The organism is Moraxella sp. FZFQ2102 (assembly GCF_024137865.1).
GTDB lineage: Bacteria > Pseudomonadota > Gammaproteobacteria > Pseudomonadales > Moraxellaceae > Moraxella.
The window spans coordinates 1,557,130-1,614,800 of record NZ_CP099960.1; the positions used below are offsets into that span (position 1 = coordinate 1,557,130).

Sequence of the window (57,671 nt, forward strand, 5' to 3'; positions counted from 1 at the left end):
ACATGGTGGATGCCTTGGCAGTCAGAGGCGATGAAAGACGTGATAGCCTGCGATAAGCGTCGGTGAGGTGGCAATATCCTGTGACCCGGCGATTTCTGAATGGGGAAACCCACCTAAGATAACTTAGGTATCATAATTTATTTTATGAGGCAAACCGGGAGAAGTGAAACATCTCAGTACCCCGAGGAAAAGACATCAATTGAGATTCCCCAAGTAGCGGCGAGCGAACGGGGAGGAGCCGATCGAATTTACAGTAGCAAAATGGCGTGGGAAAGCCAACCATAGTAGGTGATAGTCCTGTATGCGAAACTGTTTATGAGACATATTAAGTAGGGCGGAACACGAGAAATTCTGTCTGAAGATGGGGGGACCATCCTCCAAGGCTAAATACTCCTGACTGACCGATAGTGAACCAGTACCGTGAGGGAAAGGCGAAAAGAACCCCTGTTAGGGGAGTGAAATAGAACCTGAAACCGTGTGCATACAAGCAGTCGGAGCGGACTTGTTCCGTGACGGCGTACCTTTTGTATAATGGGTCAGCGACTTATATTCTGTAGCAAGGTTAACCGTATAGGGGAGCCGTAGGGAAACCGAGTCTTAATAGGGCGACTTCAGTTGCAGGGTATAGACCCGAAACCGAGTGATCTATCCATGAGCAGGTTGAAAGTGTCGTAACAGACACCGGAGGACCGAACCCACTCCCGTTGAAAAGGTAGGGGATGACTTGTGGATAGGGGTGAAAGGCTAATCAAACTCGGTGATAGCTGGTTCTCCCCGAAAGCTATTTAGGTAGCGCCTCGGACGAACACCATGGGGGGTAGAGCACTGTTTCGGCTAGGGGGTCATCCCGACTTACCAAACCGATGCAAACTCCGAATACCCATGAGTGATATCCGGGAGACAGACGGCGGGTGCTAACGTCCGTCGTCAAGAGGGAAACAACCCAGACCGCCAGCTAAGGCCCCAAATTCCTAGTTAAGTGGGAAACGATGTGGGAAGGCACAGACAGCTAGGAGGTTGGCTTAGAAGCAGCCACCCTTTAAAGAAAGCGTAATAGCTCACTAGTCGAGTCGGCCTGCGCGGAAGATGTAACGGGGCTCAAACTAGGAGCCGAAGCTGCGGATTTAATTGTTTCAATTAAGTGGTAGGGGAGCGTTGTGTAAGCCTGTGAAGGTGTATCGTAAGGTATGCTGGAGGTATCACAAGAGCGAATGCTGACGTGAGTAACGACAAAACGGGTGAAAAGCCCGTTCGCCGGAAGACCAAGGGTTCCAGTCCAACGTTAATCGGGGCTGGGTGAGTCGACCCCTAAGGCGAGGCCGAAAGGCGTAGTCGATGGGAAATCGGTTAATATTCCGATACTTGTTTATGATGCGATGGAGGGACGGAGAAGGTTATGCCAGCCTGGCGATGGTTGTCCAGGTGGAAGGATGTAGGTAGGCTTAGTAGGCAAATCCGCTAGGCTATTACTGAGATCTGATAGCAAGCCAGTTTACTGGCGAAGTGGCAAATACCATGCTTCCAGGAAAAGCTTCTAAGCGATAGTCATAAACAAATCGTACCCGAAACCGACACAGGTGGTCAGGTAGAGAATACCAAGGCGCTTGAGAGAACTCTGCTGAAGGAACTAGGCAAAATGGTACCGTAACTTCGGGAGAAGGTACGCTGCCGGTGGTGAAACCCTCGCGGTGTAAGCTACTGGCAGTCGCAGATACCAGGCTGCTGCAACTGTTTATTAAAAACACAGCACTCTGCAAACACGAAAGTGGACGTATAGGGTGTGATGCCTGCCCGGTGCTGGAAGGTTAATTGATGTGGTTAGCGCAAGCGAAGCTATTGATCGAAGCCCCAGTAAACGGCGGCCGTAACTATAACGGTCCTAAGGTAGCGAAATTCCTTGTCGGGTAAGTTCCGACCTGCACGAATGGCATAATGATGGCAGCGCTGTCTCCAGCAGAGACTCAGTGAAATCGAAATCGCAGTGAAGATGCTGTGTACCCGCGGCTAGACGGAAAGACCCCGTGAACCTTTACTACAGCTTTACATTGAACTTTGACCTAACTTGTGTAGGATAGGTGGGAGGCTTTGAAGTAGGGACGCCAGTTCCTATGGAGCCATCCTTGAAATACCACCCTGGTTATGTTGGGGTTCTAACTTAGATATAACAGTATCAAGGACAATGTATGGTGGGTAGTTTGACTGGGGCGGTCTCCTCCTAAAGAGTAACGGAGGAGTACGAAGGTGCGCTCAGAACGGTCGGAAATCGTTCAAAGAGTATAAAGGCAAAAGCGCGCTTAACTGCGAGACCCACAAGTCGAGCAGGTACGAAAGTAGGTCTTAGTGATCCGGTGGTTCTGTATGGAAGGGCCATCGCTCAACGGATAAAAGGTACTCTGGGGATAACAGGCTGATACCGCCCAAGAGTTCATATCGACGGCGGTGTTTGGCACCTCGATGTCGGCTCATCTCATCCTGGGGCTGAAGCAGGTCCCAAGGGTATGGCTGTTCGCCATTTAAAGAGGTACGCGAGCTGGGTTTAGAACGTCGTGAGACAGTTCGGTCCCTATCTACCGTGGGCGTTGGAAATTTGAGAGGATCTGCTCCTAGTACGAGAGGACCAGAGTGGACGAACCTCTGGTGTTCCGGTTGTCACGCCAGTGGCATTGCCGGGTAGCTACGTTCGGATGGGATAACCGCTGAAAGCATCTAAGCGGGAAGCCCACCTCAAGATGAGATTTCCCTAAAGAGCCGTTGTAGACTACGACGTTGATAGGTTGGGTGTGGAAGCATGGTGACATGTGTAGCTAACCAATACTAATTGCTCGTTTGGCTTGACCATACAACACCCAAGTGGTTTAATACTACTGATTGTGTTGATGGTAAGTGTAAAGATTTTACCTATAAGCTTGAATCAATCTTGATAACGCTAATGCAAAAAAGCAAAAGCAACGATAAAATAACAGACTCATAAGCAGCGTTGTTAATCCTTTTACGCTGACGACAATAGCAAGATGGAACCACCTGATCCCTTCCCGAACTCAGAAGTGAAACGTCTTAGCGCCGATGGTAGTGTGGTTCGCCCATGTGAGAGTAGGTCATCGTCAGCACCTTATTTTAAGCCCCCGCCATGATTGGTGGGGGTTTTAATATTTGATCTGCACTAGTGTGTTTTCGAATAACGACTGGGCAGCTTAAGATGGGTAAACGATTGGTTGCATAACGAATGGCACAGCCTATCAATTCACAACCATAAAAACCGCCAAATCATAGATCTGGCGGTTGAAGGTATAATTGGTGTGATTAATTGGCGGCAGTGCTCGGCTCGCAGCCTTTGACTGCCAAATCCTTATCGACATCCGTGCTGCATACCCAGCCATCTGCTTGTGTATAAGTCCAAGTTACTTTCTTGCCTTGGATGCTGGCAGCAGCATTGCCATCAAGTGTCGCTGAAATGGTTGAGTTATCGCCATTGCCTGTAGCGATGGTGATGATGTCATTATCCTTTTCTTTGACCAAATCACTGTCAAAATTACCAACATCACACTCATCATCGCTCGCGCCTTGCATTAGGCACATATCCACCACAGTACGCAGTTGGCTGGTTTCCATTACCACGCGGCTTACCTGTGCGGCAGCGGTACGATTTTGGTATTGGGGAATGGCGAACATTGCCAACACGCCAATGATGGCAATGACGATCAAAAGTTCAATTAGGGTAAAGCCTTGCTGAGAACGCATTATAAATCCTTAGTTGCCAAAAATATCACACTTGGCATAAAATTAGGTCAAAAAAATACATAAAAAGTGAGCAATTGCCCACTTTTTACTCATTACTTGTGATTAATGATTCTGAAACCATGCATTGGCACTGCGTTTGGCAGATTCGATCTCACTCGATGATAGGTTTAATGCCAATTGGCTGACCTTGGCTTTGGCACGGTTGCGCACACCTTCATCAAGCATACCATCACGCGTAGATAGATCGTACCATTTATAGGCATCAACCAAGCGGTGCTGCTGCTCATCGATCATCGCCAGCGCATAGCTTGCGCGGTTGTCACCCAGATTGGCGGCACGCTCAAGCCAAGCACGACCAGTCGCTAGATCTGCTTTCACACCTTCGCCGCGCAGGTACATGATGCCAAGATTCAGTTGCGCTGGGGCGATATTTTGTTCAGCGGCGCGTGTGTACCAATAAACGGCTTTGCTGGCATCTTTGGCGACACCTTCACCTTTTTGTAAGCGCTTGGCAAGGAAGAACTGGGCGTGATGATTGCCGCCTGCTGCCTGATTGGTCAGGCTTTTGACATCCATGGTTTCGAAATACGATGCAGGATATTGTGCTGATGATTGTGCATGAGCCAAAGTGGCACTACCAAGCACGCTGGTCAGTAGGGCGATTTTAAGCAGTTTCATAAGAACTCCGCGGATATTTTTAGGCTAATTTTTTTAAATTGTATTTTAAAAATCGATAGGAATTTTGCCAAAAAACATTGGCAAAAACATGAAAATAAATTAAAAAGGGATTATGGTTTAGCTTAGCATTTTGTACCAAAAAACTCAACCGCCAATCCCATTTTGGCAACCAATTTTATACATTAAAGTGTGCCGAAAAGGCGCGCCATCAATTTTTGCTGATACGATAAATAGCAACATCGGCAAGTAGGTTTGGCGCGCGTTTTACCAAGCGATTCATCAGTGCGGCGGGCAGTTTCGGGCTTGGTTTGTCTGAGATCGCCACGGCGTCGATTATACGAATGTCATTGTCATTGCACAAGCGCTCAAAATCCTTAAAAGTGCACAGATGGATATTAGGCGTGTTGTACCATTCGTGCGGCAGGGTCTCGCTCATCGGCATGATGCCTTTGATGCCAAGATACACACGGTTTTGCCAATAGGCAAAATTAGGAAAAGTAACAATGCCTTCTTTGGCGACTCTGAGCATATCGACAAGTAGCTTATCAGGTGATTTCACCGCTTGTAAGGCGCGCGCCATAACCACCGTATCAAAGCTGTTGTCAGCAAATCGCGCCAAGCCATCATTTAGATCTTGTTCAATGATATTTAAGCCTTTAGCAACGGCTTCATTGATTTTATGCTCATCAATCTCAAGTCCATAGCCGGTCACGCCCAAAGAGCTTTGTAGATGGGCTAATAAAGTGCCATCACCGCAGCCCAAATCAAGGACGCGTGAATTTGGCTTGATCCATTTTTCTGCCAGTTGATGATCGATGCTGTTCATACGCGCCCCTTATGTGTGTTTAGCGGTGCTTGCAAAAAGCCCTTGATGGCATTGACATAGCGCGGGATGTCAAATAAGAAAGAATCGTGTCCGTGCGGTGCATCGACATTCAAAAAGCTTACCGGTTTTTGATTGGCGATCAAAGCATCGACAAGCTCAATCGATCGCTCAGGGGAGAATCGCCAGTCGGTCGTGAATGACACCACCAAAAATTGGCATTGGGTGCGCTCAAGGGCGATTTTTAGCGCATCTTCTTCGCTCAAATTTTCATCAGCATAGCCGCGCGTCGGGTCGAAATAGTCGAGCGCCTTGGTCATGAGCAGGTAAGTATTGGCATCGAAATTTTTGCTGAATCGCTCGCCTTGGTAGCGCAGATAGCTTTCGACTTGGAATTCCACATCGTAGCCGTACATGAATTTGCCCGATTTTAGGTCGCGTCCGAACTTAGCCTTCATCGCTTCTTCGGTGATGTAGGTGATGTGTCCGACCATGCGCGCCAAGATCAAGCCGCGGCGCGGATAGGTGTCGTGTAATAAGTACCAGCCATCGTGAAAATCAGGATCAGACAGGATTGATTGGCGCGCCACTTCATTAAAGGCGATGTTTTGTGCGGATAATTTTGGCGTGCTTGCGATGATGACTGCACGCGCTAGGCGGTCGGGATAATCCACCGACCATTGCAACGCTTGCATACCACCCATTGAGCCGCCGACGATGGCGTGCCATTTGTCGATGCCTAGGCGGTCTGAGAGCATTACTTGGGTCTTTACCCAGTCTTTGATGGTGATGAGTGGAAAGTCAGCGCCGTAGATGGAGCCTGTCTCTGGATTGATACTGGTTGGGCCTGTTGAGCCATGACATGAGCCAATATTATTTAAGCAAACTACATAAAATTGATTGGTATCAATCGCTTTATTTGGACCGATCAGCGCATCCCACCAACCTGGCTTAGCATCATCGACGCTGTGATAGCCTGCAGCGTGATGACTGCCTGATAGCGCATGGCAGATTAAGATGGCATTGGATTTGTCTTGATTTAACTCACCATAAGTCTCAATGACCAAATCAAACTTTGGCAAAATGCGTTCGCATTCAAGCGTCAATGGCTCATCGAAATGCAAGACTTTCGGCACGATGATACCGACCGAGTTTGGGTCGAGATGCGGTGCAATGTGGTCGGATGATGACACAAAATTTCCCCAAGATTTGAAAGTAGACTTTTTATATAAATTTAATAATAGCCTACTTAAAACTTACAATTTATAAAAATGCAATTTAATGATGTATGACAATCATAAACATCCATCAAAACTTGCTATATTGTAGAGCCAAACGGAGATTATGGCAATGTTTTTGGTGGTAAAATCCTTGATTTTCTGCGCAAAAATTTATCAAGGATGATTTGTGCAAATCTTGGCAATCGGTCAAATTAAACAGATTTTTTGGGCGAAAAATGCTAAACTAGACAGATTTACACATCATTTAGATAAACAGAGTGAAGACAATCAGCATGAGCAAAAAAACCGCCATTTTACTGGTCAATCTGGGTACGCCTGATGCGCCGACACCGTCCGCGGTGCGCGCCTATTTGCGTGAATTTTTGAGCGACACACGGGTGATTGAGATCCCAAAGTTGATTTGGCAAGTGATTTTAAACTTATTTGTGCTGACCACACGCCCAAAAAAAGTCGCTCATGCCTATGACAGTGTGTGGACGGCAGACGGCTCGCCGCTTTTGGCAATTTTAAAACAGCAAGCAAAAGATTTGCAAGATTATCTGGATAAAATAGGCGTGCGAACCGCTGTGTATCCAGCCACAACTTATGGCAATCCATCGATCAAAGAAACCATGAGCGCGCTGTGTGCCGATGGTGTGGATAAGTTTGTGATTTTGCCTTTGTATCCGCAGTATTCGGCGACATCGACGGCGGCGGCGTTCGATAAAGCGGCGAAGCTTGCGATGAGCTTGCGCAATGTGCCTGAGATTTGCTTTATTAAGGATTATCACGATCATCCGCTTTTAATCGATGCGCTGGCGGCAAGCATTCGCCGCTATTGGGACGAGCATGGGCGCACGGATAAGCTGCTGTTTAGTTTTCATGGCATTCCTAAGCCTTATGCCGATAAGGGCGATCCGTATCCTGAGCAGTGTCGCACGACGGCGGTGCTGGTCGCTGATAAGCTTGGATTAACAGCCGATCAGTGGGCGATTAGCTTTCAGTCGCGTTTTGGGGCACAAGAGTGGCTCAAGCCTTATACCGATGAGCTTTTGGGCGAGTGGGGTGCACAAGGCTTATCCGTGCAGGTGGCAAGCCCAGCATTTTCGGCAGATTGCCTTGAGACGCTAGAAGAGCTTGCGGTTGAAAATCGTGATAATTTCTTGGCGGCAGGCGGTAAATCTTATGCTTATATTCCTGCTTTAAACACCGATCCATTACACATTGAGATGATGGCAGATATTGTGAAGAAATATTTGTAGGTTGGCGAGGTGATTTGATAACGGTTTTTTGGTCTTAAGTTATCATTGATAATATTAAAGGGGCTGTACTAGATAAACCCCTAAACCCCACACCATTTTCTTAACAATCTTAATTGATTGGATGGTGTGCCATAGTTAAATCTAAACTCGCATTCTTTGATAAATAAATGAAAATGCTTTTTGTCAATACCGTTATATTTTCTTAGAATGCGTTTGGATTGCGACCAAAAGTTTTCAATGCCGTTAATGTGATTATGATTGTTTGCAAATTCTTTGGAATGATTAATTCTAAAGTGTTTAAAATCACTCACATCTAAAGCATTATAACTTCGATAGCTATCTGTATAAACCACGCTATCAGGTTTGATTTTACTGGCAATAATAGGCATTAATGTCTTAGCTTTGGTATCTTTAACACAGGCAGTATAAACCTTACCATTGCGTTTTAAAAGACCAAATACGGCAACTTTGCCAGCAGCACCCCGTCCACGCTTGCCTTTACGAATGCCACCGAAATAGCTTTCATCCAATTCTACTTCACCGTCAAATAATTCACAAGCTTCAAGGTTTAAGCGATATTCAATCACCAAGCGAATTTTATGATAAAACAAAGCAGCTGAATTATGATGTATCTCTAACAAATCAGCAGCTGATCTTGCGGTGACTTCAAGCACAAAAAATTCAAGCAGTTTAACTTGAACTTTTTTACTTAATTTACAACGGGTTATCTTCATAAAACTAGTATAGCATTATTGCTAATCTAGTACAGCCCCATATTAAATCATTATATCAATCAGCACCAAACATAAAAAAAGCACCTGCCAAAAACAGGTGCTTTTTGCTATTAAGCTTTAGGGTTATTTCAACAGTTCCAAAGCTTGGTTTAGCGTTGCGCTTGGGCGCATTGCTGCTGATGCTTTTGCGAAATCTGGTGCATAGTAGCCGCCGATGTCGGTTGCTGCACCTTGTACTTGGTTCAGCTCTTCGACGATTTTCGCTTCGTTCGCAGTTAGAGCTTCAGCCACTGGTGCAAACTTAGCAGCGATGTCTGCATCTTTGGTTTGTGCTGCTAGTGCTTGCGCCCACCACATCGCTAGGTAGAAGTGGCTGCCGCGGTTGTCAAGCTCGCCGACTTTGCGTTTTGGTGATTTGTCTTCTAGCAGCAGTTTCTCTGTTGCGGTGTCTAGGGTCTCAGCTAGAATTTGCGCTTTGGTATTGCCAGTGGTTTGTGCTAAATGCTCAAACGATACCGCCAGTGCCAAGAACTCGCCTAGGCTGTCCCAACGCAGATGGTTCTCTTCGTTGAACTGCTGAACATGCTTCGGTGCAGAACCGCCAGCACCAGTTTCGAACATACCACCACCATTCATCAGTGGGACGATTGATAGCATCTTGGCAGAAGTACCAAGCTCTAGGATTGGGAATAGGTCAGTTAGGTAGTCACGCAGTACATTACCAGTCACAGAGATGGTGTTTTCACCATTTTTTAGGCGAGCCAATGAGAACTTGGTCGCTTCTACTGGTGATAGAATACGGATATCCAGACCATTGGTGTCTAGCTCATCCAGATATACTTTGACTTTAGCGATTAGGCTTGCGTCATGTGGACGGCGCTCATCCAGCCAGAATACCGCTGGGGTATTGCTTAGGCGCGCACGGTTCACAGCCAGTTTCACCCAGTCTTTGATCGGTGCATCTTTGGTTTGGCACATACGCCAGATGTCACCTGCTTCTACATCATGGCTCATCAGCAGCTGACCTGCTTGATTGAACACTTCTACTTTGCCATCGGCTTTGATTTCAAAGGTCTTGTCATGTGAGCCGTATTCTTCAGCTTTTTGAGCCATCAAGCCGACATTCGGTACAGATCCCATGGTGGTTGGGTCAAATGCGCCATTTTCACGGCAGAAATCGATGACCGCTTGATAAACGCCCGCATAGCTGCTGTCAGGAATCACTGCTTTGGTGTCTTGGGCTTTGCCTTCTTTATCCCACATACGGCCTGAGTTACGAATCATGGCAGGCATTGATGCATCGACGATGACATCGCTTGGTACATGTAGGTTTGTGATGCCTTTATCGCTATCGACCATCGCTAGGCTTGGGTTGGCAGCATATGCATCATTGATGGCTTTTTCGATGCCTGCGCGAGTGGCGGCATCTAGCTTGTCTAGGTTGGCAAGTAGATTGCCAAAGCCGTTATTCACATCGACGCCAGCTGCTGCCAGTGCATCGCCATATTGTGCGAATACTGGTGCAAAGAATGCTTTAACTGCATGGCCGAAGATGATTGGGTCGGAGACTTTCATCATCGTCGCTTTCATGTGCAGTGAGAACAGTACGCCTTGTTCTTTGGCATCTTTGATTTGTGCTTCTAGGAATGACACCAAGGCTTTTTTGCTCATCACGGTCGCGTCGATGATTTCGCCTGCTTTTAGTACTACTGGCTCGCGCAGATCAGTTTTGTTGCCTGCTTTGTCGGTGAAGACGATTGAGACGCTGTCAGCTGCTTCGGTGGTGTAAGATTGCTCATTGTGGAAGAAGTCGCCGTGTGTCATGGTGGCGACATGCGATTTGCTGTCTTTGCCCCATGCGCCCATGCTGTGCGGGTATTTTTTGGCGAAGTTTTTCACCGCATTTGGTGCGCGGCGGTCTGAGTTACCTTCACGAAGTACTGGGTTTACCGCTGAGCCTTTGATCTTGTCGTAGCGTTTTTGGATGGCTTTTTCTTCGTCGGTTTGCGGGTTGGTTGGATAATCAGGTAGAGCGTAGCCGCGTGCTTGAAGTTCTTTGATCGCCGCGACCAATTGCGGTACAGAAGCAGAGATGTTCGGTAGTTTGATGATGTTCGCTTCAGGCTTAGTAACCAGTACAGCAAGCTCAGCCAGAGCGTCAGGAATGCGTTGTTCTTCGGTTAGGTATTCTGGGAAAGTGGCTAGAATGCGTCCTGCAAGAGAGATGTCACTGGTTACAAATTCAATGTTGGCAGTGTTGCCAAAGGCTTGGATGATTGGAAGTAGAGAATAAGTTGCTAATGCTGGGGCTTCGTCAGTGTGGGTATAGACGATGGTAGATTTACTCATACGAGCTCCTTTATCGTTGATTTTAGTTGTTCAAAGTCTTAAACGCGGCGTATTATGCCACATTTTCCCTGTTTTGCCTACTTTTCGCAGTGATTTTCATCAAAGGTGCTATGATCGACAAACACTTCATCATGCATAATGTCAAAAAATTGACTGATCAGTACATAGTACTCATTGTAAAATGTACTGTACTATGTTTCATTGCCAAAAACAAGCGTTTACTGGACGGTTTGATACTTGGTTTTTATGATGATTTTTTCATTTCCATTTTTTAAATAAATAATGTTAGAAGATAATGATTTAATTGATTAAATTTTGAACAAATATGAGATTTTGATGATGATTTTGAATAATTTAGATAAAGAATTTACCTTATAAAACCTGTATAATAAAACCAACGCGCTGACAAGCACGCACACAAGCACAAGTGTGCGAAGTTGGCTTGGCTTATGCTATAATAGGGCAAATTTTAGTCGATTTAAAAGTGCAACAGATGAAAATTTTGGGTTTAGAGACTTCCTGTGATGAGACGGGGCTTGCTATTTATGATGACGCGCTGAACGATGGTAAGGGCGGTGTGCTGGCGCAGGTGCTGTACAGTCAGATTGAGTTGCACGCCACTTATGGCGGTGTCGTGCCTGAGCTTGCCAGTCGCGATCATATTCGTAAGCTTGTTCCTTTGTTTAATGAATTATTAACTAAAGCTAATATCAAAAAAAGCGACATTGATGCAGTGGCTTATACCAAAGGGCCGGGGCTGATTGGGGCATTGATGACGGGCGCGCTGTTTGGGCGGACGCTTGCTTTCGGGCTTGGCGTGCCTGCGATCGGTGTGCATCATATGGAAGGACATCTGCTTGCGCCTGTGATGACGGGCGATGGCGTGGCATTTCCGTTCGTGTGCCTACTGGTGTCGGGCGGTCATACGATGCTGGTGCGCGCTGATGGTGTGGGTGACTATACTGTGCTTGGCGAGTCGATCGACGATGCGGCGGGTGAATGCTTTGATAAAGCTGCCAAGATGCTGAACTTACCTTATCCTGGTGGCCCGAATGTCGCCAAGCTTGCCGAAACGGGCAACCGCCACGCTTATGAGCTGCCGCGTCCAATGCTGCATAAGGGGCTGGATTTTTCGTTCAGTGGTATGAAGACCGCGGTGCATAATCTGATCAAAGATACGCCCAATGCCGACAGCGATCCTGTGGTGCGTGCTGATATCGCAGCAAGCTTTGAGTATGCGGTGGTTGATACCTTGGTCAAAAAATGCGTCAAAGCACTCAAAGAAACTGGACTGACACGACTGGTCATCGCAGGTGGTGTGTCTGCCAATCGCTCACTTCGCCAAAGCCTAGAGCATGAACTGAACAAAATCAATGCCGTCGTACACTATGCACCACCTGAGCTGTGTACCGACAATGGTGCAATGATTGCCTATGCTGGCTACTGTCGCCTAAAGGCAGGGCAGTCCGATGGCTTGTCAGTGGCGTGCGTCCCACGATGGGATATGCAAAGCCTAAAAATCGCTTAACTGTCATCATTGTTCAATAAATTTACATAATCAGCTCATGACCACACCTGCCACTGTCTTACCGTTTACCACAGCTGATTATCCAGCATGGCATAAAGGTCGGCAGCGTTATGGCGTGTGGTATATCCCGATTGATGATGCGGTAGTGGCTGACTATTGTTGTCAGCTTCGAGTTGAGATTCATGAATTATTGGCAGAAGATTATCGCCGTCAGTGGCATATTACCCTGTTTGTCAATGGCTTTTATGTGGATGACTGCCAGTATGATGATGACTTTGATGATGATATTTTATCCAAGCAAATCAATGCGTTGGAACAATTATCATTATCCAACTTCCATCTGACGACACAGGCTTTGGGCAGCTTTATCAATTGTGCGCATTTGGGCATTGCACCGCATCTTGAGTTGGTGCGCATTCGCCAAAGTCTTGGCAGTCATCATCGAGAAATCGCACCACAAGCTTATACACCGCACATCACCTTGGGGCTATATCGCAAAGCATTTGATTATGATCGTGTGATAAATCGCTTGATGGGCGTGACAACAAGATCTCTATGCCTGCCTGTCAATCGGCTGATTTTTGCGACTTTTGATGCCAATGATTTACAAGGTAAACTGTACAATCAGTATGAAATCACATTAAAATAAAAAGGATGTCGCATGATTTATTTTACCCTAGGTGGGGCAAGGTCAGGCAAATCTCGTCATGCCGAACAGCTTGCCAAAGATTATGAACAACAAGGCAAACGCATCATCTATGTGGCGACGGCAGGGCGTTTTGATGATGAAATGGTCAAGCGTATCGAACATCACAAGCAGAGCAGACCGACACATTGGCACACGATAGAAGAGCAATACGATTTAGCCAAAATTTTTGCTCAATATAACGATGAGCAAACGGTGATTTTGGTGGATTGTTTAACGCTGTGGCTGTCAAATTTATTATGCCAAGAAGATGGGCAATTTCAAACCTATAAAAATGAATTTTTAAATGAGCTTCAAACCAGCAAAGCCACCGTGATTTTGGTAAGTAATGAAACAGGACTTGGCGTTGTGCCTATGGGTGAGCTGACACGACGATTTGTGGATGAAAGCGGCTTTTTGCATCAAACCATCGCTCAAATGGCAGATAAAGTGGTGTTTTGTGTGGCGGGGTTGCCGATGGTGTTAAAAGATAATTAACCGCCAATCCAAACTCGGTCTTTTTGAATGATATAGTAAAATTGTACATCATCAGTTGGGTTCTTGATTTCATGGGTTCTGATTGCGGTATTTTGAATATGTTCAAACCATTTTTTGAGCTTTTGATATTCTTTGGGATTATTTTCATCAGCATAAAGTGTTAAATAAGTATTTTCTATCGCATCAATTTCTAGTGCTTCTTGCCAATTTAAACTATGATAATCCGGATAAACATCATTTATAAACTGGTTTAAATTTTGTGGATTAGAATTTTGTACCGTTTCAAATGTATTATCATAAAAATGTAAATAATCACCAATCGCACATACAACTTGTGAATGGCTAATTTTATTTTGAAATAACCAAATTTTCAGATAATAAGGCTGGTTTAAACTATCCAATTGTATTTTCCAATGTTGATAAATGTCAAATAAACCTTGAATAAATTGTTCTTTAAATTTGCCATAAGGTTCAGGATAAACACTATTGGTGATATTTAATTGACCAAATGGAGCAACTTTAAATTTGACATAATCTCGTTGAGTTTCTTTTAAGGTTTTTAAATCCAGATGGCGATTTATTTCTACCCAACGTTGAATTGCTCGTAATCGTCTATTTTGACCACGAATTTTCTTATAACGGATTTTTTCTATCATATTTATTACCAAGAAATGATGTTTTAATTGTTCGAAAATTGATTATAATACAAGCAAAAGAAAAAAGGAGCATTTTATGTGGTATTTAAACCCTATTAAACCAATCAACCAAACCGCACGCAACGGGGCACAAGACCGCCAAAACCAATTAACCAAGCCAACAGGCGCATTAGGGCAAATGGAAGCGGTGGTGATTGAATTGGCAGGTATGCAAGGTAAAGTGTGTCCAACAGCAAAACAGCTTTATATTTGCACATTTGCAGGCGACCATGGTATCGCTAATGCTGGGGTCTCTGCCTATCCACAGGCGGTTACTCGGCAAATGCTTTATAATTTCGCCACGGGCGGCGCGTGTATCAGCGTGATGGCGCGTCATTATAATGCCATTTCCCAAGTCATCGACTGCGGTTCTTTGGGTGGGGCTTATCATGTCGATGGCGTGGAGCAGTTTCATATTGCACCACAGACGCAAAATTTCCTACTACAGCCTGCCATGACTGCCGAGCAATGTGAAGATGTGCTAAACATCGGTAAATACAGTGTCGAGACCGCGGCGGCAAAAGGCGCGGATATTTATATCGCAGGCGAGATGGGTATCGGCAACACCACGGCAAGCTCAGCATTGGCGGCACTGCTATTGCGCGACAGTGCCGAGAGTGTGACAGGTTTAGGCACGGGCATTGATGATAAAACCTTTGCTTATAAAACCCAAGTCATCGCACAAGCTATTGATAAATATCAACATCTTGATGATCCGCTAGAGATCTTGCGTTCGGTGGCAGGCTTTGAGATGGTGGCGATGGTCGGGGCGTATTTGCGCGCAGCACAGCTTGGCTTGCCTGTGATTGTCGGTGGCTTTATCAGTGCGGTGTGTGCCTTGTGCGCGGTGCGGATCAATCCAAGTGCGCGCGATTTTATGCTGTTTTCGCACAAGTCTGCCGAATATGGTAACCAAAGAGTCCTAGATGCCTTAAACGCCACGCCGCTGCTTGATTTAGGCTTACGATTGGGCGAAGGTACGGGAGCGACCACCGCTTTTGGCATCATTCAGCTTGCTTGTGCGGTGCATGAGCAGATGGCGACTTTTGGCGAAGCTGGGGTCAGTGACCAAAACAGCTGATTAAACTTGCCAACTATAACTGATAAACAGGGGAAATATGATAAAAATCATCAGCTTATTATCAATCGCAGTATTGGGGCTCAGTGCGTGTGTCGGAACAGATTTACACCGCTCACCTGCGCCAAAGGTTGGCACGCCTGCACCAATTGCCATCACCAAAGCACAACTGGTGGGCGCATGGCAGATGGTGGCTTGGGCAAGCAATGGCACGCAGCACGCACCCATCACAGGCGATGATGGCAATGCGCTGACCATTGAATTTAGCCACAATGACCGCGTCGCTGTACTGAATGGCTGCAATCTGATGTCGGGCGCGTACCGCATCGAGCAAGGGCAGCTTAAATTTGGCGCGCTAATGTCCACGCGCAAAATGTGCAAGCCTGATTTGATGGCTGTTGATGGCTTGGTGAATAAATTATTGCAAGATTACAATCAGTTCGCTTGGGCAACCGCTGCCAATCCGTCAGCAGGCACGCTGACATGGGTGGTGCGCGTGGGCGATGCGCAATATTGGTTCATAAAGCGTGGGGCTGAATGATATGCTGACGCTCTGTATGCTGCGCCATGGTGAAACCGAGCTGCTAGCGCAAGGGCATATCCTACGCGGACGGCTTGATGATCCATTGACCGCCAAAGGCAAAGCGCAAATGCAAGCTGCTTTTGATGGTGAATTTCTCAAGCAAGCTTGGCAGGCGATTGTTTCATCGCCTTCATCGCGCTGTGCTGATTTTGCTCGGCAAAAATCCGATGAATATCAATTGCCTTTGCTTGTTTTGGTTGATTTGCAAGAGATGGATTTTGGCGAATGGGAAGGGCAATTCACCGCGGGTTTATTCGCGCAATTTCCCGATGAGATGGCAAGATGGTGGCAATCACCGAGCCAATTTACACCGCCCAATGCCGAGAGTATGGCGGATTTTGCCAAGCGAATCGATGGCGCATTGGGTCAAATTGCACAATTTGCTCATGAAAATCACCATCAGCGACTGTGCGTGATTTGTCATGGTGGGGTGATCAAATATTTGTATTGCAAAGCCCAGCATCTGTCACTGGATGAGATTCTACAGCAGCCTGCTGAGTTAGGCGAGTTTCATTGCTTCAATTTGCAAAATGGTCAATTATCACTGCCATGATTTATCATAAGCTCATCATTCCGCTACTGATCGCGGTGCAGTTTTTGACCACGATTCCTGTTAGGCTGCCTTATTTGCCGAGCCGTGAACAAAATGTCGTATCGATGCTGTATTATCCGCTGATCGGCGTGATGATCGGTGTTGTGCTGTGGTTGCTGGCAAGCTTTGTATCGCTGCCCATCATGCTGTTATCCTGCCTTGTGATGGCAGTGTGGGTGTGGCTGACGGGTGGCCTGCATTTGGATGGCTTGGCGGATACGGCGGATGCGTGGGTCGGCGGCTTTGGCGATAAAGAGCGCACGCTTACCATCATGAAAGATCCGAATGCGGGGGCGATGGGGGTGATTGCCATCGTGGTGAATCTGGCGCTGAAGTGGGCGGCCGTCTATAGCCTGCTTGAGCTGCGATCTTTGCTTGCACTGATCATCATTCCGATGCTTGCGCGGCTGTCGGCTCTTGTGCTGTTTGCCAGTACGCCGTATGTGCGTAAGCAGGGCTTGGGTTCGGCGCTGGCGGGGCTTGGCAAGGGTAAAACACTGCTTGCACTGCTGCTGTATTTGCCGCTGCTTGTGATTTTGCCTTGGCAGATGGCGGTGGGGCTTGCGGTGGTGTGGCTTGGACTGATGGCGTATTTGCGCGCGCGGTTCATGGCGAGAATCGGCGGCATCACAGGCGATACGGTGGGTGCAAGTATCGAAATCAGTGAAGTGGTGCTGCTTGTGGTGGTGATGTGGCTGTATTATTAATGGTGTTTTGAAAATTAATCATATTCGGTGAAATGGTACGGGTTACTCCGAATTCTTTTTATCCTTATAAGCTTTCATTTTTTTTGCCGTATGTCTTGATGAACTTCAGTGTTGCTCACACCATGCCAACCATTTTTCATAACATTATCATACACTTGCATGACAGGTTGCTGAATTTCTATTTGGTATTCGGTGTCATCTTGGCGTGGTTGGATTGTTTGATTGGTCATGATATATTTTATCCTATCAATAGTTAATTTAAATTAAGAATAAAAATCTACTATAGAGCGCGCCCCACACTGTTAAGATACACGATGTAAAAATTTTAAAAAATTTCCTTAAAATCAATCACATCTACCTAAAAGATTCGGATGTCACACCCTGCACTCTGCTTAAAAAAGAGAACTATTTCCCAATAACCCATCAAGGCTTCTTAATCTCATCGAGCAGCCCCAAAAACCCTTTCATAAAATCCAATCCACGATCGGCGGTACGCACTGCGGCATACAGCTGACAGTACACCCCAGCACCCAGCGGACGACTGACCACCCAGCCTTTGCGCTCGTATTCTGCCACCACCCAATCAGGCAATGCCGCCACACCGCGCTCAGATGCGACAAGCTGAATGAGCATGGCGGTCAGCTCGGTGGTGCGGATGTGGGCAGGGTTGATGCCGACAGGAGCAAGGAATTTGGCGATGACATCAAGGCGCGCCGACTCCACAGGATAGGCGATCAAGGTCTGATTAGACAGATCATCAGGGCTAATTCGCTCATGGCGTGCCAAGCGATGTGCAGGCGAGAGTACTAGGCGACTTTCATAAGTAAACAGCGGCTGATAATGCACACCATCGATCGGCAAATCGCTCGCGGTGATCAGCAAATCAATCTCACCATCCATCAGCATCTGATGCGGCTCAGGCTCAAACCCAGTCGCAAAATCCAGCTCAACATCAGCATACTGCTTACGATACGCATTCAGAATCGGCATCAACCAATCAAAGCAGCTGTGGCACTCACTGGCTAGGCGCAGTCTGCCTGATTGCCCATGCGCTAGGCGGCGAATGTCGCTCTTGGTGCGTGCCACCTGCGGCAGGATGCTATCAGCAAGCTCCAGTACCAGCAGCCCTGCAGGGGTGAAGCTGACAGGGCGCGTGCGGCGATTGACCAGCGTGATGTCATAATAGCTCTCAAGCTCCTTGAGCTGATGACTGATGGCGGACGCGGTGAGATTGAGCTCTTCGGCGGTAGTGGCAAGCGAGCCGTGGCGCTTGAGCGTGCTGAGCATCTGTAGATGGCGAATTTCGAGCATGATGTGTGATAGTGATAGGGTTTGGTTTTTAGTATAGCACAAATTGGCTTATGATGAAAATTTTTGTATATGATTGAGAAATTGGTTAGATTTGTTCAGCTTTGGGTTGTTGGGATTTGCCTGATTAATCAAGCAAGCAATCGATCAAAAATACACAGCACAAATACACCATTGAAAATCATCACTCAAAAATCACTGCCAAAAAAACACCACTCAAATGAAAACACCTGCCAAATCCGACAGGTGCCCTTATCAAAAAAGCCGATTACTGCTGAGCAGGTTGGGCGATTTCAATTTTTGGTTCGACGACCAGCGCATCAGGGTCGCCTGCCACTTGCTCACGCTTGACGAAGAAGAAGAACGCCAAGGTGGTCAAGACGGTCGCACCGATACCTAGATAAATCGACAGCTGATAATCTAAGCCAAAGCCGATCTTATTGTACATCAAGAAAGTGAAGCACACTGCCGTCATGAATACCGCAGGGACAGTACATACCCAATGGAACTTACGATAGCGATACAGATAGCCTGCCGCTGTCCATAGCATCACTGCTGCGACCGTTTGGTTCGCCCAGCTGAAATAACGCCATAGGATTTGGAAATCGACTTTTGAGACGGCAAAGCCAATCGCAAACAACGGCACAGCGATCAGCAGTCGCTTCATCAAGGTACGCTGTTCCATATTGAAGAACTCAGCGATGATCAGACGCGCCGCACGGAATGCTGTATCACCTGAAGTGATCGGCAGCACGACAACGCCCAGCACCGCGAAGATACCGCCAATAGCACCTAGGAAGTAGATCGAGCTGTCATAGACGACTTTCGATGGTGAGCCTGCTGCGATGGCGTCTTGTAGCGACATCAAATCAGGGTAGAATGACATACCGACCGCACACCAGATCAAGGCAATGATACCTTCTGCGATCATCGCGCCGTAGAAGATGAATCGACCTTCAGATTCGTTCATCGCACAGCGTGCCATCAGCGGCGTCTGTGTGGCGTGGAAGCCTGACAGTGCACCACAGGTGATGGTCAAGAAAATCAGCGGCCAGATCGGCAGATCGCCTTTTGGCTGTAGGTTGCTGAAGAATTTCTCGACACTCAAGCCATCGATCGTGCCGAAGAAGCTGATCGGATTGGTCGCGCTTAGGTGGCTAGATACCAAGCCGTACATCATGCCGATAGACATAAATAGCAGCAGACCGCCGAAGAATGGATAAATACGACCGATGATCTTGTCAATCGGCAGTAGGGTGGCGATGATGTAGTAGATGAAGATAATTGCCGTCCAAGCGATCAGCACGGTTTCTTTGGTCATGCCAAACACCGTCGATGCGTCCGCTGCGGCAGATGCACTGGCAGCCGCGCTGATGTCTTCTGCGTTATTGAGCGATACTGCGCCTGTGGCTGCTGTGCCGAAGACATCCATCGTGATGGTGCTCATCAGCTGCGCAGGGCTTGCCACGAAGACCACGCCGACCAGTAGCAGTAGCACGACCGCTAGGACATTGATGAACGCCTTGACAGGTGCGCCCAGATATTTGCCAGTCAGGTATGGCATCGACGCGCCGCCATTACGCACAGACAGCATACCGCACATATAGTCATGCACTGCACCAGCGAAGATACAGCCGATGACAATCCACAGCATCGCCACAGGACCATACAGCGCACCTAGGATCGGGCCGAAGATCGGGCCTGTGCCTGCAATATTTAATAATTGGATGAGCCAAATTTTCTTCTTGGACATCGGGACATAGTCCACGCCATCAGCCATGGTGTAGGCAGGCGTGTTCTTATTTGGGTTGATGACGAAGATGCGTTCGATCACCTTACCGTAGATCACATAGCCGACGATCAGCACCGCGATACAAAAAAAGAACCATAACATGAGTAATCTATCCTGATAACTGGGCAATCACTTGCCGAAAATGGATTGGGGAATAATAACTATGCACATAATGCATATTAAGCAGAAAACTGGATCAGTTCGCTTGTATAACATACTGAATTATCATCGCTTTGTAAAGTAATTTTACAATTCATTCACCTATAATTATGCATAATACGCATAATCAGCCAAATCCGCACCCACGGCACAATGTAGCACGACCTTGTAATAAAAAATTACTATAAAGTCGATGATTTTCTGCTAACATACGCACAATTTTTAGACAACTTCTTTTATGATTTGGCGAGTGAGCGGTGATGGATATTATCCTGCATATGATCGATTTTATTTTGCATATTGATTTGCATTTGGCGGAGTTTTTGAAAGACTATGGAATGTGGATCTATGGCATCTTGTTTCTGATTATCTTTGTCGAGACAGGGCTTGTGGTGATGCCGTTTCTACCAGGTGATAGCTTACTGTTCGCGGCTGGGGCGTTGGCGGCGTTCACGGGTGCGCTCAATCCTGCCTTATTGATTGGGCTGCTGTTCATCGCGGCGGTACTGGGCGATACGCTGAACTATCACATTGGCAAATACATCGGTCCGAAGGTCTTTGAGATCGACTCAAAATGGATCAATAAACAGCACCTGATCAAGACGCAGAATTTCTTTGCCAAGCATGGCGGCAAGACCATTATTTTCGCGCGATTTATTCCATTTGCGCGCACCTTCGCGCCGTTCGTCGCAGGGGCAGGCAGCATGGATTATAAGTATTTCATCGGCTATAACATCATCGGCGGCTTTTGTTGGATTGCGTCGTTTACGCTGCTTGGCTATTTCTTTGGTAATCAGCCAGTGATTAAAGAGAACTTCACCTATGTGATTTTCGGTATCATCATTTTTAGTGTATTGCCGATGGTGATTGGCTTTATCCGTGAGAAGCTCAAAAAAGCATAACGGTCGGGTCGCATAGTTATATATAAGCCCTGTCATTTGGCAGGGTTTTTTGTTATTTGTGGAAGTCACTGGCGGTACGCCAAATGAAGATGGTGTGATCAATTACACAGTAGGCTTGGACTATGACACCAAAAAAGTGATTGATGGTGCTGTGACTGAAGTCGAAGATAGTGATACGATCGACTTTACCAAAACAGGTAATGTGATTACTGCTGAAGTGATTTCAGGTACATCTAAAGTGGTCGCAGGTCGAGCAGTCACCACTGAAGAGAATAAAGTAGCGACTGTGGATGATATCGTCGATACCATCAACAATGTCTCTTGGGATGTTAAGTCTGTCGGCGTTGATGGCGGTGAAAGTACTTATAAAGTCACCGATAAATCAAATATCAAAGCTGGCGATACGCTGAATGTCGATGCAGGTAAAAACATTACAATCAGTGGTGAAGGTGGTCAGCTGATTATCGCGACCAAAGATGATGTTGAGTTTACTAACCTAACTGTCACTGGTGATACCAAAGTAAACAACTTCGCTGTTGATGCTGGTGCAACCATTGATATGGGTGGTAATAAGATCACCAATGTGGGCGCAGGTGATGCTGACACAGATGCGGTGAATGTTTCTCAATTGAAAGATGCGGTTGAAAAAGCCAAAGCGGTTGAGAAAGTTGTGAAAGCTGAAGCGGCAGTTGGTGATGTTAACTTGGCGGAAATCGCTACCGAGTCAGGTAAAGCAGCTGGTGAAGCAAACGAAACTTACAAAGTAAGCGTATCGAAAAAAGCGGTACAAGACGCAGCCAAAGAAGCGATTGATGTTACAGGTGATAATAAAGCAATCACAGTAACCAATGTAACCGACCCAGCGACTGGTCAGAAAACTTTCACCGTTGAATACAATGGTGATGAAGCAGCGAAAACGACTCCGCTGACTTATAAAGTCAATGGTCAAAATGATCAAACTGTAACATTGGAAAAAGGCTTGAACTTTGTCAATGGTACGCACACTGTAGCAAGCGTTGCAGAAAATGGCGAAGTGAAGTTTGATCTAACCGATGCAGCCAAAGATCAGCTTAAGAAAGAAGAAACAGTGAAACCGGGTGCTTCAGGCTTGGTGACTATTGATGACACTAAGCAGAACAACACTGGCGGTACTGAGTTTGTGGTTGATGTCAAGAAAGCAACCTTTGACACTGTTACTGTGAGTGACGATGGTGAAATCAATGCCCCGAATACCGATGGCGTAGTGACTGGCAATGACTTGCAAAAAGTGATCAACCAAGGCTTCTGGACAGCGAAAGTTGATAATGCCAACGACATGAAAGTGAAGTTCGGCGACAGCATCAACTTTGCTGACGGTAAAGGTACTGATGCCAATGTGACTGCTGAAGGTTCTATCACATTCAATGTGAAAACTGATGACACAACCATCAAGGTGGGCGAAGATGGTAACTTGACCGTAAACCTAGAAGGTTTGCCACGCACCAAACTTATCGATGGTAAAAACACCACCGTTACAGGTGATGGCGTCAACCAAGCGTATCAAGTCAATGTTGAAGGCGATCTATCAGGCATCACATCAATCAGCAATGGCGATACCGCCATCAAGCTTGGCGATGCAACCGTCAATGTCGGCGATGCGAAGATTACCAATGTTAAAGATGGTACTGAAGACGGCGATGTTGTGAATGTGAAACAGTTGAAAGCGTCAAAAGAAGAAGTTGTTTCTACCGACGGTTCTGTGAAAGTGGACAGCACTGGCACAACAGCTGACGACGCGAAGAAATTCGACCTATCTGTGAATGCTGATGGTATAACCATTGTGAAAAATGAGAATGGTCAATTGACAGTCAATGTCACACCATTGACCAATAAAGACAATGGCGAAGTGAATGTACCAACAGGTGACGACGCTGGTAAACTTGCAACTGCTGCAGATATTGCCAATGCCATCAATAACTCTGGCTTCACTGTTAAAGCGAATAGCGAAGCAACAGGCGAAGTGGTTAATCCTGGTGATACTGTGGACTTTATCCAAGGTCGAAATATCAATATCACGCGTTCAGGTACTGCATTCACTGTAGCGACCGTAGATACACCAGTATTTAAATCAGTACAGTTCAATGAAAATGGTCCGATCATCAAAGCGGATGTGAACAATAACATCAACATTGGTAAAGCAGATGGCACACCAACAAAGATTGTTAATGTTGAAGCGGGCACAAATGCAACTGATGCGGTGAATGTTTCCCAATTGAAAGATGCGGTTGAAAAAGCCAAAGCGGTTGAGTCTGTGGTAGCTGATACTTCATCGGAAAACATCGCAAAAGTGACGACCAAGTCTGGTAAAGATGCAGGTCAGCCGAACGAGCAGTACACAGTGAGTGTAACCAAAGCAGATGTTGCCAAAGTTGCACAAGATGCAATCGATGTGAAAGGCACTGGTCTTGCAAAAGTAACATCAGAGACCAAAGATGGTGTTGAGACCTTTACTGTCGATGTGAACAAAGGTGAGTTCAACTCAGTAACCAGCGGTGGCAAGCTTGCACCAACTCAAAAAGATGGTGTAGCAACTGTTGGTGATGTAATCGATGCAGTGAATAAAGGCTACTGGATCGCCAAAGACGATAATGGCAACTCAACCAATGTGAAATTTGGCGATGCAGTGCTGTTTGCTGATGGCAAAGGCACCAATGCTAAGCTTACTGGTAATACAGTGACCTTTGATGTCAATACAACGACATTGGGCACAGTTACAACAGCTGATAGCCCAATCCGCGGCAGCTTCGTAGTGCCGACCACAGCAAATAGCTTCGTGACTGCTGATGTATTGGCTACTGCATTGAATCAATCAGGCTGGCGTGTCACTGCGGGCGCAGCTTCAGGTGGTACAGCAGAAGGTGTGAGTGATCATTTGGTTAAACCTGGTAGTCAAGTTGAATTGATTACTGGTGAAAACATTAAGATCGTACAAAAAGATGGTAAGTTCACCATCTCAACCACTGCTGCCGCCAACGGTGAGCCAGGCTCTCAAGGTCCAGTAGGTCCACAAGGCCCTGAAGGTAAGCCAGGTAAAGACGGTGCACCGGGCACTATCGTAAGCGTCGCCAAAGATACTGACGCAGGCAAGACCACCATTACCACCACTGATCCTGCCACTGGTAAGAGCAATGAGGTGACTGTACTGGATGGTAAAGATGGTGCACCTGGCAAAGATGGTCAATCACCGAAGGTTGAGACCGAGAAAGTTGGCGACACCACCACCATTACCTTTACCAACCCAGATGGCACACCTGCAGTTGCAACCATCAAAGATGGTGCTAACGGCAAAGATGGTGCACCTGGCAAAGATGGTAAAGACGGCAAGTCTCCAGTTGTGAAAGCTGAGAAAACCGATGGCGTAACTAAAATCACTGTAGATAATAAAGATGGCAGCACTCCTGTCATTGTCGAAGTGAAAGATAGTAAAGATGGTGCAGCAAGCGGCAAGCTAAACTTCAAGGGCGATACCAAAGGTGTGGTTGTCCGTGATCTAGGCACTACCTTGAATGTCGTAGGCGGTGCTGATACAACCAAGCTGTCTGACAACAATATCGGTGTTGTGTCTGATAATGGCAAGCTTGAAGTAAAACTGGCAAAAGACATCGCAGTCGATTCAGTCACTGCCAATACTGTGAATGTCGGCCCTGTCACTATGACAGCCAAGACAGTAGCCAACCCAGATGGCACTACCACCAATGAGCTAAGCATCGGCAGCGAAGTCTCACCAAGCCGCATCACCAATGTGGCAAATGGTAAGAACCCGAACGATGCAGTCAATGTCTCGCAGCTGACTGGTGCAGTGACCAACATCAACAACCGCATGGACGGCATCGAAGGTCGTATCAACGATCTGGATGATAAAGTCAGCGGTCTAGGTGCAATCTCAGCAGCATCAGCATCATTGCCACAAGTTTACCTACCAGGTAAATCTATGCTGGCAGTGGCGGCAGGTGGCTACAGTGATCAGCAAGCGGTCGCAGTCGGCTTCAGCAGCACATCGGACAACGGTCGATTGCTGATGAAAATCCAAGGTTCAGCGAGCACCAATGGCGAAGCGTCAGGCGGCGTCGGTGTAGGCTGGATGTGGTAAGTTGTCCTATCATGACTTAGCTTAACTTAGCTTAGTCATGAGACAAACCCCAAAGATCAGATGGTCTTTGGGGTTTTGTTTATTTGGTTGGGGCATTATTTTTGTCAAAATTTTTATCAAATAACAGACAAAAAATTGGTGTTATCCAATCAACTTAGACAACACCAATTCTTAGATAATACCAATTTTAGTATCAGCGTTTGGCTTATTCAGCAGCCGCTTCAACTGCAGGTACTGGCTCTACAGAAGGCACTTGGCAAGTCGTGCGTGCAACTACACCGTCTTGTGGGAAGTGTAGTGTACCAACTTCACCATTGTCGCTCCAGCCGAAACCATTAGCATTACTATAAGTCGCTTTTAGGTAGTTGTTCGCTGGGTTGTGGCTCCATAGGTGCCATGAAGTGCGCTTGTTACGCTCTAGGATTTCAGTTTGACCATCGACAGTCACACGCATATCTTGGTGTGGTGCACGCTGAGTGGTAACAGTTTTGCCATCTTCACATAGGAAAGTGGTTTCAACATGCTTAACAACAGGGGCATTATAAGCGCCAGCTTTCTCAGCAGCGGTAGCTGATACAGCAGTTGCCAATGCAGCGCCTGCCAATAGAACTTGAGTCAATTTCATAAGAATATCTCAAAAAAGTGCTAATGAAAAGATGCGATAAAGCATCAGGCTGATACGCCATTATAGCATTTTGTGTCGCGCACGATAAGCCAAAAACACAAAATTGTACAATCACTTACAAATTAACACATTTTTAAACACTACCACCAGTAGCGCGAGCGCGGACCGTACCAACCGAAGCTGCCAAACGGTGGGTACGGACGCCACCAGTCATCGTACAGGCGTTCGCGTTGGTAGTAGTGCTGATAGCCGAGCGCGTGCGATTGTTGGATCTCGAGCAGTCCTTCTTCGGGGCAGACTTGGTTCATCGAGTAGCCGCGCTGACCGAGTTCGTAGGCGTAGGCTTTGGTGCAGTAAGTTTTTAGCCCTTCTTGACGACCGGACTCCCATGCGGCACGGTCTTCGGTGCTGATGGTAAGGCTTGGGCATTGTTTGCTGTAGCGGCTGATTTCATAAGGATAGCGACCATTTTTGCCATCGCTGATGCCTGCTTGTTGCCAGTTTGGGGCTTGGCAGTCGATGCTGACTTTGGTGTTGTGACTGCTTGTGGTGGCGCAGGCGGTGAGTAGCAGTGGACTTGCGATCAGTGTGCTGAGTAATACCGATTTCATCATACACCCCTTGTTATGCTTGTTGGTGTGGTTGGTGTTTTTTGCTGTCTTGGTTAAGATGCTTTTAGTTATTATACGCGCATCTTGGCGTATTGCCAATGTTATCTTATAACTGATATGTTCCCAAAAAAAATCAAAACAGATGGTTTAAAAAACAAAAAGCGCATCACAGGGACACGCTTCTTAATCGAGATAATCTTGTATTTTTATACTTAGCTTTTGCTTTGGCACTTAGCTTGGTTTTTTCTCGCTGACTTTGCCTGTGCAAGTTAGACTTTGTTCGGTGTTGCCAGCTTTCACGGTCAAGATACCATCGCGACCGTTACTGTGCCATTCGTACGCCGCTTGTGGGCTGTCAGTGTTCACAAAGCGCATGCCTGAGCCTGATACTGCAGGCGTTAGGGTGATTTGTTGGTTGTTCAGCTGCCAAGTCGGTGCAGTGACGGTGATCACGGCATTTTGTGCTTGTGGGTTGTATTTGGCGTGTACCACCGCGTTGTCGGTGCAGGTGTATTCTGCGCTTAGGCGATCGCCGCGTTCGCCATCGCGATCACCGTGCTTGTGCTCACCGCGTTTGTGGTGTTCGCCGTGGCGATGACCGTCTTTGTGCATTTCACCGTGTTTATGCTGCATCATGCGACCTTCGTGCTGCGGTGCTGCGTTTTGGTTGCTGGCACAGCCTGTGATGGCGATCGCGGCGACAGCTGATGCTACGAATAATTTTTTCATCATACACTCCTAAAAAGAAAAAAGTAAACAGTAAAATCCATCGTCAAATGACCAAGTCATTATAAAATATCTGCCTGCAGGCTGTGTGACAGGCGCACGAAATTTTGTTGGTTTGATGTGTCAAATTTTGCACAAGTTTGCTGTAGCTTTGTTGTGCTGATGTCGAAAAAATTGCTAAAACAGTCATTTGTCTGAAGTTTTTTGTTGATTTTTCACACCAAATTCTCAGCTTGATATTGACTGTATTTTTGCTTAATTTTGTGTAACAGATGAAGTTATCCACAGTTTTATCCCCAGTTTATGTGGATAGATTGTGAAACACTTGGGTGCGGTTATTTTTGGATAAAATCATGGTGAATTTGTCAAGATTTACTTGTTTTTGACGGGATAAAAATTTATAAGTTATTGATTTATAATAATAAAAATTGAAAATTTATAAATTGGTTAAATTTTGACCAATTGCGATATAGACCAAGAAAAATAAGGGATTGCGATGTAAAAAATGGTGATATTAATAAAGTTATCCACAATTTTTGGGGAAAACTGCGTCAGTGCTTATGGCACAAGGGATGGTGAGATTTGGCAGGTTTATTTGTTAATTTAATAACAATTTATCATATCAAATAAATTAAAAATATACTGCTGCTGTTCGATGGGCTGAGCTGTGGTGTTCCACATGGGCGATGGATTGGCAGCGTGAAACCTTGTGTATTTGCGCACATGATTTCGGTGTTATTCACACTCATCAAGATCACTCAGCTGATATTTGAGCGCATCAAAGCATACGCCTATCTCAAAGCCGCGATACTGCAAAAATCGCAGCTGCTTGGCTTTGTCCTTTGGAGTGGTTGGGATGGTATCGCCATATTTACGCGTGCGTGCTTCGACGGCAAGCTTGAGCCAATCGACTTCATCGCAGGCGGTATCAGCAAGTGCCGTGCCATCGGTTAGGCTGTCGATGTCGGCGCGTTCGATCAGCTCATCGAGTGAATACGGCAGGGCGATGTGTGCAGATTTGAGCGCGTCTTTGATGTGGATTTTGCCGCGACCTTTGCGGATGCTTTCGCGGATAAGCATATAGGCGCAGCGTTCATCGGACTGATAGCCTTTATTGGCGAATTCTTCGATGAGTGCATCAACGGCTATAGGGTTGCAGTCTTTGGCAAGCAGTTTGGTGCGCAGTTCATGGCGTGACAGTTCGCGGTTCGATAGATAATAAAACGCAAGCCAGCGCATATAATTGGTGGCGCGGTCGGTGATGGCGATCGGCTCGATGCTGACATTGGCAAGCGCATCAGCAAGCTTGTCTGTGATGATGTGGCTGGTGTGTCCTTGCTTGGCGTCATTAAGTAGGCTTGCGATCTGCGGAGTGTCACTGCGCGCTTGGTTGTGTACTTGACGATGGGTTTTGCGTTTTTTGGCAGGCTTGTTATCGCGGTTTTGTGTTGAGGTTTTGGAGTTTTCGTCCAAATTTTCTGCATTGACCAAGTGCACAGAAGGCGTATCATCGGATATGGGTTTGGGCGTGGTAGATGGTTTGGCTTTGGTGGATTTCTGTTTGACGGCTTTGGTAGGTTTGCCTGCTGTATGATTGGTGCGAGCTGTGCGATTGGCAGGCTGTTTGGCAAAAGCAGGGCTTGTGGTGGTCAGTGCATAGAAGTTGCTCTCGTCAAGCACGGTAGCAGAAGTGACATTGGCAGAAACAGGCTCTTCGCCCATTTCTGCCAAGATCTCGGATAGAGTTTTGATGGTCATTGACGCAAGGCTATCAATCAGAACGCGTCGCCATCTTCCATGCCTTCGACATACTCAGGCACTTCATCAGTATCATTGCTTGCACTTGGTGCGCTTGATGTACCGGTTAGCTTTGATTCGCGTACTTTGGCTTCGATTTCTGCGGCGATTTCTGGGTGTTCTTGTAGATATTTCACCGTGTTGGCCTTGCCTTGACCGATTTTGCCATCGCCATAGCTGTACCATGCACCTGATTTGCCGACGACACCGATGTCCACACCAAGGTCGATGATCTCGCCTAGGCGGTTGATGCCTTCGCCATACATGATCTGGAATTCAGTTTGGCGAAATGGTGGTGCCATCTTGTTTTTGATGACTTTCACGCGCGTTTCTGAGCCCAAAATCTCATCGCCATCTTTGACGCTGCCAATGCGGCGGATGTCAAGGCGTACTGATGCATAGAATTTCAGCGCATTACCGCCTGTAGTGGTCTCAGGTGAGCCAAACATGACGCCGATTTTCATACGGATTTGGTTAATAAAAATCACCATGCAGTTTGAGCGCTTGGCATTACCCGTGATTTTACGCAAAGCTTGGCTCATCAGACGCGCTTGCAGACCCATGTGGCTATCGCCCATTTCGCCTTCGATTTCGGCTTTTGGGGTCAGGGCAGCGACCGAGTCCACGACGATCATATCAATCGCACCAGAGCGGACGAGCATATCAGCGATTTCAAGTGCTTGTTCGCCGTTGTCAGGTTGTGAGACCAATAGGGCATCGATGTCCACGCCAAGCTTTTTGGCGTAAATCGGATCGAGTGCGTGTTCAGCATCGATGAATGCACAAGTGCCACCTTGCTTTTGGCATTCGGCGATGGTTTGTAGCGTTAGGGTGGTTTTACCCGAGCTTTCAGGGCCGAAGATCTCGATGATACGACCTTTGGGCAGACCGCCGATGCCTAGCGCGATGTCCAGACCGAGCGAGCCTGTTGAAACCACATCAACATCCAACTTGGCGGATTCGTCGCCTAGATGCATGATAGTGTTTTTGCCAAATTGCTTTTCGATCTGCGCAAGGGCAGCCTTGAGCGCTTTCTCTTTATTTTCGTCCACGAACGGATTCCTTTAAAATAGGGTGAATATCTGTCAATTATAGCATAAAAATCGAAAAATCATGCAAACGCTCGAAAAAATCATCTAGTGGTTTATCGCCCAATCAATCTTAAAAAACTTTCATCACAATCCAATCATCCACTCAGTTATTTTTCATACAAGGTTTGTCAATATTCGTGATAATTATTCAGATAAAAACTTCAATGTTTCATAAAAAATAAAAGTTATCCACAATTTTATACACATTTTTTGTGGATAAATTGTGGAACAGGGCGGATGAATTTTATCGGATAAAATACTAATAAATTTGTCAATATCTACTCATTGTAATTACAAAAAATTTTATAAACTATTGATTTATAAAGATAAAATATTATGATAAAAAATTGATCAAAATTTAACCAATTGCGACAAAAGCATGACAGCACAAGGGATTGAGCAAGAAAAATCAGCTAATTTTCGCAAGTTATCCACAGTTTTTGTGGAAAGCTGTGCAAAGCTAAGTGGGGCAAGGGATAGGGCGGTGTGGATATTTTTATTGTATTTATTTGATTATTAGTATCATAATTATATTTAAATTATAAAGTACAGTATCGAATCAGTGCGAACTGGGGGTGTTTCACAAAAAACAGCATAACCATGACTGATTATGCTGTTTTGTGCTGAATAAACCGATTATTTCACATCAAAACGATCTGCATTCATCACTTTCACCCACGCATTCACAAAGTCTTTGACAAACTTTTCTTTTGCATCATCTTGGGCATAGACTTCGCTATACGCACGCAAAATTGAGTTTGAGCCAAACACCAAGTCCACACGGGTTGCTGTCCATTTGACAGCACCTGTTTTACGGTCGCAAATGTTGTAGCTATTGCGTCCTGTTGGTTGCCAAGTGTTGTTCATGTCCACAAGATTGCGGAAAAAGTCGGTGCTTAGTACGCCGACACGGTCGGTGAATACGCCATGCTGACTACCGCCGTGGTTTGCACCTAGTACACGCATACCGCCGATTAGGACAGTCATTTCAGGTGCGGTCAAGCCCATCAATTGAGCACGGTCAAGTAACAATTCTTCTGGTTGTGGTGCGTAATGTGCTTCTTGGAAATTGCGGAAACCATCGTGCACAGGGCGTAGGAATTCAAAGCTCTCTACATCTGTTTGCTCAAGGGTTGCATCGCCACGACCTGCCAAGAATGGCACGACGATTTCTACACCTGCATCTTTGGCTGCTTGTTCAACTGCCGCTGTACCACCCAGTACGATTAAATCAGCGATGCTAACTTTTTTGTCAAGGCTGGCTTGTAGTTCTTCATAGACAGCTAGGACTTTTGCCAAGCGTTCTGGCTCATTGCCAATCCAGTCTTTTTGTGGGGCAAGGCGAATGCGTGCACCGTTAGCACCACCACGATAGTCTGATTGACGGAATGTGCGAGCACTATCCCAAGCGGTTGCCACAAGCTCAGGGATGCTTAGGCCTGTTGCCAAGATTTTTGCTTTTAGTTCGGCGATTTCAGCATCGCTTAGGGTGTAATCCACCGCAGGGATTGGATCTTGCCAAATGAGATCTTCGCTTGGTACATCAGCGCCTAGGTAGCGAGATTTTGGCCCCATATCACGGTGTGTCAGCTTGAACCATGCACGAGCAAAGGCATCATCAAATGCTGCTTGGTCATTCAAGAATTTTTCAGAAATTTTGCGATATTCTGGGTCACGAAGTAGTGCCATATCCGCATCAGTCATCATGATTTTGCGTTTTTGGCTTGGGTCAAAGGCATCGACAGGCATATCTGCTTCGTCCATCTGTGCAGGCTCCCATTGATGTGCGCCAGCAGGAGATTTGGTCAATGCCCATTGGTCTTCGTATTTAAATAGCAAGGTGAAAAATTCATTATCCCAGCGGGTTGGGTTGGTTGTCCAAGCACCTTCGATACCAGAAGTCATCATGCCTGGTTTTTCGTAGCGCCAGCCCAAGCCTTGCTCAGCGATGTCAGCTGCTTCAGGCTCTGCACCGACTTTGGATGCATCACCATTACCGTGTGCTTTACCGATGGTATGACCGCCAGCAGTCAAAGCAACGGTTTCTTCGTCATTCATACCCATGCGAGCAAAGGTGATACGCATATCACGAGCGGTCTTGAGTGGGTCAGGATTGCCGTCCACACCTTCAGGATTGACATAAATCAAGCCCATCATCACAGCAGCTAGTGGATTTTCTAGCTCACGGTTGTCGCTCCAGCGAGTGCCTTCGCCACCTGATTTGGCAAGCCATTCTTTTTCGCTGCCCCAATAGACATCTTTTTCTGGATGCCAGATGTCTTCACGACCACCAGCAAAGCCAAAGACCTTCAGACCAGCTGCTTCATAGCCCATCGTACCGGCTAGGATGATCAAATCTGCCCAAGACAGGCGGTTGCCGTATTTTTGTTTGATTGGATAAAGTAGGCGGCGCGCTTTGTCTAGGTTGCCGTTATCAGGCCAGCTGTTGAGTGGTGCAAAGCGGATGTTGCCCGTGTTGGCACCGCCACGACCGTCCGTTGCACGATATGAACCGGCTGAGTGCCATGCTAGGCGACCCATTAGACCACCGTAGTAGCCATAATCAGCAGGCCACCAGTCTTGGCTATCACGCAGGACTTGGCGGACATCTTCTTTGAGTTCTTCAAGATTGATTTTGGCAAATTCTTTGGCATAATCAAAGTCTTCGCCCAGTGGATTGACCTTTTTGTCGTGCTGGTGCAAGATGTCCAAATTTAGAGTTTTTGGCCACCATGCGACTGGCGTTTGTCCGTCTTGGGTGTTGGCACCGTGAAATGGGCAGCCTGAAGTTTGTGAAGTCATAAATTGCTCCTTGTGAGTGGGAATTGCCATCGGCGGTCACTGCACCGATAAGCTATCTTAGCATGTTAAAAAATGTACAACTGTGTTTTGATGTGTCTAATTATAAAGCGATTGTATCAATAGATAAAATATATTAATTTTATAAGATTGTTTTGGATTTTCAATTAAAAATTTCATCAAATCGCCAAAAATTGTTGCTATCATCCACTTTTTGGGCGAATATATGCTAAACTAAAGCATATTCACATGGAGAAAACTCATGACCCTAACTTGGCACGACACCCTAGATATCGCCATCGCTTTGGCAGAAAAATATCCCGATGAAGATGTGCAGTACATTCGCTTTACTGATTTACACCGCTATGTCTGTGAGCTTGATGGCTTTAGCGATGACCCAAATAAGTCGAACGAACGCATCCTAGAAGCCATCCAGATGGCATGGCTTGATGAGCTGTGATGCTTTAGTTGAAATAAAACCGTTCTTGGCATCAGCCATGAACGGTTTTTTATGATATGGATAATTTATAAGGTGCTGACCCGTCTGATAGCGACAGTCAAATCATCACCGATTTGGTGGCTATCGTGATTGGCAGCCAGTGACGATTGCATCAGTAGCGTTTGTCCTGTATTTGTGCTGAGCGTATAGAGCCAATTCCCTCCACGAAAATCTCGATCGCTCACTGTGGCATTGATGGCGTGCGTATCACGATCAGCCTTGTAGGGCTTGACATCATGTGGGCGGATGAGTGCTTTGGTGGCGTGTGGTGGCACAGACAGGGCGATATGTCCAAAGATGCTATCAAAGCCATGCTCGCCACCATGTTGAATATCAATCAGCACACCTTCACCAATAAAGCGGGCGACTGTCTCGGTGGCAGGCGTGTGATACAGGGCAGTGGGTGTGTCCCATTGTTGTAGCTTACCATCAGCAACCATACCGACCACATCCGCCATCGCAAAGGCTTCCGCTTGGTCGTGTGTGACCAAGATGGCGCTGACATTTTGGGATTTGAGCAGGCGGCGTACTTCCTTGGATAGGCTGGTGCGTAGTTCGACATCGAGATTTGAAAATGGCTCATCGAGCAGCACCAAGCTTGGGCGGGGTGCAAGCGCACGCACCAATGCCACTCGTTGCTGCTGACCGCCTGATAGCTCGTGCGGATAGCTGTTTTTGTAGCTTTGCATATCAATCAGGCTCAGCATCTCATCCACTCGTGCTGCCTGTGCCGATTTATCCAGTGCCGATAAGCCAAAGGCGATATTATCCGCCACCGTCAAATGTGGAAACAGTGCATAATCTTGGAATACCATACCGATATGGCGACGATGGGCAGGCGTCGCCCCTTTGCCGTCAAATAGTGCTTGACCATCAAGGGTGATGCTGCCTGTATCAGGTGTCTCAAAACCTGCGATACAGCGTAGTAGCGTCGTCTTACCACAGCCTGAAGCGCCCAGCAGGCAGGCGATTTGACCTTTTTGAAGTTCAAAGCTGATATCGCTTAGGATGGTTTTTTTGTCAAAGCTGATGGATAGTTGATGAATATTTAGCATAATTTTCTCAAAATTTTTAATATTCTACTGATAAAGGCGTTATTTTTGATCCATTTTGGCAAATAAAATCACAGGAATCAGCCCTGCAATGATGATGGCAAGCGCAGGTAGCGACGCCTTATCATATAAGCCTTCACTGGTGAACGAATAAATCCGCACGGACAAAGTGTCCCAATCAAACGGACGCATCATCAAGGTAATCGGCATCTCTTTCATCGTATCAACAAAGACCATCAGCATTGCCACACCGAGTGAGCCTTTGATGAGTGGCAGATAGACACGACGCACAGTGTCAAATGGCGTTGCACCAAGTGATGCTGCTGCTTCGATGTGTGCAGATTTGATGCGTTTCATGCCGGCATCCACTGACTGCACGCCCAATGCCAAAAAGCGAATCAATAACGCAATCAGCATCACGCCAAGCGTACCCTTAAAGATAGCATCGGCATCTGATAAGCTTGGCAGGGTGGCAATCAGCCAATTATCCAGCCATGCCACAGGGACAAACACGCCAACAGCCAGTACCGAGCCTGGGATGGCATAGCCGAGCGTTGAGATTTTGGCACTGGCAAGGGCAAATTTGCTGTGGTCTTGGCGTGTGCTGATGGCAAGAAATAGAGCGACCACGGCGACCAGTACCGATGCCATCAGACTCACGCTCACTGAATGCCAAATCTGTATTGCAAGCTCATCAATCGCCACTTCAGGCAGGCTCGCCCACGCCCAAAAGCCAAGCTGAATCAGTGGCAGCACAAACGCCAAAAACAAAATCAAGCCGCAGTATAAAGTAGCTAGCCATTTGTGTACGCCCGTCAAGACAATGGCGCGATGATGACTGGCGCGCCCTGTGGTCTCAAAGCGGCGACGACCACGGCTTAGCTGTTCTAATACCAAAAACACAAACACCAATGCGATCAATAAACTTGCCAACTGCTTAGCAGTATCAATTGAAAAAAAACCAAACCACGCCTGATAAATTGCCGTGGTAAAAGTATCATAGCCAAACACGCTCACCGCACCAAAGTCAGCCAACACTTCCATCAAGGCAAGAATCACACCGCCTGCGATCCATGGACGCGCCATCGGTAAGGCAAGCTTAACAAAGGCTTTGGGTGCGGACAATCCCAAAGATGCACCAGCTTCGAGCGCACGCACACCCATGCTACCAAAGGCATTTTTGGCAAGCAAATACACATAAGGATACAGCGTCAAGCTCATCACGATAGTCAAGCCAAAGCCATTACGCACATCGGGTAAACCGTTGGTAAATCCCCAATTTTCTCTTAAAAATGTACTGATACCACCTGTATAATCAAAAATCCCAAGCTGTACAAACGCCAGTACATAAGCAGGAATAGCAAGTGGCAACATCATTGCCCAAGCAAAAAACCGCTGTAGCGGAAATCGGTGCATGGCAGTCAGCCAAGCGGTAGTCGTGCCAAGCAAAGTCACGCCAATGCCAACGCCGATGATGAGTAGCAGGGTGTTTTTTAATAATAAAGGCAATTCATAGTCAAGCAAAAACTGCCAAATCTCAGCATTAAAACTGCCCAATGATGACACAATCACCCCAAGCGGGATAATCACCAAGCAGGCGCAAATCAGTAGCCACAGACGAGAAAAAAGGGATGAGTTCATAACAGCCGTGTCAAAAGAAAAAGGGCAAATATGGGTTGTGCAATTAATGTACAATGCCAAAAAGTTGGTTATCGTTATCGAGAACCGTATAAAAATCGATAATGATAATTCTTCTTGTTTAAACGCTGAAAATATTTTATTATATAAGTGCTAAACATGGCAATGTTTTGTTTACAAAAATTGCAAATTTTGTGCAAATCCATTCGGTTTTGCATTTTTTGGTCGCAAGACGCTTATTAAAGGATTGATTATGAAAAAATTACTCGTTGCTTCATTGGCATTGGCGATGACTATGCCAGCATTTGCTAGTGAGTTGGTTGTGTATTCTGCTCGTGCAGATGAACTGCTTAAGCCATTAACCCAAGCTTATCAAAAGAAAACCGGCACTAAGGTGACTTTGGTGAGCGACAAAGCAGGGCCTTTGATGGAAAAACTCAAAGCCGAAGGCAAAAACACTAAGGCGGATGTCTTCATCACTGTCGATGGCGGCAATCTGTGGCAGGCGGCGCAAGCAGGGCTGCTTCGTCCGATCAATTCATCGGTGCTAAAAGCCAATATCCCATCGAACCTGCGCGACCCGAAGAATCATTGGTTCGGTCTGTCGGTGCGTGCGCGGACGATTTTTTATAATGCCAAAAAAGTAAACCCAAGTCAGCTCTCCACCTATGCTGATTTGGCAAATGCTAAGTGGAAAGGCAAGCTGTGCCTACGCTCATCGAATAATGTTTATAATCAGTCATTGGTCGCGACGATGATCGCCAACCAAGGTCAAGCTACCACCGAAAAGACGGTCAAAGGCTGGGTGAATAATCTTGCAACTTCACCATTTTCGAACGACACCGCGCTACTAGAAGCCATCAATGCAGGGCAGTGTGATGTCGGTATCGCCAATACCTATTATTATGGTCGCCTACTGAACCAAAAACCAAGTGTGGCAAACACTGTCAAAGTATTCTTCGCTGACCAAAAAGGCAAAGGTACTCATGTCAATGTCTCAGGTGCAGGCGTGGTCAAGCACAGTGATAATGTTGCCGAAGCCCAAAAATTCATCGAATGGCTAAGTGGCTCAGAAGCCCAGAGCCTATACGCGCAAAATAACTTTGAATACCCGGCCAACCCGCGCATCGCTGTGACAGGCAACATGGCTCGCTGGTTGCCAAGCAGCTTCAAGCGTGACATGATCAATGTCTCTGTTGCAGGTCAAAACCAACAAAAAGCCATCATGCTGATGAAAAAAGCAGGTTATAAATAAACCGCTACAAACCAAAAACCATGTTCAATAGAGCATGGTTTTTGGTTTAAGTGCTGTAGGATTAAAATACCGTACCGACTTTCTCAACTGTCTTAATAAATCCCGCCCGAGATTCGCAGCGATCCAGCCAAGCGCGCGTCGCCGTCATGGCAGATGGCAAGACTGTGCGTTCGCGTGCTGCCGCTACGGCAAAATACATTTGCACATCCGCGCCAGTAAATTCACTGCCTGCAAACCACGGCGATTTTGCCAAGCTTTGTTCAATCAATTCAAGCGCCGAGCTGACATTGTTATTTAAAATCATTTTGCCAATGCCGTCTTTAAGCTTGCGAGCGATGGGTTTGGCGAAAAATGGCGATTTTTCACACGCCTTACTTAAGATTAAACCCATCACCAAAGGCGGCATCAGCGAGCCTTCGGCAAAATGCATCCAAAAAGTATAATCGCGCCAAGCTTTATCATCAGCAGGATAAAATTTCTGCTCACGATCATAAGTTTTTAATAAATACTCAATAATCAACGCTGATTCTGCCAAGGCTTGTTCGCCGACTGGCAGACTGTCATCGACTAAGATTGGTGCTTTACCCATTGGGTGAATTGCCTTGAGTTCTTTGGGTGCAAGATAAGTTTTGTTATCGCGATTAAAGCTGATTAAGTCATAATCCAAGCCATAGGCAAGCTTTAATTCTTCTAATAACCAAACAATGCGAAACGAGCGCGATTTTTCCAGATGATATAAAGTAATCATGATTACACCACCAGTCGCTCTAGGATTTCCCCATAGACTTGGGTCAATTGCTCAAGTTCTGCCACTTCGATATGCTCATCGACTTGGTGGATGGTGGCATTTTTTACACCAAGTTCAACCACTTGTGCGTTCATAATCGGTGCGATGAAACGGCCATCGGATGTACCGCCTGAAGTAGAGAGTTCCGTCGTCGTGCCTGTGACTGCCTTGATCGCATCGACACACGCTGAGACAAATTCACCTTTTTCGGTCAAAAATGGCACGCCAGACAGCGTCCAGTCGATGTGATAAGTTGCCTTCGCATCAGCAAAATGCTTATCAAAAATCTCGTGTGTCTTTGCCATCAGGCTGTCGGCGGTATTTTCGGTGCAGTAGCGGAAGTTGAACAGCGCTTCGCAAGTGCCACCGATGACATTGGTCGCGCCTGTGCCTGAGTTGATGTTTGAGATCTGCATCGATGTCGCTGGAAAATACTCATTGCCATCATCCCAATGTGTCGCTACAAGCTCTGCTAAGGCAGGGGCGGCGGCATGAATGGGGTTGATCGCTAGGTGTGGATAGGCGATATGACCTTGTTTGCCCGTGACAGTTAGCTTGGCATTGAGTGAGCCGCGGCGACCGTTTTTGATGACATCGCCAAGCGTTGCCGTGCTTGATGGTTCGCCCACCAAGCAATAATCCATCTTCTGCCCACGAGCCGCAAGGGTTTCGGCGACTTTCACAGTGCCATTGATCGCCACGCCTTCTTCGTCACTGGTGATGAGTAGGGCAAGGCTGCCTTTGTGATTGGGGTGATGGTTGATGAAATTTTCACAAGCGACAACAAAGCTTGCGATGCCAGTTTTCATATCCGATGCACCGCGTCCCCATAGCTTGCCATCAGCTACCGTTGCCGAAAATGGCGGATAAGTCCAGCGGCTTTCGTCGCCCGTCGGCACGACATCGGTATGTCCTGCAAAGCACAGCACAGGCGCGGTATCATCCGTGCCTTTTTTGATCGCCCATAGGTTTTTGACTTCGGCATTTTTGCCTGTGTCATTTTTATCGCCAAAATACATAAATTCGTATTCAAAGCCTAGTGCATTTAGGCGATCAGCTAGGATATTTTGGCAATTTTTATCATCAGGGGTGACGGACGCTTCACGCATCAAGGCAATGGCAAGTTCTAAGGTTTTGGTAGTCATAATATTTTCCTAATTTTTAAATTATCTAAACTAAAATCATGATGCAGCAGTAGGCTTTTCATCTGCCCACTTGACCAATTTGTCATTTTCCATGATGAATGGCTGTGCGGTCGGCTGATTAAAATCCACCGCATATTTGTCAAGTAGATATGCATAAGCGGTATTTTTATCGGCAAATTTCACCGCCTGATACGGCTCTTGGAAGGATAATTTTTCGATAAACAGATGGCTTGTATTGCTTGGCACTAATACGCCGACATGACCGATAAACAGATAATCGCCATCGATGTCATCGTGAAACACCACCGAGAGCATGGTAGCGTTATCATCAAATTGAATGCCGACAAAATGCGCTTGCATCTTTTTGGCGTGTACTTGCACATTTTTGGTTGGTTCTGTTTTGACTTTGGCAAATAGACGATTAAATTTTGATAATTCATCACTGCTTAATAATTTGCCTGTAGTGATGGCATCATGATCCATGAACAACATCTGATCGTTGGCGGTATCAGCACCACTGATTTGGATATTATCTTTTAATAGGCTAAAGGTGTTGATACGGCAGTTTGTCCCGATAAAATCACCTTTGGATTTCGCCCACAGCTCATCGATGGCGGCTGCATCATAACTTGGCACGGCAGTGCTAAAGCCTTGGGTTAGGTTGGTGTTGTTAATGGTGTGGTTATAATCAGCAGCCCAAGTCATCACCGTATCTACATCGGATTTGTTTAAGTGTTTTTGTAGTATTTCTTGCACTTGCTTTCGGCTGTCATCATCGGCAAGATTACTGAATAATGGCGCGCTGTCAGCTTGGGCGGCAGGCGTACTTTGGGTTTGTGTGCTTGGCTGATTGACCGATTTATTAGCATGGTTATTATTGCCATTATCGGCAAGCGAGCAAGCACTCAGGGCAACGGCAGTACTGATAGCAAGTAAAACTGGGGGAAATTTATTGGACATTTATTTGCTCAATTGATAAGAAAAATTTATAAAACATCATCATCACGACGCATCCAAGTGGCGATCGAAAAGCGCGTGCGATGAGTGATATTGACTTGGTGTAATAAATTGCTGTCAAACAGCACCAGACGATTGGCTTGGGGTAAGAGTTTTTGCTCATTACCAAGTTTATCCACGACCAAAATCTCACCGCCATCACTGTCTGTCCAGTCATCATTGAGATAATACACCGCCGAGATTACACGCTCGTCACGACCAGCAGGATTGTCCTTATGCCATTGATAGCCAAATCCTGCAGGATAACGGGCAAAATGCGCTTCACTGCGGCGAATGCCTGCGTACAGGGTTTGGTTGAAATATTGCGCAAGTTCGTTAATACTAGCTAAATAATTCATGCCAATAGGACAGCCATCATCAATCCAGCGAATGCTATCGCCACGGATCGTTGCCGCGCGCTCACCATGCGTCAGGTGTGCTTCTTTATAGTTGATGTAGCCACTTTCGGCTTGTAGGGCGCTCACCGCTTGCTTATCAAAGCAGTCATCGATGATCGCCACACCCGTGTGCAAAAAATCATCCAGTTGCTCATCTAAGTGCGCCGCCCAATCGGTCGTGAAACTAGGTATCGGTAATGTACTCATTGCATTATTCTTTATAAAACTCTCAAGCTTAGGCAAGGCTGCTTGCAAGCTGACAGTGTAGCAAGTAACTTAAGAGAAATTTGACAAAAAAATTCGCCAAATAAAGCTGTCTATGCTACCATATTAAGCACAAATTTGTTAATAAAAATCATCGAGAGCCGAATGAATTACAAACACGCCTATCACGCTGGTAACTTTGCCGATGTCGCCAAGCACATTTTATTATTGCAATTATTGGCGCAGTTTTCTGCCAAAGCCAAGCCATTTTATGTGCTGGATGCTTATGGTGGACGCGGCTTGTACTCATTGGCAAGCACCGAAACCCAAAAGACCAAAGAAGCTGAGCGGGGCATCATCGCACTCGAAAAAGCGGTGGCAGCAGGCGCGTCAAATCTGCCAAAAGCGGTCGCGCAGTATTTGGACGATTTGGCATTTGCCCGCCAAAAATACGATCAGTATGTTTATCCGGGTTCGCCTTGGTGGATTGCGCATCATGGCGAATATCACTCTGCCGATGCACCGCTGCGTGCCGAAGCTTTTGAAGCGGTGGCGGATGAGTATGATGCACTCAATTATCAGCTGTATCAACTGCCGATCGGCATCCATCATCGCAATGCCTTTGAAGGAGTGCCTGCGGTTGTACCGCCTAAAGAGCGCCGCGGCATTATCTTGCTAGATCCACCGTTTGAGCAAGAGCACAAGGATTTTAGTCGCTTGGTGGATTTGCTTGTTGCTAGTTATAAAAAGTTCAACACTGGTACTTTTGTGCTGTGGTATCCGATTAAAAATATTGATGCCACCGAGCTATTTTATAAAAAAATGAAACGCACCGGCATCAAAAAACAACTGGTCTGTGAGCTGAATCTGTACCCTAATGATGTGGCGGTGGGCTTAAATGGCACAGGTTTGTTTGTGATCAATCCGCCATGGCAATTTGCCGATCATACCCAAGAGATTTTGGAATTTTTGGCACCGATTCTCAAGCCAAGCGACGCACCAGCGATGAGCATTGGTGAAGAAGTGGTGGTCAAGTGGCTTGTGGGTGAATGATTTAGCAAAATTCATTGTATAATCCATAAGTCATTGAAAAACATAAAAAATATGTGAAATAGGCGCGCTATGTCAGACGAACAAAAACCGCACACTTATCAAGAAGAACACGACGGCATCACCTTTGAAGTCATTGAGCCTGAGCATAATGACGGCAAAAAAGTGATGAGCAAGGGCGTGTATCTTGTGCCGAATCTGATCACGACTTTGTCGCTGTTTGCTGGATTTTATTCGATTCTGTCAAGTACAGGCGGCGAGTATATCAAGGCGAGCATTGCGATTTTTATCTCGGCGTTTTTGGATGGGATGGATGGTCGTGCCGCGCGAATGCTGAACGCCCAAAGTCCTTTTGGTGAGCAGTATGATTCGCTGGCAGACTGTATAGCCTTTGGGCTTGCACCTGCAGTATTGGTTTATAGCTTTGCTTTGCAGCCGTGGGGTAGATTTGGCATGGCGTGCGCTTTTGTTTATGCGGCGTGCGCGGCGTTTCGCTTAGCGCGATTTAATGTACAGATCGGTGTGGTGGATAAGAAATATTTCATCGGCTTGGCAAGTCCGTTGGCGGCGTTATTGATCGCTTGCTCGGTATTGGTGACACTGCGTTATGCGGATTTTACGGTAGGTATGAGCGCGCAGTTGGTGTGGTTTTTTGCCGCGTGGGTGATTGCGTGCGGTTTATTGATGGTTAGTAATGTCAAATATTATTCATTTAAAGAGTTTGACAAACAAAAAGTACCATTTGTGGTGCTGCTGATTGCGGTGCTTGTTTTTGGTGTGTTGCTATATGACATTCCAGTTGGCTTGCTTGCTATTGGTGTTACTTATGCATTGTCAGGCTTTGTGACGACTTTTATGCAAAAGAAAACCAAATAGCAGCATTGGTCAAAAAGCCTTTCAGCCAACCGAAAGGCTTTTTTATTATCTCATAGTCTGCCAACTTTAAAATAATGCTTGCGTCAAACTCGCTCGTGGTGCTACTTGTACAATTTCGCTCATTTTCCTTGCCTTATTTCAAATTTGTTTGACTATATAAATCTAACAAATAACAAAAAGGGCAAAAAGCAACCAATCCAACCCAAAAAAATCCCCTTAAAAACCAACCACTTACAAACTTTCTCCCCTTTTATGCAAAAAACCACTTTACAACCGCCGATACTGGGTCTATAATACGCACCACTTAAGCAGCACAGCATAGCAAAAAATGCTGATAAATCAATAACTTACAGCAAGTTATTGAGCTTCAAAGTAAAAATTTTGAAAACTTTTCAAAAACGAAAGTTTTTGAAAAAAATCAAAAAACTTTGAAAAAAATGCTTGACTTAATAAAATTTCAGCGTATAATACGCATCCTATGTCACCAAGCAGACGATGCTTTGACTAACAACTATTTAAAATCAAAACTAAAGAACAACTTGTGTGGATTTTTGCGAATACAAGATAATCTTAAAAAAATTATCATTTATATTCAGCAAGAATACTCAAAGTTAATTCATTTACACGATGAGCAAATATTGCTAGTAATAATAAATGAGCCAACATTAAAGTCCAATCAAACAATCTTTGTTTTATTGGCAACTCAAGATTAAACTGAAGAGTTTGATCATGGCTCAGATTGAACGCTGGCGGCAGGCTTAACACATGCAAGTCGAACGAGGTTAGGGAGCTTGCTCCTGATACCTAGTGGCGAACGGGTGAGTAATGCTTAGGAATCTGCCTAGTAGTGGGGGATAACTTGGGGAAACTCAAGCTAATACCGCATACGACCTACGGGTGAAAGGGGGCGCAAGCTCTCGCTATTAGATGAGCCTAAGTCGGATTAGCTAGTTGGTGGGGTAAAGGCCTACCAAGGCGACGATCTGTAGCTGGTCTGAGAGGATGATCAGCCACACTGGGACTGAGACACGGCCCAGACTCCTACGGGAGGCAGCAGTGGGGAATATTGGACAATGGGCGAAAGCCTGATCCAGCCATGCCGCGTGTGTGAAGAAGGCCTTTTGGTTGTAAAGCACTTTAAGTAGGGAGGAAAAGCTAATGGTTAATACCCATTAGCCCTGACGTTACCTACAGAATAAGCACCGGCTAACTCTGTGCCAGCAGCCGCGGTAATACAGAGGGTGCAAGCGTTAATCGGAATTACTGGGCGTAAAGCGCGCGTAGGTGGTTGCTTAAGTCAGATGTGAAAGCCCCGGGCTTAACCTGGGAACTGCATCTGATACTGGGTGACTAGAGTAGGTGAGAGGGGAGTAGAATTCCAGGTGTAGCGGTGAAATGCGTAGAGATCTGGAGGAATACCGATGGCGAAGGCAGCTCCCTGGCATCATACTGACACTGAGGTGCGAAAGCGTGGGTAGCAAACAGGATTAGATACCCTGGTAGTCCACGCCGTAAACGATGTCTACCAGTCGTTGGGTCTCTTGAAGACTTAGTGACGCAGTTAACGCAATAAGTAGACCGCCTGGGGAGTACGGCCGCAAGGTTAAAACTCAAATGAATTGACGGGGGCCCGCACAAGCGGTGGAGCATGTGGTTTAATTCGATGCAACGCGAAGAACCTTACCTGGTCTTGACATACAGAGAATTCGCTAGAGATAGCTTAGTGCCTTCGGGAACTCTGATACAGGTGCTGCATGGCTGTCGTCAGCTCGTGTCGTGAGATGTTGGGTTAAGTCCCGCAACGAGCGCAACCCTTTTCCTTAGTTACCAGCACTTCGGGTGGGAACTCTAAGGATACTGCCAGTGACAAACTGGAGGAAGGCGGGGACGACGTCAAGTCATCATGGCCCTTACGACCAGGGCTACACACGTGCTACAATGGTTGGTACAAAGGGTTGCTACACAGCGATGTGATGCTAATCTCAAAAAGCCAATCGTAGTCCGGATTGGAGTCTGCAACTCGACTCCATGAAGTCGGAATCGCTAGTAATCGCAGATCAGAATGCTGCGGTGAATACGTTCCCGGGCCTTGTACACACCGCCCGTCACACCATGGGAGTTGATCTCACCAGAAGTGGTTAGCCTAACGCAAGAGGGCGATCACCACGGTGGGGTCGATGACTGGGGTGAAGTCGTAACAAGGTAGCCGTAGGGGAACCTGCGGCTGGATCACCTCCTTAATGAAGATATCTGATTGGCAAGAATCCACAACAAGTTGTTCTTTGGTAAGATGTTTAAAACGGGTCTATAGCTCAGTTGGTTAGAGCACCGTGTTGATAACGCGGGGGTCATAAGTTCAAGTCTTATTAGACCCACCATTAAATTGGGGCCATAGCTCAGTTGGTAGAGCGCCTGCCTTGCACGCAGGAGGTCAGGAGTTCGACTCTCCTTGGCTCCACCATTTAAACATCAAAGCATACATAAGCAATTTAATAAGAGATTTCTTATTTATGCTTTTACTTTATAAACTGACGAAGTTTATAACACTATTTAACAACATGATTATGAGTCTGGGTTAATAAATTATCCAACGTAATTTATTAACCATGGTGATTGTACCCCAAAATACAATCACCTAAAGTAAAGAGAACTGAATCAAGCGTAAACATAGGTGAAGATCGTTACACATTACCCTTATAACACCAAGACTACTTGGGGTTGTATGGTCAAGTAATGAAGTGCACATGGTGGATGCCTTGGCAGTCAGAGGCGATGAAAGACGTGATAGCCTGCGATAAGCGTCGGTGAGGTGGCAATATCCTGTGACCCGGCGATTTCTGAATGGGGAAACCCACCTAAGATAACTTAGGTATCATAATTTATTTTATGAGGCAAACCGGGAGAAGTGAAACATCTCAGTACCCCGAGGAAAAGACATCAATTGAGATTCCCCAAGTAGCGGCGAGCGAACGGGGAGGAGCCGATCGAATTTACAGTAGCAAAATGGCGTGGGAAAGCCAACCATAGTAGGTGATAGTCCTGTATGCGAAACTGTTTATGAGACATATTAAGTAGGGCGGAACACGAGAAATTCTGTCTGAAGATGGGGGGACCATCCTCCAAGGCTAAATACTCCTGACTGACCGATAGTGAACCAGTACCGTGAGGGAAAGGCGAAAAGAACCCCTGTTAGGGGAGTGAAATAGAACCTGAAACCGTGTGCATACAAGCAGTCGGAGCGGACTTGTTCCGTGACGGCGTACCTTTTGTATAATGGGTCAGCGACTTATATTCTGTAGCAAGGTTAACCGTATAGGGGAGCCGTAGGGAAACCGAGTCTTAATAGGGCGACTTCAGTTGCAGGGTATAGACCCGAAACCGAGTGATCTATCCATGAGCAGGTTGAAAGTGTCGTAACAGACACCGGAGGACCGAACCCACTCCCGTTGAAAAGGTAGGGGATGACTTGTGGATAGGGGTGAAAGGCTAATCAAACTCGGTGATAGCTGGTTCTCCCCGAAAGCTATTTAGGTAGCGCCTCGGACGAACACCATGGGGGGTAGAGCACTGTTTCGGCTAGGGGGTCATCCCGACTTACCAAACCGATGCAAACTCCGAATACCCATGAGTGATATCCGGGAGACAGACGGCGGGTGCTAACGTCCGTCGTCAAGAGGGAAACAACCCAGACCGCCAGCTAAGGCCCCAAATTCCTAGTTAAGTGGGAAACGATGTGGGAAGGCACAGACAGCTAGGAGGTTGGCTTAGAAGCAGCCACCCTTTAAAGAAAGCGTAATAGCTCACTAGTCGAGTCGGCCTGCGCGGAAGATGTAACGGGGCTCAAACTAGGAGCCGAAGCTGCGGATTTAATTGTTTCAATTAAGTGGTAGGGGAGCGTTGTGTAAGCCTGTGAAGGTGTATCGTAAGGTATGCTGGAGGTATCACAAGAGCGAATGCTGACGTGAGTAACGACAAAACGGGTGAAAAGCCCGTTCGCCGGAAGACCAAGGGTTCCAGTCCAACGTTAATCGGGGCTGGGTGAGTCGACCCCTAAGGCGAGGCCGAAAGGCGTAGTCGATGGGAAATCGGTTAATATTCCGATACTTGTTTATGATGCGATGGAGGGACGGAGAAGGTTATGCCAGCCTGGCGATGGTTGTCCAGGTGGAAGGATGTAGGTAGGCTTAGTAGGCAAATCCGCTAGGCTATTACTGAGATCTGATAGCAAGCCAGTTTACTGGCGAAGTGGCAAATACCATGCTTCCAGGAAAAGCTTCTAAGCGATAGTCATAAACAAATCGTACCCGAAACCGACACAGGTGGTCAGGTAGAGAATACCAAGGCGCTTGAGAGAACTCTGCTGAAGGAACTAGGCAAAATGGTACCGTAACTTCGGGAGAAGGTACGCTGCCGGTGGTGAAACCCTCGCGGTGTAAGCTACTGGCAGTCGCAGATACCAGGCTGCTGCAACTGTTTATTAAAAACACAGCACTCTGCAAACACGAAAGTGGACGTATAGGGTGTGATGCCTGCCCGGTGCTGGAAGGTTAATTGATGTGGTTAGCGCAAGCGAAGCTATTGATCGAAGCCCCAGTAAACGGCGGCCGTAACTATAACGGTCCTAAGGTAGCGAAATTCCTTGTCGGGTAAGTTCCGACCTGCACGAATGGCATAATGATGGCAGCGCTGTCTCCAGCAGAGACTCAGTGAAATCGAAATCGCAGTGAAGATGCTGTGTACCCGCGGCTAGACGGAAAGACCCCGTGAACCTTTACTACAGCTTTACATTGAACTTTGACCTAACTTGTGTAGGATAGGTGGGAGGCTTTGAAGTAGGGACGCCAGTTCCTATGGAGCCATCCTTGAAATACCACCCTGGTTATGTTGGGGTTCTAACTTAGATATAACAGTATCAAGGACAATGTATGGTGGGTAGTTTGACTGGGGCGGTCTCCTCCTAAAGAGTAACGGAGGAGTACGAAGGTGCGCTCAGAACGGTCGGAAATCGTTCAAAGAGTATAAAGGCAAAAGCGCGCTTAACTGCGAGACCCACAAGTCGAGCAGGTACGAAAGTAGGTCTTAGTGATCCGGTGGTTCTGTATGGAAGGGCCATCGCTCAACGGATAAAAGGTACTCTGGGGATAACAGGCTGATACCGCCCAAGAGTTCATATCGACGGCGGTGTTTGGCACCTCGATGTCGGCTCATCTCATCCTGGGGCTGAAGCAGGTCCCAAGGGTATGGCTGTTCGCCATTTAAAGAGGTACGCGAGCTGGGTTTAGAACGTCGTGAGACAGTTCGGTCCCTATCTACCGTGGGCGTTGGAAATTTGAGAGGATCTGCTCCTAGTACGAGAGGACCAGAGTGGACGAACCTCTGGTGTTCCGGTTGTCACGCCAGTGGCATTGCCGGGTAGCTACGTTCGGATGGGATAACCGCTGAAAGCATCTAAGCGGGAAGCCCACCTCAAGATGAGATTTCCCTAAAGAGCCGTTGTAGACTACGACGTTGATAGGTTGGGTGTGGAAGCATGGTGACATGTGTAGCTAACCAATACTAATTGCTCGTTTGGCTTGACCATACAACACCCAAGTGGTTTAATACTACTGATTGTGTTGATGGTAAGTGTAAAGATTTTACCTATAAGCTTGAATCAATCTTGATAACGCTAATGCAAAAAAGCAAAAGCAACGATAAAATAACAGACTCATAAGCAGCGTTGTTAATCCTTTTACGCTGACGACAATAGCAAGATGGAACCACCTGATCCCTTCCCGAACTCAGAAGTGAAACGTCTTAGCGCCGATGGTAGTGTGGTTCGCCCATGTGAGAGTAGGTCATCGTCAGCACCTTATTTTAAGCCCCCGCCATGATTGGTGGGGGTTTTGTTTATAGAGCTTGAAAGGGTTTGTTGGAGGGGGTGATGAAAGCTCAAGGTTTTACTTTGCTTGAATTGTTGGTGGTACTTGCCATTATATCGGTATTTGCGATGATTGCTTTGCCTGCTTATCAAGGTCTGATAGCGCGCATGGAATCATATACAACAAAAAAGCACTTGCAAGAAGCCATCCGTCGTGCGAAGATTGAAGCCAGATCACGTCATAAGGATGTGATTTTATGCCCTTATAATACGCTTGAGCAATGCGACCGCTTGGGACAGTCTGGTGTGATGGTTTATGTGGATAACAATGGCAATAACCGCCGCGATGATAATGATACCATGGTCTTTCGCCAGCCACTGACTCTGCAGCATGGTGTGATTGCCATGCAGGTTTCTTTGGGGCGGCATTATATCAAATTTATGGGCGACAATGCTAAGCCACGCGGGCATTTCGGTAGTTTTCGCTATTGCACGCAGACCGATAACCGTAACCTAAGCCAGCAAATTACTATCAATATGCATGGCTTGGTGACGGTGCGTCCTGGTAATATGACCCAAATAATGTGTTGAGATTTGTATGGCAGTTGATTTTTCTAATACTTTGATCGTGGCGATTTCTGCGACGGCGTTATTTGACTTGGCGGAAAATGAAGCTAAGCTTGCCGAGTATATCCAAGAAGACAAGCTGACTGCTGCGCGCCGATTTCACGATTATCAGCAAGCGCGCGAAAATGAGATTTTGCAAAAAGGCTCGGGCTATCCTTTGATTGAAGCTTTATTGAATTTGAACAAATTCCAAAGCAATCAAGATTATGAAGTGGAATCACCTTTTGTGGAAGTGGTGATCATCTCTAAATCATCCCCTGATATGGGTATTCAGGTGCTTAATTCTATCCGTGCTTATGAGCTTGGCATCACGCGCTCTGCCTTTATTTCCGGCGATTCGGTGGCAAATTATATCAAAGATTTTAATGTGGATTTGTTCTTGACCACCAATCGCGAAGATGCGCAGGCTGTCGTCGACGCGCGCGTCTGTGCCTGTGCGGTGTTGGATACGACACCGGTCAAGGTGCATGATTTGGACAGTGATCAGCTGCGTATTGCTTTTGATGGCGACGCAGTGCTGTTTGATGATGCGGGCGAATTGGTGTTCAAGCAAGAAGGTTTGCAAGCATTTCACCATCACGAAGTGAGCAAGGCAGATTTGCCAATTGACAAAGGTCCGTATGCGGATTTTTTGATCAAATTATCACAACTGCAAGCCAAACTGCCCAACCAAAGCACCGATGCGCCGCACAACCCTATCCGCATTGCACTGGTCACTGCGCGCAATGCACCGGCAGATATGCGTGCGATCAAGACCTTGCGAGAGTGGGGCGTGACAGTTGATGTGGCGTTTTTCTTGGGTGGGCTTGATAAGACAGGTGTGCTAAAGACCTTTGCACCGCACATTTTTTTCGATGACTCGATCAAGCACATCGATGCAGCGCGCTCGGTCGTGCCATCGGCTTTGGTGCCTTATCATTCTGAATCTCAGCTTAATATTCTGGCGCCTCAAGCAGTGCCTGATATGGAAGATCAGGCGTTCACCCCTGTCAAAAAATCAAAGGCAAAACCATGATGAAATCTGCCCTCAAAATCACCATCGTATTGGCATTGGTGCTGGCTCCAAGACGCAGCAGCAAAAAACCTGTCAAGCCCCACCAAAAAGACAAACGCCATGCTACAGCTGATTGATACACATACGCATTTTGATGTGCCTGAATATGATGAGTCTCGTGCCAAGATGGCTGATAGTGCCTATCAACAAGGCGTGCGTCATTTGATTTTGATTGGCTTTGTTGCCAAATATTTTGAGCAAATGGTCGCTGCTAATGATGAAATTAATAGGCTTGATCGTGCACCCAAGTCGCATTTGGCATTTGGGCTACACCCTTTATATATCCAAGAGCAGCAGCATAAAGATTTATACATTCTTGAAGAATATATAAAAAATCATAAGCCAATCGCGCTCGCTGAAATTGGCCTTGATACTTATCCAAGTGAATTAAAAGAGCCAGCAATTTTTGCTAAGCAAGAGCTGTTTTTTGTTGAGCAAGTAAAGCTTGCCAAGATGTATGAGCTTCCAATTTTATTACACATTCGTAAAAATCACAGCGATGTCTTGCGTGTACTTGAGCGGTACGGGTACAATGCGCATGAACGGGGCGGTATCGCACACAGTTTTAGCGGTGGCGAACAAGAAGCTTTGGCCTTCGTCAAGCGGGGCTTTAAGCTTGGCATCACAGGGCAAGTGACCAATCCTAATGCCAAAAAATTGCACCGCTCAATCCGCGCAGTGTATGATAAATTTGGCGCCGATGCTTTTGTGATTGAAACCGATTGCCCTGATATGATGCCGCTGCCGTGTCAGCATTTGGGCAGTTTTAATGAGCCTGCCAATTTGCCTTATGTGCTGGATGAACTATCCAGTTTGTTTAATATAGCTAAAGATGAATTGGCACAAATTTTGTGGAATAATAGTTGCCAAGCATTACGAGTTGATTGGAAATATCATGACCCAAATTGATGATTATGAACGCCGATTCACGGGTGTGCGGACGCTGTATGGCGATGCGTTTGACAAATTTACCAATGCCATCGTCTATGTCATCGGCGTCGGTGGCGTCGGCTCGTGGACGGCTGAGAGTCTTGCACGCACAGCGATTGGCAGAATCGTGCTTGTGGATATGGATGTGCTGGTGGCCAGTAACATCAATCGCCAACTGCCTGCGCTGACGGATACTATTGGCGAGAGTAAGATTGATGTGATGGCATCTCGCATTCGTGGGATTAATCCTAAGATTGAACTTGAACTGATTGATGATTTTTTGACACCTGAAAATGTGGCATCGATTTTGCCAAGCAAGACACAAGCACAAGCTTTGGCGGCTGATGGTAGGCAGGTGGTTGTGCTTGATTGTGTTGATGATATGGCGGCGAAATTTGCCATCGCCATGCATTGCCGATACCACAAAATCCCATGTATCGTCTCAGGTGGTGCAGGGGCGAAATTTGACCCAACACGGCTGAAAGTCGCTGATTTGCGTGATGTTACCCAAGATCCACTACTTGCCAGACTGCGTGCCAAACTGCGTGAAAAAGGCATTGCCAAAGGGGGTAAGACCAAATTTGGGCTAAAATGCGTCTATTCGGATGAGCAGCCGACGGTGAATAAGTCTTGTCAAGCAGGGCTTAACTGTGGTGGCTATGGCTCGGCGGTGGTGATGACGGCAACAGCTGGCATGGTGATGGCAAGTACGGCACTGCAGCTGATTGCTAAAAAATAAAATGAAAAAATTAGGCGTATCATCGGATACGCCTAATTTTTTTATGCAGATGAATGATTATTCAGCACGCAATAGGTCGTTTAGACTTGTTTTGGCACGAGTTTGTGCATCGACTTTTTTGACGATGATGGCAGCGTATAGGCTGTATTTGCCATCTGCTGATGGTAGGCTGCCTGGTACGACGACAGAGCCTGCTGGTACACGGCCGTAGTGGATTTCGCCAGTTTCACGATCATAGATACGAGTTGATTGACCGATATATACGCCCATTGAGATGACTGAGCCTTCTTCGATGATGACGCCTTCGACGATTTCAGAGCGAGCACCGATAAAGCAGTTGTCTTCGATGATGGTTGGGTTGGCTTGTAGCGGCTCAAGTACGCCACCGATGCCGACACCGCCTGATAGGTGGACGTTTTTACCGATTTGAGCGCATGAACCGACAGTCGCCCAAGTATCAACCATCGTGCCTTCATCGACATATGCACCGATATTGACATAGGATGGCATTAGTACGACATTTTTAGCTTGATAGCTGCCGCGACGAGCGACCGCAGGTGGGACGACACGCACGCCAGCGGCTTTAAAATCTTCTTCGCTCCAGTTGGCGTGTTTGGTAGCAACTTTATCAAAAAATTGCAAATCGCCTGATTGCATTGGGGCGTTGTCATTGAGTTTGAACGATAGTAGTACAGCTTTTTTTAGCCATTGATGCACGACCCATTCACCGTCGATTTTTTCGGCGACACGGTATGAACCATTATCAAGACCTTCGATGGCTTGTTCAACAGCATCACGAATCTCGGCTGATACGGTTTCGGCGGTGAAATTGGCACGGTCTTCGAACGCTTGTTCGATGATGGCGGCTAGATTTGACATAAAATTTCCTTAAGGTTGGTGAAGTGAATGGGTGTTAAGCTGGTCTTTGAGCCAGCATAAAATATCTTGGTGTACCCGCTGATAATCACGCTCATGCAGTGGCTCATGACGCATATTTGGGTATAGATACACTCGCACATTGCGTCGGTTGGCATGGATGAGTGCTTGCTGCAGCTGTCTGATATCGGTGCCTAGATTGCCGACGGGATCGTCTTTGCCACTGACTAGGAGTATGGGATAATTGGCATCCATCATCTGATACCAGTCGCTTTGGCAGGCACGGGCGATGAGTGCTTGCAAGGTGACAAAGCCATTATTGGTAAAACAAAATCCGCATAAAGGGTCGGTTTCAAAGGCCTTGATGGCATCGATATTCTCGCAAAGCCACGCAAATGGTGATGCGCTGATTGGCGATCGCAGCTGATTAAGCAGGTATTGATTGAGCAGATAGCCCATGCGTTCGTTAATTTGTTTGGGGGCAAGGCGATTCATTAGGCTTAATGCACCTAGGCTGAGCTGATTGATCAGTCCAAAGCGATTGCCCGTACCCATCAAAATCACGCCATCAAAGCTTGTGGCATGATGCACAAGCACTGTACGCACGATGAACGAACCCATCGAATGACCCATGATAAAGTGTGGCACGGTGGGTACTTTTTCTTTGAGCTTGTCTGCCATGATGATGACATCTTTGCACAAAGTCTGTACGGGGTGTTTTTCGTCAAAAAACCCAAGCTCGTATTTATCCTTGACCGTCTGTCCATGCCCAAGCTGATCATAAGTCGCAACAAGAATGCCATGCTCGGCAAGGAATTTGGCAAAGGCATCGTAGCGACCGCTATGCTCACTCATGCCATGCACGATGAGTAGGGTTGCTTTGACATCACCTGTCGGCTCATAGAAGCGATGGTGTAGGCGATGGACTTGGTTGGATGATAAAATCACACTTTGCATGAGTCACCTGCGATGCTATTTGTGAATTAACAGCCTGTTTTGCCTTCGGCTGCCAATGCCTTGGCACTACGCACAGGCGGTGGGCAGTCTTCGCCATAGTATTGGCGATCGGCAAAGTAGCTTGAGCGTACCATTGGGTTTGCCCAAATGTTAAAAAAGCCTAATTTTTTGCCGTATTCGGTATAGCGTGCGAACTCATCAGGGTGTACATAGCGATCGACTGGCGCATGGTTTTTGCTTGGTGCTAGGTACTGACCGATGGTGACGATATCGACATCATGGGCTTTTAGGTCGTCCAGCAGTGCATAGACTTCTTCTTCGGTCTCGCCAAGTCCCACCATAAAGCCACATTTGGTCGCCACATCAGGGCGGCGTGCTTTATAGTCTTTTAGCAAATTCAATGAGTGCTGATAGTCTGAACCTGGACGAAATGCCTTATATAGGCGTGGCACAGTTTCGATGTTGTGGTTGAAGACATCGGGCGCTGTTTCGGTCAATAGGTCCAGTGCGATGGCTTCACGACCACGAAAATCAGGCACAAGAATCTCAATTAAGCAATTTGGGCTAAGTTTCTTGGATTCGGTGATGACTTCAACAAAATGACCAGCGCCACCATCTTTTAGGTCATCACGATCGACTGAGGTGATGACGGCGTATTTTAGTCCAAGACCCAAGATGGTCTCGGCAGTATGGCGTGGCTCATCTTTATCCAGTGGATTTGGTCTGCCGTGTGCCACTTCACAAAACGGACAACGGCGTGTGCAGATATCCCCCATGATCATAAAGGTCGCTGTACCATCACCAAAGCACTGCGGTAGGTTCGGGCAGGCGGCTTCTTCGCAGACGGTGTAGAGCTTTTGTTTGCGAAGCGTGGCTTTGATGCGATCAACTTCGGCAGGGCTTGAGAGCTTGACACGAATCCAGTCAGGTTTTTTTGGTGTTTCGACCGTTGGAATGACTTTGATAGGAATACGAGCAACTTTATCATAGCCACGCAATTTTTCGCCTTGGACGGCTTTTTTTGGGGCAGGCTTGGCTTCTGGGGTAAAGGTTTGGACAGTCATGGCTTATCCTAATTATAGTGATAAAAGTAGCGTTATTATACGCCAAATTGACAAAAATAGCACGCTTAGGGCGGCAATCAGGGTAAAATTTGTCATTGTTGTGGCTATGGGCGGGTAAACTTGGCAAGTGGTTGGCGAATTGATTGCGCTTTGGCTTTGTTTTATACTGATTTTGAACAATGAGTAAAATTAAGATTGCTTAGCGTTAAACTTTTTGGGTATTAAATAATAGTGGCTATCAATGGCATGATGATCACAAGACTGTATGCCAGTTTGGCATAATTCATTGCTGTGCGTCGCTATATTTTGATAACTTTTCCCATCATTTACAAAATAAATGTTGATTATGGCAACAGATTTTTTGAATTTATAATAATTTTGAGATATTATTAGAAGTGGAAACGCAACGCCAAAAAATTGGCTTGTGATGATAAAATCTCTAGGCACTTGGTGATTGACATCAAGCACCGAATGGGATGGTTTTGAAAACAAGAGGAAGTGATTATGTTAGAACAATACAGAGCACATGTCCAAGAGCGTGCCGCATTGGGCGTACCGCCACAACCATTGACCGATGCACAGACAGCGGATTTGGTGGCACTACTAAAAAACCCACCAGCTGGCGAAGAAGCATTTTTGGTGGATTTGCTAGAAAACCGTGTACCTGCAGGTGTTGACCAAGCTGCCTATGTCAAAGCGGCATTCTTGTCAGCTGTTGCCAAAGGTGAGGCAGCATCACCGCTAGTCTCAAAAGAGCGCGCTGTATATCTACTAGGCACAATGCTTGGCGGTTATAATGTTGCACCACTGATCGAGCTACTAGACAATGCTGAGCTTGGCGGTTTGGCTGCAGAAGCTTTGAAGAAAACTTTGCTGGTATTTGATGCATTCCATGATGTTGAAGAAAAAGCCAAAGCAGGCAATGCCAATGCTAAAGCAGTACTAGAATCATGGGCAGAGGCTGAGTGGTTCACTAGCCGTGCTGATGTACCAGAAGAAATCACCATCACTGTATTTAAAGTCACTGGCGAAACCAACACGGACGATTTGTCACCAGCACAAGACGCGTGGAGTCGTCCTGACATCCCGCTACACGCCAATGCTATGCTAAAAAATGAGCGTGACGGCATCAAGCCTGAGCAACCAGGCGTGGTTGGCCCACTAAGCCAAATCAAAGAATTGGTTGCCAAAGGCAATCCTGTTGCCTATGTGGGTGATGTCGTGGGTACAGGTTCAAGCCGTAAATCAGCGACTAACTCAGTGCTATGGTTCTTCGGTGATGACATCCCACACATTCCAAACAAGCGTGATGGCGGTGTGTGTCTAGGTGGCAAAATTGCACCAATTTTCTTCAACACGATGGAAGATGCGGGCGCATTGCCAATCGAAATCGATGTGTCTGATATGAACATGGGCGACACAGTTACCCTAAAAATCGACCATGCGACAGCGACTGTGACTGCAGTCAAAGATGGCGCACAAATCGCTGAAACCAAGCTAAAAACCCCAGTACTGCTAGACGAAGTGCGTGCAGGTGGCCGTATCAACCTAATCATCGGTCGTGGCTTGACTGCCAAAGCTCGTGAAGCGCTAGGTCTAGCACCATCAACGCTATTCCGTGCACCAGAACAGCCTGCTGACACTGGCAAGGGCTTCACCCTAGCTCAGAAGATGGTTGGTCGTGCTTGTGGTCTGCCAGAAGGTCAAGGCGTACGCCCAGGCACTTACTGCGAGCCTAAGATGACTACCGTTGGTTCTCAAGATACCACAGGTCCAATGACTCGTGACGAGCTAAAAGATTTGGCTTGCCTAGGCTTCTCATCAGACCTGGTGATGCAGTCATTCTGTCATACTGCCGCTTATCCTAAGCCTATCGATGTCATCACGCATCACACACTACCTGATTTCATCATGAACCGTGGCGGTGTATCACTACGCCCAGGTGACGGTGTTATCCACTCATGGTTAAACCGTATGCTACTACCTGATACCGTGGGTACTGGTGGCGACTCACACACTCGCTTCCCAATCGGTATCTCATTCCCAGCAGGTTCTGGTCTTGTTGCGTTCGCTGCAGCGACTGGCGTGATGCCACTGGATATGCCTGAGTCTGTACTTGTGAAGTTCAAGGGCAAAATGCAACCTGGTATCACCCTGCGTGACCTAGTCCATGCAATCCCTTACTATGCAATCAAAGAAGGCGATTTGACCGTTGAGAAAAAAGGTAAGAAAAACATCTTCTCAGGTCGTATCCTAGAGATTGACTTGACCGAGATGGAAAATGACTTGACCGTTGAGCAAGCATTTGAGCTATCAGACGCATCAGCAGAGCGTTCAGCAGCAGGCTGCGCGATCACTGTTTCTGAAGAGAAAGTGGCAGAGTACCTACGCTCGAACATCGTCATGCTAAAATGGATGATCGCAGAAGGCTATGGCGACGCTCGTACACTGTCTCGCCGTGCAGAAAATATGCAAAAATGGCTGGACAACCCAAGCCTAATGAAAGCAGACCCGGATGCAGAATACGCCAAAGTGTATGAAATCGATCTGTCTGA

Annotated in this window: 44 protein-coding genes, 2 tRNA genes and 5 rRNA genes (2 of these 51 only partly in view); 26 read left to right on the forward strand and 25 right to left on the reverse strand. The window is 46.6% G+C overall.

The features are described 5' to 3' along the window. Both NGM44_RS07335 and rrf (NGM44_RS07340) read left to right on the forward strand, forming a co-directional pair. Nucleotides 1–2,839 (forward strand): 23S ribosomal RNA (locus NGM44_RS07335) (it extends 18 nt beyond the left edge of the window). Nucleotides 2,840–2,993: 154 nt separating this feature from the next. Then, nucleotides 2,994–3,107 (forward strand): 5S ribosomal RNA (gene rrf, locus NGM44_RS07340). Between the two features lie 193 nt (nucleotides 3,108–3,300). Here rrf (NGM44_RS07340) and NGM44_RS07345 read toward each other — a convergent pair. The 4 genes from NGM44_RS07345 to NGM44_RS07360 all read right to left on the reverse strand — a co-directional run bounded on the left by NGM44_RS07345 (nucleotide 3,301) and on the right by NGM44_RS07360 (nucleotide 6,432). After that, the gene (locus tag NGM44_RS07345; protein WP_253223058.1) at nucleotides 3,301–3,738 is read right to left on the reverse strand and encodes a pilin; all 438 of its coding nucleotides are present in this window, start codon (nucleotides 3,736–3,738) and stop codon (nucleotides 3,301–3,303) included. Between the two features lie 102 nt (nucleotides 3,739–3,840). Then, nucleotides 3,841–4,416 (reverse strand): tetratricopeptide repeat protein, encoded by a 576-nt coding sequence (locus NGM44_RS07350; RefSeq protein WP_253223059.1) that lies wholly within the window; start codon nucleotides 4,414–4,416, stop codon nucleotides 3,841–3,843. Nucleotides 4,417–4,624: 208 nt separating this feature from the next. Then, nucleotides 4,625–5,242 carry a methionine biosynthesis protein MetW gene (metW, locus tag NGM44_RS07355; protein WP_253223060.1) on the reverse strand — a complete coding sequence of 206 codons (618 nt, stop codon included), beginning with the start codon at nucleotides 5,240–5,242 and terminating at the stop codon, nucleotides 4,625–4,627. Beyond that, on the reverse strand, nucleotides 5,239–6,432 hold the full coding sequence (locus tag NGM44_RS07360; RefSeq protein ID WP_253223061.1) for a homoserine O-acetyltransferase: 1,194 nt from the start codon (nucleotides 6,430–6,432) through the stop codon (nucleotides 5,239–5,241). The genes metW and NGM44_RS07360 overlap by 4 nt, the downstream gene beginning before the upstream one ends. Before the next feature lie 320 nt (nucleotides 6,433–6,752). On the opposite strand from NGM44_RS07360, the gene hemH reads away from it, so the two are divergent. After that, the gene (gene hemH, locus NGM44_RS07365) at nucleotides 6,753–7,721 is read left to right on the forward strand and encodes a ferrochelatase (RefSeq protein WP_253223062.1); all 969 of its coding nucleotides are present in this window, start codon (nucleotides 6,753–6,755) and stop codon (nucleotides 7,719–7,721) included. An 80-nt stretch (nucleotides 7,722–7,801) separates the two neighbouring features. Here the strand turns inward: hemH and NGM44_RS07370 are convergent, their stop codons facing one another. Together NGM44_RS07370 and NGM44_RS07375 are read right to left on the reverse strand one after the other, a co-directional pair. Further along, the gene (locus NGM44_RS07370) at nucleotides 7,802–8,455 is read right to left on the reverse strand and encodes an IS1595-like element ISEc69 family transposase (protein ID WP_253222824.1); all 654 of its coding nucleotides are present in this window, start codon (nucleotides 8,453–8,455) and stop codon (nucleotides 7,802–7,804) included. A gap of 123 nt (nucleotides 8,456–8,578) precedes the next feature. Next, entirely contained in the window at nucleotides 8,579–10,804 is a 2,226-nt protein-coding gene (locus NGM44_RS07375) for an NADP-dependent isocitrate dehydrogenase (protein WP_253223063.1), read from the reverse strand. A gap of 493 nt (nucleotides 10,805–11,297) precedes the next feature. On the opposite strand from NGM44_RS07375, the gene tsaD reads away from it, so the two are divergent. From tsaD to cobU, 3 genes are read left to right on the forward strand one after another with little or no spacing between them, the layout of a single operon-like run. Then, complete coding sequence (tsaD, locus tag NGM44_RS07380; protein ID WP_253223064.1) at nucleotides 11,298–12,332, forward strand: tRNA (adenosine(37)-N6)-threonylcarbamoyltransferase complex transferase subunit TsaD; 1,035 nt, start codon at nucleotides 11,298–11,300, stop codon at nucleotides 12,330–12,332. A gap of 37 nt (nucleotides 12,333–12,369) precedes the next feature. Next, the gene (locus tag NGM44_RS07385) at nucleotides 12,370–12,981 is read left to right on the forward strand and encodes a 2'-5' RNA ligase family protein (RefSeq protein WP_253223065.1); all 612 of its coding nucleotides are present in this window, start codon (nucleotides 12,370–12,372) and stop codon (nucleotides 12,979–12,981) included. 12 nt (nucleotides 12,982–12,993) lie between these two features. Further along, complete coding sequence (gene cobU / locus NGM44_RS07390; protein WP_253223066.1) at nucleotides 12,994–13,515, forward strand: bifunctional adenosylcobinamide kinase/adenosylcobinamide-phosphate guanylyltransferase; 522 nt, start codon at nucleotides 12,994–12,996, stop codon at nucleotides 13,513–13,515. Here cobU and NGM44_RS07395 read toward each other — a convergent pair. Beyond that, entirely contained in the window at nucleotides 13,512–14,171 is a 660-nt protein-coding gene (locus NGM44_RS07395; protein WP_253223067.1) for a hypothetical protein, read from the reverse strand. The two genes, cobU and NGM44_RS07395, sit on opposite strands and share 4 nt — an antisense overlap. A 76-nt stretch (nucleotides 14,172–14,247) precedes the next feature. On the opposite strand from NGM44_RS07395, the gene cobT reads away from it, so the two are divergent. From cobT to NGM44_RS07415, 4 genes are read left to right on the forward strand one after another with little or no spacing between them, the layout of a single operon-like run. Beyond that, nucleotides 14,248–15,291, forward strand: coding sequence for a nicotinate-nucleotide--dimethylbenzimidazole phosphoribosyltransferase (gene cobT, locus NGM44_RS07400; protein ID WP_253223068.1), 1,044 nt, complete (start codon nucleotides 14,248–14,250; stop codon nucleotides 15,289–15,291). A 37-nt stretch (nucleotides 15,292–15,328) separates the two neighbouring features. Beyond that, nucleotides 15,329–15,829: an META domain-containing protein gene (locus tag NGM44_RS07405; protein WP_253223069.1), complete on the forward strand. Its 501-nt coding sequence runs from the start codon at nucleotides 15,329–15,331 to the stop codon at nucleotides 15,827–15,829. 1 nt (nucleotide 15,830) lies between these two features. Next, nucleotides 15,831–16,424, forward strand: a complete 594-nt coding sequence (locus NGM44_RS07410; RefSeq protein WP_253223070.1) for a histidine phosphatase family protein — start codon at nucleotides 15,831–15,833, stop codon at nucleotides 16,422–16,424. Beyond that, nucleotides 16,385–17,170: an adenosylcobinamide-GDP ribazoletransferase gene (locus NGM44_RS07415; protein WP_371923475.1), complete on the forward strand. Its 786-nt coding sequence runs from the start codon at nucleotides 16,385–16,387 to the stop codon at nucleotides 17,168–17,170. The genes NGM44_RS07410 and NGM44_RS07415 overlap by 40 nt, the downstream gene beginning before the upstream one ends. Nucleotides 17,171–17,244: 74 nt before the next feature. On the opposite strand, the gene NGM44_RS07420 is transcribed toward NGM44_RS07415, so the two are convergent. From NGM44_RS07420 to NGM44_RS07430, 3 genes are all read right to left on the reverse strand, one after another. Beyond that, on the reverse strand, nucleotides 17,245–17,400 hold the full coding sequence (locus NGM44_RS07420) for a hypothetical protein (protein ID WP_253223071.1): 156 nt from the start codon (nucleotides 17,398–17,400) through the stop codon (nucleotides 17,245–17,247). A gap of 193 nt (nucleotides 17,401–17,593) precedes the next feature. Continuing rightward, nucleotides 17,594–18,481: a LysR family transcriptional regulator gene (locus tag NGM44_RS07425; protein WP_253224652.1), complete on the reverse strand. Its 888-nt coding sequence runs from the start codon at nucleotides 18,479–18,481 to the stop codon at nucleotides 17,594–17,596. Between the two features lie 265 nt (nucleotides 18,482–18,746). After that, nucleotides 18,747–20,372, reverse strand: coding sequence for a carbon starvation protein A (locus NGM44_RS07430; protein ID WP_253223072.1), 1,626 nt, complete (start codon nucleotides 20,370–20,372; stop codon nucleotides 18,747–18,749). A gap of 329 nt (nucleotides 20,373–20,701) precedes the next feature. Between NGM44_RS07430 and NGM44_RS07435 the strand changes: the two genes are divergently transcribed. After that, on the forward strand, nucleotides 20,702–21,331 hold the full coding sequence (locus tag NGM44_RS07435) for a DedA family protein (protein WP_253224653.1): 630 nt from the start codon (nucleotides 20,702–20,704) through the stop codon (nucleotides 21,329–21,331). 58 nt (nucleotides 21,332–21,389) lie between these two features. Next, the gene (locus NGM44_RS07440; RefSeq protein ID WP_253224654.1) at nucleotides 21,390–25,460 is read left to right on the forward strand and encodes a YadA-like family protein; all 4,071 of its coding nucleotides are present in this window, start codon (nucleotides 21,390–21,392) and stop codon (nucleotides 25,458–25,460) included. 205 nt (nucleotides 25,461–25,665) lie between these two features. Here NGM44_RS07440 and NGM44_RS07445 read toward each other — a convergent pair whose 3' ends face one another. From NGM44_RS07445 to katG, 6 genes are all read right to left on the reverse strand, one after another. Further along, on the reverse strand, nucleotides 25,666–26,085 hold the full coding sequence (locus NGM44_RS07445; protein WP_253223073.1) for a hypothetical protein: 420 nt from the start codon (nucleotides 26,083–26,085) through the stop codon (nucleotides 25,666–25,668). A gap of 140 nt (nucleotides 26,086–26,225) precedes the next feature. Beyond that, on the reverse strand, nucleotides 26,226–26,699 hold the full coding sequence (locus NGM44_RS07450; protein ID WP_253223074.1) for a DUF2799 domain-containing protein: 474 nt from the start codon (nucleotides 26,697–26,699) through the stop codon (nucleotides 26,226–26,228). A gap of 228 nt (nucleotides 26,700–26,927) precedes the next feature. Then, a complete protein-coding gene (locus NGM44_RS07455; RefSeq protein WP_253223075.1) occupies nucleotides 26,928–27,428 on the reverse strand; it encodes an MliC family protein in 501 nt (166 codons plus the stop codon). A gap of 729 nt (nucleotides 27,429–28,157) precedes the next feature. Beyond that, the gene (locus NGM44_RS07460; RefSeq protein WP_253223076.1) at nucleotides 28,158–29,180 is read right to left on the reverse strand and encodes a regulatory protein RecX; all 1,023 of its coding nucleotides are present in this window, start codon (nucleotides 29,178–29,180) and stop codon (nucleotides 28,158–28,160) included. Nucleotides 29,181–29,197: 17 nt separating this feature from the next. After that, a complete protein-coding gene (recA, locus tag NGM44_RS07465) occupies nucleotides 29,198–30,271 on the reverse strand; it encodes a recombinase RecA (protein WP_253223077.1) in 1,074 nt (357 codons plus the stop codon). Between the two features lie 675 nt (nucleotides 30,272–30,946). Further along, nucleotides 30,947–33,112, reverse strand: coding sequence for a catalase/peroxidase HPI (gene katG / locus NGM44_RS07470; RefSeq protein WP_253223078.1), 2,166 nt, complete (start codon nucleotides 33,110–33,112; stop codon nucleotides 30,947–30,949). A gap of 259 nt (nucleotides 33,113–33,371) precedes the next feature. On the opposite strand from katG, the gene iscX reads away from it, so the two are divergent. After that, complete coding sequence (gene iscX, locus NGM44_RS07475; RefSeq protein ID WP_078253014.1) at nucleotides 33,372–33,569, forward strand: Fe-S cluster assembly protein IscX; 198 nt, start codon at nucleotides 33,372–33,374, stop codon at nucleotides 33,567–33,569. Nucleotides 33,570–33,634: 65 nt separating this feature from the next. Here iscX and NGM44_RS07480 read toward each other — a convergent pair whose 3' ends face one another. Continuing rightward, on the reverse strand, nucleotides 33,635–34,663 hold the full coding sequence (locus NGM44_RS07480; protein WP_253223079.1) for an ABC transporter ATP-binding protein: 1,029 nt from the start codon (nucleotides 34,661–34,663) through the stop codon (nucleotides 33,635–33,637). Between the two features lie 39 nt (nucleotides 34,664–34,702). Continuing rightward, nucleotides 34,703–36,301 carry an iron ABC transporter permease gene (locus tag NGM44_RS07485; RefSeq protein ID WP_253223080.1) on the reverse strand — a complete coding sequence of 533 codons (1,599 nt, stop codon included), beginning with the start codon at nucleotides 36,299–36,301 and terminating at the stop codon, nucleotides 34,703–34,705. Between the two features lie 250 nt (nucleotides 36,302–36,551). On the opposite strand from NGM44_RS07485, the gene NGM44_RS07490 reads away from it, so the two are divergent. Next, on the forward strand, nucleotides 36,552–37,553 hold the full coding sequence (locus NGM44_RS07490; protein WP_253223081.1) for an extracellular solute-binding protein: 1,002 nt from the start codon (nucleotides 36,552–36,554) through the stop codon (nucleotides 37,551–37,553). 61 nt (nucleotides 37,554–37,614) lie between these two features. Here NGM44_RS07490 and NGM44_RS07495 read toward each other — a convergent pair whose 3' ends face one another. Genes NGM44_RS07495 through NGM44_RS07510 form a run of 4 tightly spaced genes read right to left on the reverse strand, consistent with a single transcriptional unit; the run spans nucleotide 37,615 to nucleotide 41,086 of the window. Next, a complete protein-coding gene (locus tag NGM44_RS07495) occupies nucleotides 37,615–38,301 on the reverse strand; it encodes a glutathione S-transferase (protein WP_253223082.1) in 687 nt (228 codons plus the stop codon). A 2-nt stretch (nucleotides 38,302–38,303) separates the two neighbouring features. Next, nucleotides 38,304–39,485 carry a succinyl-diaminopimelate desuccinylase gene (dapE, locus tag NGM44_RS07500; RefSeq protein WP_253223083.1) on the reverse strand — a complete coding sequence of 394 codons (1,182 nt, stop codon included), beginning with the start codon at nucleotides 39,483–39,485 and terminating at the stop codon, nucleotides 38,304–38,306. Between the two features lie 36 nt (nucleotides 39,486–39,521). Continuing rightward, the gene (locus tag NGM44_RS07505) at nucleotides 39,522–40,445 is read right to left on the reverse strand and encodes a DUF4300 family protein (protein WP_253223084.1); all 924 of its coding nucleotides are present in this window, start codon (nucleotides 40,443–40,445) and stop codon (nucleotides 39,522–39,524) included. Nucleotides 40,446–40,471: 26 nt separating this feature from the next. After that, nucleotides 40,472–41,086 carry a 2OG-Fe(II) oxygenase gene (locus NGM44_RS07510; RefSeq protein ID WP_253223085.1) on the reverse strand — a complete coding sequence of 205 codons (615 nt, stop codon included), beginning with the start codon at nucleotides 41,084–41,086 and terminating at the stop codon, nucleotides 40,472–40,474. A 162-nt stretch (nucleotides 41,087–41,248) separates the two neighbouring features. On the opposite strand from NGM44_RS07510, the gene NGM44_RS07515 reads away from it, so the two are divergent. The 11 genes from NGM44_RS07515 to NGM44_RS07565 all read left to right on the forward strand — a co-directional run bounded on the left by NGM44_RS07515 (nucleotide 41,249) and on the right by NGM44_RS07565 (nucleotide 52,219). Next, entirely contained in the window at nucleotides 41,249–42,136 is an 888-nt protein-coding gene (locus NGM44_RS07515; protein WP_253223086.1) for a 23S rRNA (adenine(2030)-N(6))-methyltransferase RlmJ, read from the forward strand. Between the two features lie 69 nt (nucleotides 42,137–42,205). Beyond that, nucleotides 42,206–43,009, forward strand: coding sequence for a CDP-diacylglycerol--serine O-phosphatidyltransferase (gene pssA, locus NGM44_RS07520; RefSeq protein WP_253223087.1), 804 nt, complete (start codon nucleotides 42,206–42,208; stop codon nucleotides 43,007–43,009). Between the two features lie 711 nt (nucleotides 43,010–43,720). Then, a 16S ribosomal RNA gene (locus NGM44_RS07525) occupies nucleotides 43,721–45,249 on the forward strand. Nucleotides 45,250–45,310: 61 nt separating this feature from the next. Continuing rightward, a tRNA-Ile gene (locus NGM44_RS07530) sits at nucleotides 45,311–45,387 on the forward strand. A 7-nt stretch (nucleotides 45,388–45,394) separates the two neighbouring features. Further along, nucleotides 45,395–45,470 (forward strand) — tRNA-Ala (locus tag NGM44_RS07535). Between the two features lie 263 nt (nucleotides 45,471–45,733). Next, nucleotides 45,734–48,590 (forward strand): 23S ribosomal RNA (locus NGM44_RS07540). A gap of 154 nt (nucleotides 48,591–48,744) precedes the next feature. Beyond that, nucleotides 48,745–48,858, forward strand: a 5S ribosomal RNA gene (rrf, locus tag NGM44_RS07545). Together the 16S, 23S and 5S rRNA genes with 2 tRNA genes alongside form the textbook arrangement of a ribosomal RNA operon. Before the next feature lie 74 nt (nucleotides 48,859–48,932). Beyond that, nucleotides 48,933–49,460, forward strand: coding sequence for a GspH/FimT family pseudopilin (locus NGM44_RS07550; RefSeq protein ID WP_253223088.1), 528 nt, complete (start codon nucleotides 48,933–48,935; stop codon nucleotides 49,458–49,460). Between the two features lie 7 nt (nucleotides 49,461–49,467). Continuing rightward, a complete protein-coding gene (locus NGM44_RS07555) occupies nucleotides 49,468–50,511 on the forward strand; it encodes a 5'-nucleotidase (RefSeq protein WP_253223089.1) in 1,044 nt (347 codons plus the stop codon). Between the two features lie 99 nt (nucleotides 50,512–50,610). Next, nucleotides 50,611–51,459 (forward strand): TatD family hydrolase, encoded by an 849-nt coding sequence (locus NGM44_RS07560; protein WP_253223090.1) that lies wholly within the window; start codon nucleotides 50,611–50,613, stop codon nucleotides 51,457–51,459. Further along, entirely contained in the window at nucleotides 51,446–52,219 is a 774-nt protein-coding gene (locus NGM44_RS07565; RefSeq protein WP_253223091.1) for a ThiF family adenylyltransferase, read from the forward strand. The genes NGM44_RS07560 and NGM44_RS07565 overlap by 14 nt, the downstream gene beginning before the upstream one ends. 57 nt (nucleotides 52,220–52,276) lie before the next feature. Here NGM44_RS07565 and dapD read toward each other — a convergent pair whose 3' ends face one another. From dapD to lipA, 3 genes are read right to left on the reverse strand one after another with little or no spacing between them, the layout of a single operon-like run. Continuing rightward, on the reverse strand, nucleotides 52,277–53,098 hold the full coding sequence (dapD, locus tag NGM44_RS07570; RefSeq protein WP_253223092.1) for a 2,3,4,5-tetrahydropyridine-2,6-dicarboxylate N-succinyltransferase: 822 nt from the start codon (nucleotides 53,096–53,098) through the stop codon (nucleotides 52,277–52,279). 9 nt (nucleotides 53,099–53,107) lie between these two features. Beyond that, the gene (locus NGM44_RS07575) at nucleotides 53,108–54,052 is read right to left on the reverse strand and encodes an alpha/beta fold hydrolase (RefSeq protein WP_253223093.1); all 945 of its coding nucleotides are present in this window, start codon (nucleotides 54,050–54,052) and stop codon (nucleotides 53,108–53,110) included. A gap of 26 nt (nucleotides 54,053–54,078) precedes the next feature. Beyond that, entirely contained in the window at nucleotides 54,079–55,116 is a 1,038-nt protein-coding gene (gene lipA, locus NGM44_RS07580) for a lipoyl synthase (RefSeq protein ID WP_078253238.1), read from the reverse strand. A 504-nt stretch (nucleotides 55,117–55,620) separates the two neighbouring features. Between lipA and NGM44_RS07585 the strand changes: the two genes are divergently transcribed. Next, on the forward strand, nucleotides 55,621–57,671 hold the 5' portion of the coding sequence (locus NGM44_RS07585; protein WP_078253240.1) for a bifunctional aconitate hydratase 2/2-methylisocitrate dehydratase. Its footprint extends 574 nt past the window's final position; only the first 2,051 of its 2,625 coding nucleotides appear in the window; it begins with the start codon at nucleotides 55,621–55,623; the stop codon falls past the right edge of the window.

Bases quoted from the DNA above. Each gene is read 5' to 3' on its own strand.
- NGM44_RS07385 (WP_253223065.1), top strand. From the start codon at position 12,370: ATGACCACACCTGCCACTGTCTTACCGTTTACCACAGCTGATTATCCA.
- NGM44_RS07450 (WP_253223074.1), bottom strand. From the start codon at position 26,699: ATGATGAAATCGGTATTACTCAGCACACTGATCGCAAGTCCACTGCTA.
- NGM44_RS07410 (WP_253223070.1), top strand. From the start codon at position 15,831: ATGCTGACGCTCTGTATGCTGCGCCATGGTGAAACCGAGCTGCTAGCG.
- NGM44_RS07510 (WP_253223085.1), bottom strand. From the start codon at position 41,086: ATGAGTACATTACCGATACCTAGTTTCACGACCGATTGGGCGGCGCAC.
- iscX (WP_078253014.1), top strand. From the start codon at position 33,372: ATGACCCTAACTTGGCACGACACCCTAGATATCGCCATCGCTTTGGCA.
- NGM44_RS07555 (WP_253223089.1), top strand. From the start codon at position 49,468: ATGGCAGTTGATTTTTCTAATACTTTGATCGTGGCGATTTCTGCGACG.
- NGM44_RS07505 (WP_253223084.1), bottom strand. From the start codon at position 40,445: ATGTCCAATAAATTTCCCCCAGTTTTACTTGCTATCAGTACTGCCGTT.
- NGM44_RS07495 (WP_253223082.1), bottom strand. From the start codon at position 38,301: ATGATTACTTTATATCATCTGGAAAAATCGCGCTCGTTTCGCATTGTT.
- NGM44_RS07445 (WP_253223073.1), bottom strand. From the start codon at position 26,085: ATGAAATTGACTCAAGTTCTATTGGCAGGCGCTGCATTGGCAACTGCT.
- NGM44_RS07405 (WP_253223069.1), top strand. From the start codon at position 15,329: ATGATAAAAATCATCAGCTTATTATCAATCGCAGTATTGGGGCTCAGT.
- NGM44_RS07420 (WP_253223071.1), bottom strand. From the start codon at position 17,400: ATGACCAATCAAACAATCCAACCACGCCAAGATGACACCGAATACCAA.
- hemH (WP_253223062.1), top strand. From the start codon at position 6,753: ATGAGCAAAAAAACCGCCATTTTACTGGTCAATCTGGGTACGCCTGAT.
- NGM44_RS07460 (WP_253223076.1), bottom strand. From the start codon at position 29,180: ATGACCATCAAAACTCTATCCGAGATCTTGGCAGAAATGGGCGAAGAG.
- NGM44_RS07425 (WP_253224652.1), bottom strand. From the start codon at position 18,481: ATGCTCGAAATTCGCCATCTACAGATGCTCAGCACGCTCAAGCGCCAC.
- NGM44_RS07515 (WP_253223086.1), top strand. From the start codon at position 41,249: ATGAATTACAAACACGCCTATCACGCTGGTAACTTTGCCGATGTCGCC.
- NGM44_RS07345 (WP_253223058.1), bottom strand. From the start codon at position 3,738: ATGCGTTCTCAGCAAGGCTTTACCCTAATTGAACTTTTGATCGTCATT.
- NGM44_RS07395 (WP_253223067.1), bottom strand. From the start codon at position 14,171: ATGATAGAAAAAATCCGTTATAAGAAAATTCGTGGTCAAAATAGACGA.
- NGM44_RS07565 (WP_253223091.1), top strand. From the start codon at position 51,446: ATGACCCAAATTGATGATTATGAACGCCGATTCACGGGTGTGCGGACG.
- NGM44_RS07490 (WP_253223081.1), top strand. From the start codon at position 36,552: ATGAAAAAATTACTCGTTGCTTCATTGGCATTGGCGATGACTATGCCA.
- cobT (WP_253223068.1), top strand. From the start codon at position 14,248: ATGTGGTATTTAAACCCTATTAAACCAATCAACCAAACCGCACGCAAC.
- NGM44_RS07370 (WP_253222824.1), bottom strand. From the start codon at position 8,455: ATGAAGATAACCCGTTGTAAATTAAGTAAAAAAGTTCAAGTTAAACTG.
- cobU (WP_253223066.1), top strand. From the start codon at position 12,994: ATGATTTATTTTACCCTAGGTGGGGCAAGGTCAGGCAAATCTCGTCAT.
- dapE (WP_253223083.1), bottom strand. From the start codon at position 39,485: ATGACTACCAAAACCTTAGAACTTGCCATTGCCTTGATGCGTGAAGCG.
- NGM44_RS07480 (WP_253223079.1), bottom strand. From the start codon at position 34,663: ATGCTAAATATTCATCAACTATCCATCAGCTTTGACAAAAAAACCATC.
- pssA (WP_253223087.1), top strand. From the start codon at position 42,206: ATGTCAGACGAACAAAAACCGCACACTTATCAAGAAGAACACGACGGC.
- NGM44_RS07485 (WP_253223080.1), bottom strand. From the start codon at position 36,301: ATGAACTCATCCCTTTTTTCTCGTCTGTGGCTACTGATTTGCGCCTGC.
- NGM44_RS07430 (WP_253223072.1), bottom strand. From the start codon at position 20,372: ATGTTATGGTTCTTTTTTTGTATCGCGGTGCTGATCGTCGGCTATGTG.
- lipA (WP_078253238.1), bottom strand. From the start codon at position 55,116: ATGACTGTCCAAACCTTTACCCCAGAAGCCAAGCCTGCCCCAAAAAAA.
- metW (WP_253223060.1), bottom strand. From the start codon at position 5,242: ATGAACAGCATCGATCATCAACTGGCAGAAAAATGGATCAAGCCAAAT.
- NGM44_RS07455 (WP_253223075.1), bottom strand. From the start codon at position 27,428: ATGATGAAAAAATTATTCGTAGCATCAGCTGTCGCCGCGATCGCCATC.
- tsaD (WP_253223064.1), top strand. From the start codon at position 11,298: ATGAAAATTTTGGGTTTAGAGACTTCCTGTGATGAGACGGGGCTTGCT.
- katG (WP_253223078.1), bottom strand. From the start codon at position 33,112: ATGACTTCACAAACTTCAGGCTGCCCATTTCACGGTGCCAACACCCAA.
- NGM44_RS07560 (WP_253223090.1), top strand. From the start codon at position 50,611: ATGCTACAGCTGATTGATACACATACGCATTTTGATGTGCCTGAATAT.
- dapD (WP_253223092.1), bottom strand. From the start codon at position 53,098: ATGTCAAATCTAGCCGCCATCATCGAACAAGCGTTCGAAGACCGTGCC.
- NGM44_RS07575 (WP_253223093.1), bottom strand. From the start codon at position 54,052: ATGCAAAGTGTGATTTTATCATCCAACCAAGTCCATCGCCTACACCAT.
- NGM44_RS07375 (WP_253223063.1), bottom strand. From the start codon at position 10,804: ATGAGTAAATCTACCATCGTCTATACCCACACTGACGAAGCCCCAGCA.
- NGM44_RS07350 (WP_253223059.1), bottom strand. From the start codon at position 4,416: ATGAAACTGCTTAAAATCGCCCTACTGACCAGCGTGCTTGGTAGTGCC.
- NGM44_RS07550 (WP_253223088.1), top strand. From the start codon at position 48,933: ATGAAAGCTCAAGGTTTTACTTTGCTTGAATTGTTGGTGGTACTTGCC.